53 protein-coding genes (2 of these 53 cut by a window edge) are annotated in these 57,158 nt (G+C 63.0%); 19 read left to right on the forward strand and 34 right to left on the reverse strand.

The window, feature by feature from the left end:
* The 3 genes in view from GJ700_RS15535 to GJ700_RS15545 are tightly spaced (at most 21 nt apart) and all read right to left on the reverse strand, a layout consistent with a single transcriptional unit that may run on beyond the window.
* On the reverse strand, positions 1-959 hold the 5' portion of the coding sequence (locus tag GJ700_RS15535; protein WP_154375391.1) for a COX15/CtaA family protein. 211 nt of this gene lie to the left of the window's left edge; 959 of the gene's 1,170 nt are visible here — the first part of the coding sequence; the start codon lies at positions 957-959; the stop codon falls past the left edge of the window.
* A 21-nt stretch (positions 960-980) separates the two neighbouring features.
* Entirely contained in the window at positions 981-1,616 is a 636-nt protein-coding gene (locus GJ700_RS15540; protein WP_371867975.1) for an SCO family protein, read from the reverse strand.
* Entirely contained in the window at positions 1,597-2,337 is a 741-nt protein-coding gene (locus GJ700_RS15545; RefSeq protein ID WP_154375393.1) for an SURF1 family protein, read from the reverse strand. The genes GJ700_RS15540 and GJ700_RS15545 overlap by 20 nt, the downstream gene beginning before the upstream one ends.
* A 33-nt stretch (positions 2,338-2,370) precedes the next feature.
* Here GJ700_RS15545 and GJ700_RS15550 point away from each other — a divergent pair, with 33 nt between their 5' ends.
* A complete protein-coding gene (locus GJ700_RS15550; RefSeq protein WP_154375395.1) occupies positions 2,371-2,574 on the forward strand; it encodes a twin transmembrane helix small protein in 204 nt (67 codons plus the stop codon).
* Positions 2,575-2,670: 96 nt separating this feature from the next.
* Here GJ700_RS15550 and GJ700_RS15555 read toward each other — a convergent pair whose 3' ends face one another.
* From GJ700_RS15555 to GJ700_RS15580, 7 genes are all read right to left on the reverse strand, one after another.
* A complete protein-coding gene (locus GJ700_RS15555) occupies positions 2,671-3,525 on the reverse strand; it encodes a cytochrome c oxidase subunit 3 (RefSeq protein ID WP_154375397.1) in 855 nt (284 codons plus the stop codon).
* Positions 3,526-3,555: 30 nt separating this feature from the next.
* Positions 3,556-3,771, reverse strand: coding sequence for a DUF2970 domain-containing protein (locus GJ700_RS15560; protein WP_154375399.1), 216 nt, complete (start codon positions 3,769-3,771; stop codon positions 3,556-3,558).
* The gene (locus tag GJ700_RS15565) at positions 3,768-4,307 is read right to left on the reverse strand and encodes a cytochrome c oxidase assembly protein (protein ID WP_371867976.1); all 540 of its coding nucleotides are present in this window, start codon (positions 4,305-4,307) and stop codon (positions 3,768-3,770) included. The genes GJ700_RS15560 and GJ700_RS15565 overlap by 4 nt, the downstream gene beginning before the upstream one ends.
* Before the next feature lie 3 nt (positions 4,308-4,310).
* Positions 4,311-4,424 (reverse strand): cytochrome oxidase small assembly protein, encoded by a 114-nt coding sequence (locus tag GJ700_RS35490; protein ID WP_229507028.1) that lies wholly within the window; start codon positions 4,422-4,424, stop codon positions 4,311-4,313.
* Between the two features lie 50 nt (positions 4,425-4,474).
* Positions 4,475-6,073, reverse strand: coding sequence for a cytochrome c oxidase subunit I (ctaD, locus tag GJ700_RS15570; protein WP_154375401.1), 1,599 nt, complete (start codon positions 6,071-6,073; stop codon positions 4,475-4,477).
* 16 nt (positions 6,074-6,089) lie between these two features.
* Complete coding sequence (gene coxB, locus GJ700_RS15575) at positions 6,090-7,313, reverse strand: cytochrome c oxidase subunit II (protein ID WP_154375403.1); 1,224 nt, start codon at positions 7,311-7,313, stop codon at positions 6,090-6,092.
* A gap of 269 nt (positions 7,314-7,582) precedes the next feature.
* Entirely contained in the window at positions 7,583-8,515 is a 933-nt protein-coding gene (locus GJ700_RS15580) for a methyltransferase domain-containing protein (protein ID WP_154375405.1), read from the reverse strand.
* A 59-nt stretch (positions 8,516-8,574) separates the two neighbouring features.
* Here GJ700_RS15580 and GJ700_RS15585 point away from each other — a divergent pair, with 59 nt between their 5' ends.
* The 3 genes from GJ700_RS15585 to GJ700_RS15595 all read left to right on the forward strand — a co-directional run bounded on the left by GJ700_RS15585 (position 8,575) and on the right by GJ700_RS15595 (position 10,410).
* Positions 8,575-9,393 carry a ComF family protein gene (locus GJ700_RS15585; RefSeq protein ID WP_154375407.1) on the forward strand — a complete coding sequence of 273 codons (819 nt, stop codon included), beginning with the start codon at positions 8,575-8,577 and terminating at the stop codon, positions 9,391-9,393.
* Between the two features lie 18 nt (positions 9,394-9,411).
* A complete protein-coding gene (gene trmL / locus GJ700_RS15590; RefSeq protein WP_154375408.1) occupies positions 9,412-9,882 on the forward strand; it encodes a tRNA (uridine(34)/cytosine(34)/5-carboxymethylaminomethyluridine(34)-2'-O)-methyltransferase TrmL in 471 nt (156 codons plus the stop codon).
* Positions 9,883-9,948: 66 nt separating this feature from the next.
* On the forward strand, positions 9,949-10,410 hold the full coding sequence (locus GJ700_RS15595) for a DUF421 domain-containing protein (protein WP_154375411.1): 462 nt from the start codon (positions 9,949-9,951) through the stop codon (positions 10,408-10,410).
* 7 nt (positions 10,411-10,417) lie between these two features.
* On the opposite strand, the gene rfaE2 is transcribed toward GJ700_RS15595, so the two are convergent.
* On the reverse strand, positions 10,418-10,900 hold the full coding sequence (gene rfaE2 / locus GJ700_RS15600; RefSeq protein WP_154375413.1) for a D-glycero-beta-D-manno-heptose 1-phosphate adenylyltransferase: 483 nt from the start codon (positions 10,898-10,900) through the stop codon (positions 10,418-10,420).
* Between the two features lie 5 nt (positions 10,901-10,905).
* Positions 10,906-12,105 carry a PilT/PilU family type 4a pilus ATPase gene (locus tag GJ700_RS15605; protein ID WP_154375415.1) on the reverse strand — a complete coding sequence of 400 codons (1,200 nt, stop codon included), beginning with the start codon at positions 12,103-12,105 and terminating at the stop codon, positions 10,906-10,908.
* 148 nt (positions 12,106-12,253) lie between these two features.
* Here GJ700_RS15605 and GJ700_RS15610 point away from each other — a divergent pair, with 148 nt between their 5' ends.
* The 3 genes from GJ700_RS15610 (at position 12,254) to GJ700_RS15620 (ending at position 14,480) form a co-directional block, all read left to right on the forward strand.
* Positions 12,254-13,192: a hydrogen peroxide-inducible genes activator gene (locus tag GJ700_RS15610; RefSeq protein WP_154375417.1), complete on the forward strand. Its 939-nt coding sequence runs from the start codon at positions 12,254-12,256 to the stop codon at positions 13,190-13,192.
* 69 nt (positions 13,193-13,261) lie between these two features.
* Positions 13,262-14,116 (forward strand): 4-hydroxybenzoate octaprenyltransferase, encoded by an 855-nt coding sequence (gene ubiA / locus GJ700_RS15615; protein ID WP_154375419.1) that lies wholly within the window; start codon positions 13,262-13,264, stop codon positions 14,114-14,116.
* A gap of 16 nt (positions 14,117-14,132) precedes the next feature.
* Positions 14,133-14,480 carry a glycine zipper domain-containing protein gene (locus GJ700_RS15620; RefSeq protein WP_154375421.1) on the forward strand — a complete coding sequence of 116 codons (348 nt, stop codon included), beginning with the start codon at positions 14,133-14,135 and terminating at the stop codon, positions 14,478-14,480.
* A gap of 15 nt (positions 14,481-14,495) precedes the next feature.
* Here GJ700_RS15620 and GJ700_RS15625 read toward each other — a convergent pair whose 3' ends face one another.
* The gene (locus GJ700_RS15625; protein ID WP_154375423.1) at positions 14,496-15,278 is read right to left on the reverse strand and encodes a substrate-binding periplasmic protein; all 783 of its coding nucleotides are present in this window, start codon (positions 15,276-15,278) and stop codon (positions 14,496-14,498) included.
* Between the two features lie 159 nt (positions 15,279-15,437).
* Here GJ700_RS15625 and GJ700_RS15630 point away from each other — a divergent pair, with 159 nt between their 5' ends.
* On the forward strand, positions 15,438-16,427 hold the full coding sequence (locus GJ700_RS15630) for a porin (RefSeq protein ID WP_195763915.1): 990 nt from the start codon (positions 15,438-15,440) through the stop codon (positions 16,425-16,427).
* 11 nt (positions 16,428-16,438) lie between these two features.
* Positions 16,439-17,185 carry a substrate-binding periplasmic protein gene (locus tag GJ700_RS15635; protein ID WP_229507029.1) on the forward strand — a complete coding sequence of 249 codons (747 nt, stop codon included), beginning with the start codon at positions 16,439-16,441 and terminating at the stop codon, positions 17,183-17,185.
* A gap of 11 nt (positions 17,186-17,196) precedes the next feature.
* Here the strand turns inward: GJ700_RS15635 and proC are convergent, their stop codons facing one another.
* Positions 17,197-18,018 carry a pyrroline-5-carboxylate reductase gene (gene proC / locus GJ700_RS15640; protein WP_154375427.1) on the reverse strand — a complete coding sequence of 274 codons (822 nt, stop codon included), beginning with the start codon at positions 18,016-18,018 and terminating at the stop codon, positions 17,197-17,199.
* Positions 18,015-18,737, reverse strand: a complete 723-nt coding sequence (locus GJ700_RS15645; protein WP_154375429.1) for a YggS family pyridoxal phosphate-dependent enzyme — start codon at positions 18,735-18,737, stop codon at positions 18,015-18,017. The genes proC and GJ700_RS15645 overlap by 4 nt, the downstream gene beginning before the upstream one ends.
* 92 nt (positions 18,738-18,829) lie before the next feature.
* Between GJ700_RS15645 and GJ700_RS15650 the strand changes: the two genes are divergently transcribed.
* Genes GJ700_RS15650 through GJ700_RS15670 form a run of 5 tightly spaced genes read left to right on the forward strand, consistent with a single transcriptional unit; the run spans position 18,830 to position 26,020 of the window.
* Positions 18,830-19,873 (forward strand): type IV pilus twitching motility protein PilT, encoded by a 1,044-nt coding sequence (locus GJ700_RS15650; RefSeq protein ID WP_154375431.1) that lies wholly within the window; start codon positions 18,830-18,832, stop codon positions 19,871-19,873.
* 33 nt (positions 19,874-19,906) lie between these two features.
* Positions 19,907-21,043 carry a PilT/PilU family type 4a pilus ATPase gene (locus tag GJ700_RS15655; protein WP_154375433.1) on the forward strand — a complete coding sequence of 379 codons (1,137 nt, stop codon included), beginning with the start codon at positions 19,907-19,909 and terminating at the stop codon, positions 21,041-21,043.
* 9 nt (positions 21,044-21,052) lie between these two features.
* Complete coding sequence (locus tag GJ700_RS15660; RefSeq protein WP_154375435.1) at positions 21,053-21,538, forward strand: glutathione peroxidase; 486 nt, start codon at positions 21,053-21,055, stop codon at positions 21,536-21,538.
* 49 nt (positions 21,539-21,587) lie between these two features.
* Positions 21,588-25,031: an MHYT domain-containing protein gene (locus GJ700_RS15665; protein WP_154375437.1), complete on the forward strand. Its 3,444-nt coding sequence runs from the start codon at positions 21,588-21,590 to the stop codon at positions 25,029-25,031.
* Positions 25,028-26,020, forward strand: coding sequence for a response regulator (locus GJ700_RS15670; protein WP_154375439.1), 993 nt, complete (start codon positions 25,028-25,030; stop codon positions 26,018-26,020). Before GJ700_RS15665 ends, GJ700_RS15670 begins: the two co-directional genes overlap by 4 nt.
* On the opposite strand, the gene glcF is transcribed toward GJ700_RS15670, so the two are convergent.
* Genes glcF through GJ700_RS15685 form a run of 3 tightly spaced genes read right to left on the reverse strand, consistent with a single transcriptional unit; the run spans position 25,992 to position 29,821 of the window.
* Positions 25,992-27,260 carry a glycolate oxidase subunit GlcF gene (gene glcF, locus GJ700_RS15675; protein ID WP_154375441.1) on the reverse strand — a complete coding sequence of 423 codons (1,269 nt, stop codon included), beginning with the start codon at positions 27,258-27,260 and terminating at the stop codon, positions 25,992-25,994. The two genes, GJ700_RS15670 and glcF, sit on opposite strands and share 29 nt — an antisense overlap.
* The gene (glcE, locus tag GJ700_RS15680; RefSeq protein ID WP_154375769.1) at positions 27,250-28,326 is read right to left on the reverse strand and encodes a glycolate oxidase subunit GlcE; all 1,077 of its coding nucleotides are present in this window, start codon (positions 28,324-28,326) and stop codon (positions 27,250-27,252) included. The genes glcF and glcE overlap by 11 nt, the downstream gene beginning before the upstream one ends.
* A gap of 10 nt (positions 28,327-28,336) precedes the next feature.
* Entirely contained in the window at positions 28,337-29,821 is a 1,485-nt protein-coding gene (locus GJ700_RS15685; RefSeq protein WP_154375443.1) for an FAD-linked oxidase C-terminal domain-containing protein, read from the reverse strand.
* 80 nt (positions 29,822-29,901) lie between these two features.
* On the opposite strand from GJ700_RS15685, the gene GJ700_RS15690 reads away from it, so the two are divergent.
* Positions 29,902-30,534 carry a cob(I)yrinic acid a,c-diamide adenosyltransferase gene (locus tag GJ700_RS15690; protein ID WP_154375445.1) on the forward strand — a complete coding sequence of 211 codons (633 nt, stop codon included), beginning with the start codon at positions 29,902-29,904 and terminating at the stop codon, positions 30,532-30,534.
* 37 nt (positions 30,535-30,571) lie between these two features.
* Here GJ700_RS15690 and GJ700_RS15695 read toward each other — a convergent pair whose 3' ends face one another.
* The 5 genes from GJ700_RS15695 to GJ700_RS15715 all read right to left on the reverse strand — a co-directional run bounded on the left by GJ700_RS15695 (position 30,572) and on the right by GJ700_RS15715 (position 36,617).
* The gene (locus GJ700_RS15695) at positions 30,572-31,132 is read right to left on the reverse strand and encodes a hypothetical protein (RefSeq protein WP_154375447.1); all 561 of its coding nucleotides are present in this window, start codon (positions 31,130-31,132) and stop codon (positions 30,572-30,574) included.
* Entirely contained in the window at positions 31,132-33,483 is a 2,352-nt protein-coding gene (locus tag GJ700_RS15700; protein WP_154375449.1) for a YHYH protein, read from the reverse strand. Before GJ700_RS15700 ends, GJ700_RS15695 begins: the two co-directional genes overlap by 1 nt.
* A gap of 108 nt (positions 33,484-33,591) precedes the next feature.
* On the reverse strand, positions 33,592-35,478 hold the full coding sequence (dxs, locus tag GJ700_RS15705; protein WP_154375450.1) for a 1-deoxy-D-xylulose-5-phosphate synthase: 1,887 nt from the start codon (positions 35,476-35,478) through the stop codon (positions 33,592-33,594).
* Positions 35,479-36,366 carry a polyprenyl synthetase family protein gene (locus tag GJ700_RS15710; protein WP_154375452.1) on the reverse strand — a complete coding sequence of 296 codons (888 nt, stop codon included), beginning with the start codon at positions 36,364-36,366 and terminating at the stop codon, positions 35,479-35,481.
* Complete coding sequence (locus GJ700_RS15715) at positions 36,363-36,617, reverse strand: exodeoxyribonuclease VII small subunit (RefSeq protein WP_154375454.1); 255 nt, start codon at positions 36,615-36,617, stop codon at positions 36,363-36,365. The genes GJ700_RS15710 and GJ700_RS15715 overlap by 4 nt, the downstream gene beginning before the upstream one ends.
* A 337-nt stretch (positions 36,618-36,954) precedes the next feature.
* On the opposite strand from GJ700_RS15715, the gene GJ700_RS15720 reads away from it, so the two are divergent.
* The 3 genes from GJ700_RS15720 (at position 36,955) to GJ700_RS15730 (ending at position 39,915) form a co-directional block, all read left to right on the forward strand.
* On the forward strand, positions 36,955-38,055 hold the full coding sequence (locus tag GJ700_RS15720) for an aromatic ring-hydroxylating oxygenase subunit alpha (protein ID WP_154375456.1): 1,101 nt from the start codon (positions 36,955-36,957) through the stop codon (positions 38,053-38,055).
* 66 nt (positions 38,056-38,121) lie between these two features.
* The gene (locus GJ700_RS15725; RefSeq protein WP_154375458.1) at positions 38,122-39,042 is read left to right on the forward strand and encodes a DMT family transporter; all 921 of its coding nucleotides are present in this window, start codon (positions 38,122-38,124) and stop codon (positions 39,040-39,042) included.
* A gap of 21 nt (positions 39,043-39,063) precedes the next feature.
* A complete protein-coding gene (locus tag GJ700_RS15730; protein ID WP_154375771.1) occupies positions 39,064-39,915 on the forward strand; it encodes a sulfurtransferase in 852 nt (283 codons plus the stop codon).
* A gap of 24 nt (positions 39,916-39,939) precedes the next feature.
* Here GJ700_RS15730 and GJ700_RS15735 read toward each other — a convergent pair whose 3' ends face one another.
* The 11 genes from GJ700_RS15735 to polA form a co-directional block, all read right to left on the reverse strand.
* Positions 39,940-42,789: a TonB-dependent receptor gene (locus tag GJ700_RS15735; protein WP_195763916.1), complete on the reverse strand. Its 2,850-nt coding sequence runs from the start codon at positions 42,787-42,789 to the stop codon at positions 39,940-39,942.
* A 228-nt stretch (positions 42,790-43,017) separates the two neighbouring features.
* Positions 43,018-43,950 carry a carbohydrate kinase family protein gene (locus tag GJ700_RS15740; protein ID WP_154375462.1) on the reverse strand — a complete coding sequence of 311 codons (933 nt, stop codon included), beginning with the start codon at positions 43,948-43,950 and terminating at the stop codon, positions 43,018-43,020.
* A complete protein-coding gene (locus tag GJ700_RS15745; protein WP_154375464.1) occupies positions 43,947-45,095 on the reverse strand; it encodes an ABC transporter ATP-binding protein in 1,149 nt (382 codons plus the stop codon). The genes GJ700_RS15740 and GJ700_RS15745 overlap by 4 nt, the downstream gene beginning before the upstream one ends.
* 10 nt (positions 45,096-45,105) lie before the next feature.
* The gene (locus GJ700_RS15750) at positions 45,106-47,472 is read right to left on the reverse strand and encodes a GH32 C-terminal domain-containing protein (RefSeq protein ID WP_154375466.1); all 2,367 of its coding nucleotides are present in this window, start codon (positions 47,470-47,472) and stop codon (positions 45,106-45,108) included.
* Positions 47,473-47,536: 64 nt separating this feature from the next.
* On the reverse strand, positions 47,537-48,514 hold the full coding sequence (locus GJ700_RS15755) for a family 43 glycosylhydrolase (RefSeq protein WP_154375467.1): 978 nt from the start codon (positions 48,512-48,514) through the stop codon (positions 47,537-47,539).
* Positions 48,515-48,539: 25 nt separating this feature from the next.
* Positions 48,540-49,412: a carbohydrate ABC transporter permease gene (locus GJ700_RS15760; protein WP_154375469.1), complete on the reverse strand. Its 873-nt coding sequence runs from the start codon at positions 49,410-49,412 to the stop codon at positions 48,540-48,542.
* The gene (locus GJ700_RS15765) at positions 49,409-50,542 is read right to left on the reverse strand and encodes a carbohydrate ABC transporter permease (protein WP_229507030.1); all 1,134 of its coding nucleotides are present in this window, start codon (positions 50,540-50,542) and stop codon (positions 49,409-49,411) included. Before GJ700_RS15765 ends, GJ700_RS15760 begins: the two co-directional genes overlap by 4 nt.
* Positions 50,539-51,867 (reverse strand): sugar ABC transporter substrate-binding protein, encoded by a 1,329-nt coding sequence (locus GJ700_RS15770; RefSeq protein WP_229507031.1) that lies wholly within the window; start codon positions 51,865-51,867, stop codon positions 50,539-50,541. The genes GJ700_RS15765 and GJ700_RS15770 overlap by 4 nt, the downstream gene beginning before the upstream one ends.
* Entirely contained in the window at positions 51,801-52,835 is a 1,035-nt protein-coding gene (locus GJ700_RS15775; protein WP_154375471.1) for a LacI family DNA-binding transcriptional regulator, read from the reverse strand. Before GJ700_RS15775 ends, GJ700_RS15770 begins: the two co-directional genes overlap by 67 nt.
* A 116-nt stretch (positions 52,836-52,951) precedes the next feature.
* Positions 52,952-53,704: a ZIP family metal transporter gene (locus tag GJ700_RS15780; RefSeq protein ID WP_154375474.1), complete on the reverse strand. Its 753-nt coding sequence runs from the start codon at positions 53,702-53,704 to the stop codon at positions 52,952-52,954.
* 172 nt (positions 53,705-53,876) lie between these two features.
* Positions 53,877-56,639, reverse strand: a complete 2,763-nt coding sequence (polA, locus tag GJ700_RS15785; RefSeq protein WP_154375476.1) for a DNA polymerase I — start codon at positions 56,637-56,639, stop codon at positions 53,877-53,879.
* A 140-nt stretch (positions 56,640-56,779) separates the two neighbouring features.
* Between polA and GJ700_RS15790 the strand changes: the two genes are divergently transcribed.
* A protein-coding gene (locus GJ700_RS15790; RefSeq protein ID WP_229507032.1) for a hypothetical protein crosses the window boundary here: on the forward strand, positions 56,780-57,158 show its 5' portion. It continues 77 nt past the right edge of the window; only the first 379 of its 456 coding nucleotides appear in the window; the start codon lies at positions 56,780-56,782; its stop codon lies off the right edge, out of view.

Here is a 57,158-nt window from a genome sequence, read left to right on the forward strand (position 1 = left end):
ATGCCGCGCGCCAGTTTTGTCATGCCGGCAATGTTCCAGGCGCGATAAGCGGTATAGCCCGCCACCGCCGCCACCATCAGCGCGAAATTGCGGTGCACCCAGTGCACGGCCGTCAGCGCCTCGAACGGCAGGTAGTGGCCGGTGGCCGTCTTGCCCAGTTCGCGCCACAAATGGAAACCATGTTCGAAATCCATGGCCGGCACCCACTGGCCGCCACACTTGGGGAATTCCGTGCACGCCAGGGTGGCGTAGTTAGTACTTACCCACGCACCCAGCGCCAGTTGCATGGCGACTACCACGCCGGACGCCACCGCCAGCCAGCGGATCGCGCGCAACACGGGCGGCGGCGCGGCCGGACGGGCTTTCTTGCCCGTCAACGCATCATGCACGGTATTCTGGCGGGAACCGAACCACACCAGCAGCGCCAATAACCCCATGCCCAGCAACAGGTGGCCGGTGACGATGACCGGCTGCAATTTCATGGTAACGGTCCAGGCGCCGAATGCGCCCTGCAGGCAAACGAAGAAAAACAAAAACGTCGGCATGGCGGGCTCGAAACCGGGACGCTTGAATTTGCGCCACTGTATCCAGGCGGTGGCCATCATGGCCACGATCAGCACGCCGATCCCCATTGCCAGGTAGCGGTGGATCATTTCCACCCACGCCTTGAACACCGTGACGGGGCCGGTCGGCTGCAGCGCTTCCGCCGCCGCGATTTCCGCATGCGCGAGGAAGGGATTGGCCAGGCCATAGCAGCCGGGCCAGTCCGGGCAACCCAGGCCGGAATCCGTCAGGCGGGTGAACGCGCCAAACACGATCAGGTCGAACGTGAGGAACACGCAAGTCCACACCAGTTTGCGGTACTTGTTTTCATCCGACGACATCCACACCATGGCCGCCGGCAGCATTGCCACCAGCAAGCCCGTGATGAGCATTTGCGCAAGGGAAGTCACATGCATGGCGGTTTCCTCAACATGTCCTTAGCCGATGGCCGACGCTTTCAGCACCTTGCCCAGGTCTTTTTTCACCTTCGACGGATCCGCGTCTTTCGGGAAACGCATCATCAGGTTGCCCAGCGGGTCGATCAGGTAGATATGGTCGGAAGCCTTGCCGCCCTGCTCCACCGGCAGCCACTTCTGCACGGCATCCAGCGGCGCGCGCAACATGCGGGTGCCGTCATTGACGCGCAGCAGCACGGTTTCCAGCGGTTCGTTATCCGTGATCAGCCACACGCGTTCGATGCGGCTCGCTTCCTTGCCCTGCATGGTGCGCAGCTGGCGCATGGCGAACAACTGGTCCTGGCACGCCTGGGCGCAATCGGACGGGCCCACTTTCAGCATGATCCACTTGCCCTTGTAATCGTCCAGCGTACCGGGCTTGCCATCGAGCTGCGTACTGGCCATGGCCGGGATCGGATGTTGGCGGGGGTCGAGCAGCGCGCCGTAATTGGTGCGTCCTTCCGGCTTGATCACGTAATACGTCAGGTACGACGCGATCATCGGCGCCGCGCACACGGCCAGCACGGCCAGCAATTTCCAACGCCCCCTGGAGCGCTGCGGCGCATTGCCTTGCGCATTTTCCTGCGCATTTCCCTGCTTAACTTGTTGCTTTTCCACGTCTGAATCCCGTTACGACAAAAAAGAGTAAAGCCATCAGCGCCAGGCCGTACCACTGGAACGCGTAGCCCTTGTGTTTATCGACACCCGTCGACGGCGCAGGCCAGTCATGCACAATGCCCGTATCTTCCGGCCCGGCAGGCGCCGCCTGTTCAACGACAAACGGTTGCATGCGCAAGCCGCTGGCCGCCGCCACTTCCTGCACGGTGGCATTTTGCACGATCGCGTGGCGCTGCAATGCGGGCGGCGTGCCCAACTGCATCACCTGCCCCGGACCCAGCCGCGCCACGCCTTCCACCGTCACCGTGCCGGACGGTGTGCGGTAGTCGGGTACCTGGTTGCGGTCCGCCATATTGCGGGGCAGCCAGCCGCGGGCCACGAGCACGTGCATGTCCGTTCCTGCGATTTTAAACGGCATCAGCAAATAAAAACCCGCGCGGCCCTGATACGGACGATTGTCCAGGTAGATCGGCCAGGCCGCGACAAATTCACCCGTCATGCGCACGCGGCGGAATTCCACCAGCGACGCCGACATGGGTTGCGCGCCGATGTCGAGCGGCGCCCCCGTGCGCCCCGCCTGCAGGCGCAATTCCTGGGCCATCTTGTATTCCGCGCGCCGGTCCTGCCACTGGCCAAGGGAAACGCCCAGCGCCACCAGCAATACCGTGGCAATAAAGGGAATCAGCCTGAAGCGGAACTTAATGGGAAACCCCGGACGCATTACAATGCAACCTTCCTGTGATTACCACACATCATGAAAATCCTCGTCGCCATTGCATTCATCCTGATCCTGGCCAGCCTCGGCTCCGCCCTCTATCACATGATGCGCCAGAAAAACAAAGCCGATCCGCGCATGGCCCGTTCGCTGGGCATGCGCGTGGGCTTTTCCATCCTGCTGTTCCTGTGCATCCTGCTGGCCAATTACCTGGGCTATATCCACCCGACCGGTATCCGGTAACAACGCATTGCACCAATAAAAAAGCCGTACGCTGAATCCTGCGTACGGCTTTTTTATTTGGCGGCGCAGCCGTCAGCCGCGCCGCCGATTATACGCTTACATCCAGTACACGACGACGTACAGGCCCAGCCAGACGACGTCGACAAAGTGCCAGTACCAGGCCGCGCCTTCGAACGCGAAGTGGTGTTCCGGCGTGAAGTGGCCTTTCATCAGGCGCACCAGCACCACGCCCAGCATGATCGCGCCCATGGTCACGTGGAAGCCGTGGAAGCCGGTCAGCATGAAGAAGGTGGAACCGTAGATGCCCGAGGTCAGCTTCAGGTTCAGTTCGTGATAAGCATGGATGTATTCATACGCCTGGAAGCCCATGAACACGGCGCCCAGCAGCACGGTTGCCGCCAGCCACACGATGGTTTTGGCACGCTTGCCGGCCACCAGCGCATGGTGGGCGATGGTCAAGGTCAGGCCTGACGTCAGCAGCAGCGCGGTATTGATGGTCGGGATCGGGAACGGGCCCATCGACGTGTACGGCTCGATCGTGCCGGCCGGGCTGTTACCCCATTGCGCAACAAAGTCGGGCCAGATGAATTTGTGGTCCAGGTCGCCCAGCCATGGCAAGGTGATGGTGCGGGCATAGAACAGCGCGCCGAAGAACGCGCCAAAGAACATCACTTCCGAGAAGATGAACCAGCCCATCGACCAGCGGTACGAGTGGTCGATGCGTTTGCTGTACATGCCGCCTTCGGATTCCTTGATGGCGTCGCCGAACCAGAAATACAGCACGGTCAGCGTGCATGCGATACCGATGAAGTTCACCGTCGAACCCCACGAAGCGTCGTTGACCCACGCGGAGGCGCCGATCATCGTGATGAGCAGCGAAAGGCCGCCCAGCATAGGCCACCTGGATGGACCAGGCACGAAGTAGTACGGTGCCGCGTTATGAGAACTCATCTCGTTATCTCCTTAAATTTACGCATTTATTTAATTGCGTACTGCAAATTTCACTATCGTTATCAGCAGGGCGATGAACCCGGCAGCCCCCAGCAGCGCTGCGATAATCACATAGGCCAGGTTCAGTTTCACTTCATCCTGGTCGAAATCGCTTTTCCTGCGCAGGCCAAAAAACGACCACAGCACCGCTTTCAGCGAATACAGAAACGATGCCTGCCGCACTTTTTTCTCGGGTTGCTCCGTCATCGCGCCGCCGTCTTGTTGTCCAGTCCATCGATTTCAAAGAAGGTGTAAGACAGCGTGAACGTTTTCACATCCTTTGGCAATGCCGGGTCGATATAAAACACCACTGGCATTTGCCGCGCTTCGTTCGCCTTCAGGGTCTGCTGTTTAAAGCAGAAGCAATCGACTTTCTTGAAATACTGCGCCACCTGGCTGGGCGCATAGCTGGGTATCGCTTGCGCATTCACCGTGCGTGACTGGACATTCACCACTTCATACACCACCGTCACCAGCTCGCCCGGATGTACCTGCAGCGAGCGCTGGGTGGCGCGGAAACGCCATGGGCCATGCGCATTGCTGTCCAGTTCCACCGTGATGGTGCGGCTGGTATCGACTTGCGTATTGCCCGGCAAATTCACCGTGCCGTCTTTTTGCGTGATGTTGTTAATGCCCAGCACTTCGCAAATATGCTTGTAGACGGGGATCAGCAAATATCCAAAGCCGAACATCATGACAGCGATGACGATCAGCTTGCCCAGCAGGCGGCGGTTTTCAGTCACGGGTCAGCTCAGCCAGATACGCTTGACGAAAACCGAGACGAAAAACAGCAACGCGATCGAACCCAGCGTCAGGGCCATTTTCAGGTTGCTGCTGTTTTGCTTCTTTGGATCAGACATGCTGCGCCCCTCTCTGCATGGGCGGAGGCATCAGCCCCCGCCTGATTTCATTACTTGACGATTGGCGGTTCTTCGAAGGTGTGGAACGGCGCCGGCGACGGCACGGTCCACTCCAGGCCTTCCGCGCCTTCCCATGGCTTGTCGGCCGCTGGTTTGCCGCCGCGGATGCTAGGCAGTACCACGAAGAACAGGAAGAACACCTGGCACAGGCCGAAACCGAACGCGCCGATGGAGGCGATCGAGTTGAAGTCCGTGAACTGCGCCGGATAGTCGGCGTAGCGGCGTGGCATACCGGCCAGGCCCAGGAAGTGCATCGGGAAGAACGTGATGTTGAACGTGATCAGCGATGCCCAGAAGTGGATCTTGCCCATGGTTTCGTTGTACATGAAGCCAGTCCACTTCGGACCCCAGTAGTAGAAGCCCGCGAACAGCGCGAACAGCGAACCTGCCACCAGCACGTAGTGGAAGTGCGCCACCACGTAGTAGGTGTCTTGCAACTGGATGTCGATCGGGGTGACCGCCAGGATCAGGCCGGTGAAACCGCCCATGGTGAACACGAACAGGAAGCCCACCGAGAACAGCATCGGGGTTTCAAAGGTCATCGAACCTTTCCACATGGTGGCGATCCAGTTGAACACTTTCACGCCGGTCGGGATGGCGATCAGCATGGTGGCGTACATGAAGAACAGCTGCGACGTCACCGGCATGCCGGTGGTGAACATGTGGTGGGCCCAGACGATGAACGACAGGATCGCAATCGACGCGGTGGCGTACACCATCGATGCATAGCCGAACAGTGGCTTGCGGGCGAAGGCCGGGATGATCTGCGACACGATACCGAAGGCCGGCAGAATCATGATGTACACCTCGGGGTGGCCGAAGAACCAGAAGATGTGCTGGTACATGACCGGGTCGCCGCCGCCGGCAGCGTTAAAGAACGAGGTGCCGAAGTGACGGTCGGTCAGGGTCATGGTGATCGCGCCAGCCAGGACCGGCATCACGGCGATCAGCAGGTAGGCGGTAATCAGCCAGGTCCAGCAGAACATCGGCATCTTCATCAGGGTCATGCCAGGGGCGCGCATGTTCAGGATGGTGACGATGATGTTGATCGAACCCATGATCGACGAGGCGCCCATGATGTGCATGGCGAAAATACCCATGTCCATGCCAGGGCCCATCTGGGTCGACAGCGGTGCGTACAGCGTCCAGCCGGCCGCGGTGGCGCCGCCGGGAACGAAGAACGAACCGGCCAGCAGCAGCGCCGCAGGCGGCAACAGCCAGAACGAGAAGTTGTTCATGCGGGCGAACGCCATGTCGGAAGCGCCCACTTGCAGCGGGATCATCCAGTTGGCGAAGCCGACGAAGGCCGGCATGATCGCGCCGAACACCATCACCAGGCCGTGCATGGTGGTCAGCTGGTTGAAGAATTCAGGCTGGAAGAATTGCAGGCCAGGCTGGAACAGTTCGGTACGGATCATCAGCGCCAGCACGCCGCCGGACAGCAGCATGATGAACGAGAACCACAGGTACAGGGTACCGATGTCCTTGTGGTTGGTGGCAAACAGCCAGCGCTGCAAGCCATGTGGGTGGTCGTGCGCATGGTCGTGGCCGTGCGCGTGATCGTGTGCGTGATCGACAGTCGTGCTCATGATAGGCAACTCCTAATTACTTACGTGCAGCCAGAACTTCGGCCGGTTGAACGATGTTTTCAGCAGCCTTGTTCGACCAGCTGTTGCGGGTGTACGTAATGACCGCGGCGATATCGGTATCCGACAATTGTTTCCATGCCGGCATTTCGCTTGGGAACTTGCCGCTCTTCTGGCCGTTCAGCAGCACGTGGATCTGGTCGGCTTTCGGACCGTTCACGACAGCCGAACCGTCCAGCGACGCGAACGCGCCTGGCACGCCCTTGCCGGTAGCCTGGTGGCAAGCAACGCAGTTGGTGTTGTAGACTTTTTCGCCCTTGGTTTTCAGTTCGTCGATGGTCCAGGTCTTGTTCGGATCGTCCGCCAGCGCAGCCAGTTCCTTTTTCTTCTTGTCGACCCAGGCGGTGTACTCGTCCGCGGTCACGACACGCACCACGATCGGCATGAATGCGTGCTCTTTACCGCACAGTTCCACGCAATTGCCGCGATATACGCCGGTGTGCTCAGCCTTGAACCAGGTGTCGCGCACGAAGCCGGGGATCGCATCCTGCTTGACGCCGAAGGCCGGGATGGTCCACGCGTGGATCACGTCGTTGGCGGTGGTGACGATACGGATCTTGCGGTTAACCGGCACCACAACTTCGTTATCGACTTCGATCAGGTAGGTATCGGAACGCTTTTCCGTTGGCGCGACGCCGGGCGAGCCGACTTGCGAACGCGGGGTGGCGATGTTGGAGATAAAGTTGATGCCTTCGCCTTCGCCCTTCAGGTAGTCATAGCCCCATTTCCACTGCATGCCGGTGGCTTTGATGGTGATGTCGGCGTTCGACGTGTCTTTCATGGCCACCACGGTGCGGGTCGCCGGCAGCGCCATGCCGATCACGATCAGGAATGGCACCACGGTCCAGGCGATTTCAACGGCAGTCGATTCGTGGAAGGTGGCAGGTTTGTGGCCCAGCGATTTACGGTGTTTGAAGATGGAGTAAAACATCACGCCGAAGACAGCGATAAAGATCGCCAGGCAGATGTACATCATCAAATTGTGCAGATCGTAGATCTCAGTCGCGATCTTCGTAGCCGGTGGCTGCAAGTTCAGCTGATTGGCAACCGGACCGCCGGTTCCACCCGTGGCTTTCGAGTATTCAGTTGCAGCTGCCGCCGAGTCAGCCGCCCATGCCGGAACAGAGGCGGCCGCCATCGACAGCGCGAGCATCAACGATTGAAATCGCTTTGCATATATCATATTTTCCCCAACCACCCAAGAAATAAAAATATTTTTAAAGGCAGCCGTTCGATGTTCTGAATAGCCGCCGAGCGCTACAACACCTAAAACCTTTTCACCTTGCCCGAAAACAGGGCAAAAAGATGGCAAAATTAGTCAAGGATTATAGACAACATCCTCTGAGCGCATCAAGAAGATTATCCATTACGCAAGAGCAAAGCCGACAGCTTTGGCGATATTTGCCACATATCGATAACGATATTCTGCGTATGTCCGGACTGGTATTCAGGTTATTTAGGCGGCTTATTGGGGCTGTTGCGCGGCAGATCGAAACGCACGATGGATTCGCCCGTGCTGGTGGTGCGCGGCGCCGGACGGAAAGCATGTCCATACAACACTTCAAAGGTCAGACCCAGCTTGCCATCCGCCCGGCGCTGGCGTTCCAGGCCGTTCAACAGCCGCTGGTGCGCGGCGCGGCCCAGCAATCCCTGCCGCCGCGTGGCCAGTGGATTGCCGCCCCAGGCGCGCACATCGGCCAGCAATGCCTGCGGCGTATCGTAGGTGACGGTGATTTTTTCCATGTCCAGCACCGGCGTGGAAAAGCCCGCTTCCACCAATTGGTCGCCAAAATCGTGCATGTCGACAAAAGGCAACGCATGTTGCGCCAAATCCACTTCTGCAAACGCATTGCGCACTTCGACGAAGGTATCCGGACCGAAACAGGAAAACATGAGCAAGCCTTCAATCCGTAACACGCGGCGCCATTCGGCAAACACACGGTCCGGCTGCGGATGCCAGTGCAGCGCCAAATTCGACCAGACCAGGTCGATGCTGTGCAGCGCCAGCGGTAATTCCGCGAAATCGCCGCACAACAAATCGACGCCGGTTTTGCCTGGCAACAGCTTGCTGAGCAACTGATTCAACCCTTTGGCGGCAGGCCCTTTGGCGGCGCGCGCCATGGCTTCGGCCGCATCGATGCCGATCAGGTGGGTGGCGCTATACATTTTTTGCAACATTGCCAGATCGGCGCCCGGTCCGCAGCCCGCGTCCAGCACGCGCTGCGGGATCATTTTCACCAGCGCCAGGCGGTCGCGCATGCGGGATGCGATTTCGCGGCGCAGGAAATCGGACGGCGCGATACGCTCGGGATGGGCGAATTGCGCCCGGACGCGCTCGAGATCGATGGGGGCGCTGAGTTTTGGCGGTTTGGAGGGTGCTTGCATGGTCTTGACTGCTCGGGATGAGATAATGGCGGCAGTTTACATGGTTGGCGGGGTTTGCGATGCGGACCGGGCTGGACGGTGACTTGGGCAGTGCCGTCGGCCATGGCTGGCGAGCAGGCCTGGGGCGCGCCGCCCTGCCCTTGCGCCGCTTGCTGTCGCACGCCGGCAAGCTGCTGTTGCCGGGCCAATGCGCACTGTGCGGCAGCCTTGCCGGCGGGCGGGTCGTGTGCGCCGCCTGCCACCAGCACTATATAGAAGGCTGGCAGTTGGCCCGGCTTCCCCGCTGCGGCAAGTGCGCCAACCCGTTGCCGGCGGGGGCCGGCGCTGGGCTGTGCGGCTATTGCCTGCGCACGCCGCCGGCATTTGACACGACGGTGGCCGCCGCCGCGTACGCGCTGCCGCTGGACCGGCTGGTGCTGCAGTTGAAATTCGGCGGCCGCCTGGCCCTGGCGCGGCTGTTTGGCGAAGCGCTGGCCGATGCGTGCAACGTGGCCGGCGATCTTGTCCGGCCCGACGTGCTGTGCCCGGTGCCGCTGGGCCCGCGCAGGCTGGCGCAGCGGGGGTATAACCAGGCGCTGGAAATGGCCCGCCCGCTGGCGCGCCGCATCCAGGTGCCGTTGCAGGTGCGGATGGCCATCCGCGTCAAGGAAACCGAGGCGCTCAGCCGGAGCGCCACGCCGGCGGAACGGCGCGCCCATATCGCGGGCGCGTTTGCCGCCCTGCGGCGCGACTGCATAGAAGGCCGCCATATCGGCCTGGTCGACGATGTGATGACCAGCGGCGCGACCATGAATGAGTTGGCGGCGCTGTTGAAGCGCTATGGCGCGGCGCGGGTCACTTGCCTGGTCTTTGCACGCACGCCGCCGCACGATGAATGAGTTTTAAAGGAGAGTAAATTGTTTCATGTAGTCCTGGTCAAGCCGGAAATCCCACCCAACACGGGAAACGTGATCCGCCTGTGCGCCAATACCGGCGCGCAGCTGCATTTGATCGAACCATTGGGTTTCGAGCTCGATGACAGCAAATTGAAACGCGCCGGGCTGGATTACCACGAATATGCGGCCATGCAGGTGCACAAGGACTGGGCCGCCTTCATGGCCGCCGTGCAGCCTGATCCCGCGCGCCTGTTCGCGATGACCACGCACGGCTCGTCGCCATTCGCCAGCCAGCAATTCCGTCCCGGCGACGTGTTTGTTTTCGGTTCCGAGACCAAGGGCCTGGACGCGGATTTCCGCAACGGCTTCCCGGAATCGCAGCGCATCCGCCTGCCCATGCGGCCCGGCAACCGCAGCCTGAACCTGTCGAATACCGTGGCGGTCGTCGTATTCGAAGCGTGGCGCCAGAACGGTTACCAGGGCGGCGCGTAAGCCCCCAACCGTGTGGGCGCGCTCCGTTTTCCTGTCGTATAACGGCAGGAAGCGACGGGAGGCGTCATGTTCGACATGGAATTACCGTGGTGGGAATACGTTGTTCGCGCCACCATTATTTATGTGGCGCTGCTGGTCATGGTGCGGATTTCCGGCAAGCGCACGGTGGGGCAATTTTCACCGTTTGATTTGCTGGTGATTATGCTGCTGTCGGAAGCCGTATCGAATTCACTGTCCGGCGGCGACCAGTCCGTGCCTGGCGGCCTGCTGCTGGCGGCAACGCTGATCGGACTCAATATCTTTATCGCGTGGCTGACGGCGCACAGCCGCAAGGCCACCGACTGGATCGAAGGCACGGCCGTGCTGCTGGGCCGTAACGGCAAGATCTTTCACGAAGTCGCCGTCAACAACCGCGTCGCCGACAACGACATCGAACGCGCATTGCGCGAAGAAGATTGCAAACTCGAGGAAATGCATTGCATCTTCCTCGAATCGGACGGCAAGATCACTATCCTGAAAAAATCTTAATTACCACTCAGTTACCATACATGCGCACCTTGGCCAGCAACCGGGTGGTCGAACGGTCATGCTCGAAATCGATGGCCACCGCCTTGCCGCCATAGGCCAGCACCGCCTGACCTTCCGGAATCGCCGTCATGTCGTAATCGCCGCCCTTGGCATAGATCTCCGGCTGGCATTCCTGCACCACTTCCAGCGCCGTGTCTTCATCGAACGCCACCACCAGGCTGGCCGATTCCAGCGCGGCCAGCACGGCCATGCGGTCTTCGCAGTGGTTCAATGGACGGTCATCGCCCTTGCCCAGCCGCTTGACGGACGCGTCCGTATTGACGGCCACCACCAGCGACGCGCCCAGTGCGCGCGCCTGCGCCAGGTACGTCACGTGGCCGCGGTGCAGGATATCGAACACGCCGTTGGTCACCACCACCGGCTTGGGCAGCGCGGCGACCCGTTCTTTCAACGTGGCGCGGCTGCAGATTTTTTCTTCAAAATTGGGCATGGGTTCTATTGTTTGGCGCCGGACGCATCATCTTCCTCCTCCGGTTCTTCCTCGATCTGCATGCTCAAACCGGCAGCCGCGCTGGAGCCGCCGGTGTCACCGGGCTCCTTGCGGTCGCCGCGCAACTTGATTTGCAGACGCAGGCCGTTGGCGGAATCGGCATTGCGGATGGCTTCGTCGTATGAAATGAAGCCCTTATTATAGAGTTCGTACAACGCCTGGTCGAACGTGCACATGCCCAGCTCGCGGGACTTGTGCATGATTTCCTTAATCGACTGGAAATTCCCCTTCAAAATCATTTCAGAAATTGTCGGCGAATTCAGCAGGATTTCAATCGCCGCCTTGCGCCCCTTGCCGTCTTCCGTGCGAACCAGCCGCTGCGACACGATGGCCCGCAAATTCGACGATAAGTCCATCAACAGTTGATTACGCCGCTCTTCCGGGAAGAAGTTGATGATGCGGTCCATGGTCTGGTTGGCATTGTTCGCGTGCAGCGTGCCCAGGCACAAATGGCCGGTTTCCGCAAACGCGATTGCATGTTCCATGGTTTCCGTGTCGCGGATTTCGCCGATCAGGATCACGTCCGGCGCCTGGCGCAGCGTATTTTTCAGCGCGTTATGCCATGACAACGTATCGACGCCCACTTCGCGGTGCGTGATCAGGCACCCTTTGTTCTTGTGCACGTATTCGACGGGATCTTCCACCGTGATGATGTGGCCGGCTGAATTCGCATTGCGGTAATCGATCATGGCGGCCAGCGTGGTCGACTTGCCGGACCCGGTGCCGCCCACCACCAGCACCAGCCCGCGCTTGGTCATGATCACTTCCTTCAGCACCTCGGGCAAATCCAGCTTCTGGAAATTCGGGATTTCCGATGCGATGGTACGGATCACCATCGCCACGTTCTGCTGCTGAACGAAGACATTGACGCGGAATCGGCACACATTGGGCAGCGATATGGCGAAATTGCACTCCATCTCCGCCTGGAACTCGGCCCGCTGCCGCTCGTTCATGATGGCGTACGCCAGCGCCTTGGTGACTTCGCCCGTCAGGCGCTGCTGGCTCAGGGGTTTCATCGCCCCCTGCGACTTCATGCTGGGAGGGAAATCGGCGGAAATGAACAAGTCGGACCCGCCGGTCTGATGCATCACCGTCAGCAATTTATGGATATAAGCCTGGGCTTCTTCGTGACCAAAAGTAGACATGCGCGATGCTCCTGTCAGCGGCGGGTGGGCGCAGCCATTATATGCCGCGCCATATGCCGTGACCATTCCCCCCGTGTTGCCACTTTGTCTTGCGCGGATGATCACAGGACCATTGCGTGCGCCGGTTGCCTGTGTTCAAATAGGTTGCATGACACTGACCGAGCTGAAATACATTGTCGCCGTTGCGCGCGCCAAACACTTCGGACACGCCGCCGAAGCCTGTTATGTCGCCCAGCCGACGTTATCGGTCGCCATCAAGAAACTCGAAGATGAACTGGGCGTCGTGCTGTTTGAACGGGGCGGCGCGGAAATCTCGGTTACACCGCTGGGCGCGCAAATCGTGGCCCAGGCCGAACGCGTGCTGGAACAAACCGCCGCAATCAAGGAATTAGCCAAGCAAAACAAGGATCCGCTGGCAGGCCCGCTGCGCCTGGGCGTGATTTACACGATTGGCCCCTACCTGTTGCCGCCGCTGGTCAAAGCCATGGTCAGCCATGTGCCGCAAATGCCGCTGATCCTGCAGGAAAATTTCACCGTCAAATTGCTGGAAATGCTGCGCCAGGGCGAACTGGATGCGGCCATCATGGCATTGCCGCTGCCCGACCACGGCATGGCGCTGCAAGCACTGTATGACGAACCGTTTGTGGTGGCCATGCCACACAATCACCCGTGGGCAGCCCGCCAGAGCATTCCGGCCGAAGACTTGAAGACGGAAACCATGCTGTTGCTGGGGAATGGCCATTGTTTCCGCGACCAGGTGCTGGAAGTATGTCCGGAAATGGCCCGCTATGCGGCGCCGGGCAATGGCATGCAGCGCACCTTCGAGGGGTCGTCGCTGGAAACCATCCGCCACATGGTGGCCAGCGGCATCGGCCTGACGGTCTTGCCGCGCGCTTCCGTGCCGGACATGAATGTGCAGGACGGCATGCTGCAATTCCGCCCCTTCACCGATCCGGAACCCACGCGCCGCGTCGTCATCGTATGGCGCAAAAGCTTTACCCGCAAGGCCGCCATCGACGCCGTTTGCACGGCGGTGGCGCAGTGCAAGCTGCCCGGCGTCACGCCGGTGGCTGGCCACGAAGCCTGAGCGTCCCCGCCAGTCCCGCCCGCGCCCCGTACTATAATCGCGTTTTTCCCATAGCAACAGTGAACCGCGATGAACAAGCTGCAGCTCTATTTCCGCCTGATCCGCCTCGATAAACCCATCGGCACCGTGCTGCTGCTGTGGCCGACGCTGAGCGCGATGTGGCTGGCCAGCGGCGGCGTGCCCGACTGGCACGTATTGCTGATCTTTTGCCTGGGCACCTTCCTGATGCGGTCGGCCGGTTGCGCCGTCAACGATTACGCGGACCAGGATTTCGACCGCCACGTCAAGCGCACGGCGGAGCGTCCCATTACCAGCGGCCGCATCAGCGGCAAGGAAGCGCTGGCCGTGGCCGCCGCCCTGTCGCTGATCGCCTTCCTGCTGATCCAGCCATTGAATGCGCTGACCAAGCAACTCAGCGTGGCGGCCCTGCTGATAGCCGGCACTTACCCCTACTTCAAGCGCTTCTTCGCGATTCCGCAAGCGTATCTCGGCATCGCGTTCGGCTTCGGCATCCCGATGTCGTACGCGGCCATCCAGGGCACGGTACCGGCCGTCGCGTGGTGGCTGCTGGTGGCCAATGTGTTCTGGGCCGTGGCGTACGACACGGAATATGCGATGGTGGACCGCGACGACGACTTGAAGATCGGCATCAGGACGTCGGCCATCACGTTTGGCCACTTCGACGTGGCCGCCATCATGCTGTGCTACGCCGTCAATCTCGGCATGTTGCTGGCAGCCGGCATCCATTATGGCCTGGGCTGGTGGTTCTACACCGGGCTGGCGGTAGCGGCCGGCTGCGCGGCTTATCACTACACGCTGATCCGGGGCCGCGAACGTGCGCCCTGCTTCGCCGCGTTCCGGCACAATAACTGGCTGGGAGCGGCCGTATTTGCAGGCATCGTCCTGGATTTCGCATTGCGTTAATCAAAGAGAGGGCACCATGGATCAGACTCAGAACACCACCGCCGGCAACACCTTGCGCCAGGACGCCGGCGCCGACCGCGAACGCTTGCTCAGCCACTTGCGCGAAGCCGTCAGCGATGCGGAACAGTGGCTCAATTCCGCGGCAAAGGATGCGCCGGCCGACATCGAACAGGCCAAGAAACAATTCCAGGAAGCGATCGCCGGCGCGAAAACCGATTTGCTGAAGCTGGAAGACACCATGCTGGCGCGCGGCAAGCTGGCGTACAAGGCAGCCGATGCCTATATCCAGGAAAGCCCGTGGGTTGGCGTGGGCATTGCCGCAGCGGCGGGCCTGGCGCTGGGCTACCTGATCGGCCGCGACTAACCGCGGCGCCCCCGGTCAGCGCGGCGGCGCGCCGTTGCCGTTACCGATCTTGTAGCGGCCGCGCAATTGCTGCAGCCAGTTCCGTTCCTGCTGCAGGAACTGGGAAAATTGCTGCACGATTTCCGGGTGGCGCACGGTCGACATCCGAAAGTCGCTGCGGGCATGGGGCAAGCCCGGATCGAACTGCAAACCGCCGGGCGTTTTCAACTGGTCTTCCAGCATATGGTTGGCCACGTCCACATTCACGTACACGGCGTCGATATGGCCGGCCAGCGCCAGCCGCAGCAAGCTGTCAAAACCACTGCTGGTGGTTAATGTGATGGTCTTGCTGTCGATGGCGTCCTGGTAGGGCCACGGCGTAAACCCGAGCGCCGTTCCCAGGGTTTTCAGTTGCGCCAGCGGGCGGCCGCGGTGCTGCGGCAACACCATCGCCCCCTCTTCCGTCGTGACCACCACGTCGCTGTAACTGATAGTGGCGCCAGCGCGCAACTCCTCGCGCCACTTCGGGTTATCCGGATATTTGAAATCCACCGTATGCTCTTTCAGCAGCGACGCATACAGGCGATTGATCGGCAGCGGCACATAGCGGAAGGTGTAGCCGTGGCGCCGGGCAAAGGCATCCAGCACCTCGCGTGCGAATCCCGCGTATTCATTATGGCGGTCGACCGTATGCAGCGGGTAGTACTGCAGGTTTTCCACCCCGACGACAAACACGCGCGCCGCAGCCGGTCCGGCATAGGCAGCCGATACTGTGCTTCCCCATACCAGTATGGCCAGCAAGGCGCGGCGCAGATACATGCGGGTTCCCCGGGAAAAGTCCCAGCATACCGAACACGGCTTGTCTGCGCGATACAGACCGTTGCCATTTTGCACAAATATTCACGCCACCATTGCAGGCGTTCCGGGCCAGGAGTACAACGTCAGTAAGCGCCCATGCGCGCAAATGCGGAGTCCATCATGCGAAACCGGCTGGCAATGCTGGTGTGCCTGTTCCCGGCATGGGTCTGCGCCCAACAATCCGTCAATCAAGCCGTCACCCTCTATGGCGTGATGGACTTGGCCATCGCTTCCGACAGCAACTCGGGCAAATCGTCCATGCGTGTCGACAGCGGCCAGCAAACCGCATCGCGCCTCGGCATACGCGGCCAGGAAGACCTGGGCGGCGGGCTGTCCGCCAGCTTTGTGCTGGAGTCGCAAATCGAGTCCGATACCGGCGCCCCGTCGTTCGCGGGCCGCGTGTTTGGCAGCCAGGCTTGGGTCGGCTTGTCCAGCCCGATCGGGACGGTCCGCGCGGGCCGCATGTTCACGCCCTACTTCGGCGCCATCGCCACCAACGACCCGTTCGATGCCAAGGGTCCCGGCGAATCGACCCGCGTGTTTTACGATTCCGGCGTGCGCATGGATAACACCGTCAAATATTCGCTGCCGTCCGGGCTGAACGGGTTCTATGGCGATATCGCCTGGGCGGCGGGTGAAAGCGCGGCGAGCAGCAGCGCGAACCGCCAGGTCAGCATGGATGTCGGTTACAAGACGGGCATTTTCAATATCCAGCTGGCACGCCACGATGCCAACGATGCCGCAGGCGCCACGCTGGCGCGCAGCACGATGATCGGCGGGAATGTCGACCTGGGTCCCGTGCGTGGCTGGATGGCCGCCGCCCGCAGCACCAACGATACGACGCTCAATACGCGGGATTTGCTGGTCGGCGTGTCGGTGCCCTTCGGCTTGAATTTGCTGTCGGCTGATTATGTGCGCAAGACCGACCGCAACAACCCGAACGCGGGCGCGAAACAGATCGCGGCAGGCTACTACCATTGGTTATCGAAACGCACCAACCTGTATCTGGTATCCTCCCGTCTGCGCAACGGCAGTGCGGCCAATTACCAGACCACGCTGCCGGGCGGCACGCGGCGTGTGATCGCCGTGGGCATACGGCATCAATTCTGACGATCTCTGATATGAACCTGCGCAGTACCTTCGCTTTGCTGGCCATCAGCTGGCAGTGCGTGACTCCCTCGCTGGCGGCCGACGTCACCATGGCGTTCGGTGAAAAAATCCCGCCCTTCTGCTTCCCCGAAAGCAATTCCGGCATTGAACTGGAAGTGCTGGGCGAAGCATTGGCCTACCGTGGCCACGTATTGAAGCCCCGCTATTATTCATTCGCCCGCATTCCCGTTGCCTTCAAGGCGCATGAGGTGGATGCCGCGATGACGGACCTGGGCCAGGATTTGCGGCCCGATGGCGCCCATTACGGCGATCCGGCCGTGTTTTACGATAACGTGTTTATCAGCCTGAAAGACCGCAACCTGGTGATCCGCAAGCCGGAAGATTTGAAAGGGTTGACGGTGATTTCCTTTGCGGGCGCCGCGCGCCGCTATCCGGAATGGCTGGCCGCCGTGCAGGCCGACGGCCACTATTACGAGCAAAACGACCAGGCCCTGCAAGTGCTGACCCTGGACAAGGGCCGCTACGACCTGGTGCTCAGCGACCGCAATATCTTCAAGTACTTCACGCTGCAATTGCGGCAGACCGGCTACAAGCCGAAACCCACCGCCGAACATGCCTTTGTCCGTTTCAATCCCATGGATTACCGCCCGGTTTTCCGCGACCGCAAGATCCGCGACGATTTCAACGCGGGCTTGAAGCACTTGAAGGAAACGGGGCGGTTCCAGGCGATTTACCAGAAATACCTGGGCGAACCGTAAGGTTCAGCCCCTTACGCCTGACCCAGTTCGTCGCCCAGTTGTTTGCCACGGGCGGCGGCGGCTTTCATGGCGGTGATGATCGCCTGCTTGACGCCGCTTTCTTCCATGCTGGTCAGGGCCGCATAGGTGGTGCCGCCTTTCGACGTCACGCGTTCGCGCAGCACCGACACCGGTTCGTCCGATTGCGCCGCCAGTTGCGCCGCGCCGGTAAACGTGGCCAGCGCCAGTTGCTTGCCCTGCTCCGCGTTCAAGCCCATTTCCAGCGCCGCCTGCTGCATCGCCTCGATAAAGTAAAACACGTAGGCGGGGCCGCTGCCCGAGACCGCCGTTACCGGGTCGATCAGCGCTTCATCGTCCAGCCACACGGTGCCGCCGACCGCCTTCATGATGGCGTCCGCAGAGTCGCGCTGCGCGGCTGACACGCCGGCCGCCGCCACCATGCCGGTAATGCCCTGGCCGATCAGCGCCGGCGTATTCGGCATGGTGCGCACGATGGCGGCATAGCCACCCAGCCAGCGCGACAGGTCCGCCGCGCGGATGCCTGCGGCGATCGACAGCAGCAAGGCCTTGCCGCCGGCCGGCAGCAGCGGCAGCAGTTGCGCCGCCACTTCCTTCATGATTTGCGGTTTCACGGCCAGCACGATGACATCGGCCTGCGATACAGCGGCATCCGCGCTGGCCGCCGTGGTGACGCCATACTGGGCGCGCAGCCTGTCCAGCGACGCCGTGTTCGGATCGACCACGTGGATATTGGCGCCGGGGGTCAGTTTGCCGGCCAGGCCGGCGATCAGCGCGGCAGCCATGTTGCCGCCGCCGATAAATGCGATTTTCATTGAGTTTCCTTGGTGGGATAGTTGCGCGCGCCGAAAATGGCGGAGCCGACGCGGACCATGGTGGCGCCTTCCAGGATGGCGGCCCGCATGTCGCCGGACATGCCCATCGACAGCGTATCGAGCGCCAGTCCTTCGGCGCGAAGCGTGTCATACAGTGCTCGCACGCGGGCAAAGGCCGCGCGCTGCTTATCGAAGTCGTGTTCCGGCTCGGGGATCGCCATCAGGCCGCGCAGGCGCAGCTTCGGCAGCCCCGCCACGGCATGGGCCAGCGCGGCAACCTCTTGCGGCGCGGCGCCGCTCTTGCTGGCCTCGCCGCTGATGTTCACTTGCAAACAAATGTTCAGCGGGGGCAGGCTGTCCGGACGCTGGTCCGACAGGCGCTGGGCGATTTTCTCGCGCTCGACCGTGTGCACCCAGTCGAAATGCTCCGCGATGGGCCGGGTCTTGTTGCTTTGGATAGGACCGATGAAATGCCATTCCAGCGCCTGGTCCGGCGTGGGGGTGGCGCTGGCCAGGGCGCGGATTTTGTCCAGCCCTTCCTGCAGGTAGTTTTCGCCAAAGGCCAACTGGCCGCCCTGCACGGCTTCCAGCACGGCTTCGGCGCCAAAGGTTTTGGAAACCGCCAGTAATTGCACGGAACCGGCAGCCCTGCCTGCCTCGTGCTCCGAGGCAACAATGTTGTCTATGACTGCTTGCAAGTTCCGGGCTATTCTGGACATAATCGTTGAGCGGGAGAGTTGACATTCACTGTGCCCGCACGTACGCGCCTCCTTCGACGAAGACGCCCGCTTTGCAGGCACAGGGATTATAAATGGACATTTCCGAATTACTCGCATTCTCGGTGAAGAACAAGGCTTCCGACTTGCATTTGTCGGCCGGCCTGCCGCCCATGATCCGCGTGCATGGCGACGTGCGCCGCATTAACCTGCCGCCCATGGAACACAAGGACGTGCACGGCATGATTTATGACATCATGAACGACGGCCAGCGCAAGGCGTACGAGGAAATGCTGGAATGTGACTTTTCGTTCGCGATTCCCGGCCTGGCGCGCTTCCGCGTCAATGCGTACAACCAGGAACGGGGCGCGGCGGCCGTGCTGCGGACGATTCCCTCGAAGATCATGAGCCTGGAAGAGCTGCACTGCCCGAAGATCTTCGCCGACTTCGCGCTGAAGCCACGGGGACTGGTGCTGGTGACGGGGCCGACCGGTTCCGGCAAGTCCACCACGCTGGCGGCCATGATCAACCACCTCAATGAAAACGAATACGGCCACATCCTGACGATCGAAGACCCGATCGAATTCGTGCACGATTCGAAGAAATGCCTGATCAACCAGCGCGAAGTGGGCCCGCACACGCTGTCGTTCAATAACGCGCTGCGTTCGGCGCTGCGGGAAGACCCGGACGCGATCCTGGTGGGTGAATTGCGCGACCTGGAAACCATCCGCCTGGCCCTGTCCGCCGCGGAAACGGGCCACCTGGTATTCGGCACGCTGCACACGTCGTCGGCCGCGAAAACCATCGACCGTATCGTCGACGTGTTCCCCGCCGAAGAAAAGGAAATGGTGCGCGCGATGCTGTCCGAATCGCTGCAGGCGGTGATTTCTCAGACGCTGCTGAAAACCAAGGATGGCAACGGCCGTGTGGCCGCGCATGAAATCATGGTCGGCACGCCGGCGATCCGCAACCTGATCCGCGAAGCGAAGATCGCGCAAATGTATTCCGCGATCCAGACCGGCAGCAATGTCGGCATGCAGACACTGGACCAGAACTTGACGGACCTGGTGCGGCGCAACGTGATTTCGTCGGCGGCGGCGCGCTTCGCCGCCAAGATCCCGGAAAACTTCCCCGGCTGAGAAGTTTAGCTGTACTGACGCCCAAGGAACTTTATGGAACGCGACCAGGCATCCAAATTCATGTTCGACCTGCTGCGCCTGATGCTCAGCAAGAAAGGGTCGGACTTGTTCATCACGGCCGGCTTCCCGCCCGCGATGAAAATCGACGGCAAGATGACGCCAGTCTCGGCGCAGCCACTGACCCCTGCCCACACTTCGGATCTGGCCCGTTCCATCATGAACGACAAGCAGGCGGCCGGATTTGAAATGACGAAGGAAGCCAACTTCGCCATCAGCCCGGGCGACCTGGGACGCTTCCGCGTGTCCGCCTTCGTGCAAATGGGCGCGGTGGGCATGGTGCTGCGGACGATTAACTCGACGATCCCGAAACTGGAAGATCTGGGCCTGCCGGAAGTACTGAAGGAAGTCATCATGGCCAAGCGCGGCCTGGTGGTGATGGTGGGCGCCACGGGTTCCGGCAAATCCACGACCCTGGCCGCCATGCTGGGCTACCGCAACCACAACAGCTATGGCCACATCATCACGATTGAAGACCCGGTGGAATTCGTCCACCCGCACGGCAATTGCGTGGTCACGCAGCGCGAAGTGGGCGTCGATACGGAAGACTGGGAAATCGCGCTGAAAAACACGCTGCGCCAGGCGCCGGACGTGATCCAGATCGGCGAAATCCGCGACCGCCAGACCATGGACCATGCGATCGCGTTCGCGGAAACCGGCCACCTGTGCCTGGCCACCCTGCACGCCAACAGCGCCAACCAGGCGCTGGACCGCATCATCAACTTCTTCCCGGAAGAACGCCGCCAGCAATTGCTGATGGATCTATCGCTGAACCTGAAAGGCATGATTTCCCAGCGCCTGATTCCCCGCAAGGAATCCAAGGGCCGCGCCGTGGCCATTGAAATCATGCTGAATTCACCGCTGATCTCCGACCTGATCTTCAAGGGCCAGGTCCATGAAATCAAGGAATTGATGAAAAAATCACGCGAACTGGGCATGCAAACCTTCGACCAGTCGCTGTTCGACCTGTACGAGGCGGACATGATCACGTATGAAGATGCGCTGCGCAACGCGGATTCCGTCAACGATTTGCGCCTGCAAATCAAGCTGGAAAGCAAGGCCGCGAAAAACCGCGACATGTCGGCCGGTACCGAACACCTCAACATCGTATAGGAATTAACAATGACCACTGTCTTCGATTTCAACGCCGATTCGCTGGCCGGCAAGCCTGTCGACCTGTCGCAATACAAGGGCAAAGTGCTGCTGATCGTGAATACCGCCAGCAAGTGCGGCTTCACGCCGCAATACGAAGGCCTGGAATCGGTTTACCAGCAATTCAAGGACAAAGGCGTGGAAGTGCTGGGCTTCCCGTGCAACCAGTTTGGTTCGCAGGAGCCGGGCGCTGAAGAGGAAATCGGCGCGTTTTGCCAGAAAAACTATGGTGTCAGCTTCCCCATGTTTTCCAAGATCGACGTCAACGGCGACGATGCGCACCCGCTGTACAAGCACTTGAAAAAAGCGTCGCCCGGCTTGCTGGGCACCGAAGGCATCAAGTGGAACTTCACCAAGTTCCTGGTTCGCAAAGACGGTACGGTGTATAAACGCTACGCGCCCACCACCAAACCGGAAGAAATGACGGGCGATATAGAGAAATTGCTGGCAGAATAGCCGCTTCCCAGCCCGGCCCGCGCCGGGCGTTGTTTTTTATGGTGCCACCATGAGCACAGTCACCGCGTACCTCACGCAACTGTTTTCCCCTCCCGCCGATCCATCCTTGCTGACTTACGGGATCTATGATCCGTGGCTGGTCATCCTGTCCGTGGTGGTGGCCAGTTTTTCGTCATGGATGGGATTGCAGATGGCTGGCCAGGCCGCCACCGCATCGTCGCCCAACCTGCGCCGCGCCGCGCTGTTGACGGGCAGCCTGGCGTTGGGCAGCGGCGTCTGGGCCATGCATTTCATCGGCATGCTGGCCTTTAACCTGTGCACCGGCGTCGAATATGACCGCGCGCTGACCATCTGGTCGATGTTGCCCAGCATCGCGGCATCTTCCGTGGCGCTGACGCTGATCGGCCGCAAGCGCATCAATGGCTGGCAATTGCTGACCGGTGGCGTGCTGGTGGGGGCAGGCATCGGCGCCATGCATTACACCGGCATGGCGGCGATGCGCAGCCCGCTCGAATTGCGCTATGACCCGTGGATGTTCGGCCTGTCGATCCTGGTGGCGGTGGCGCTGGCCACGCTGGCGCTGTGGGTGCGCTTCGGCCTGTCGATGCTGCGCACGTGGATGTCGGAGGCGACACGGCTGGGTATTGCCGGCGTCACGATGGGGTGCGCCATCGCCGGCATGCATTACACCGGCATGGCGGCGGCGCGTTTCGTGGGCCGCGTGGAACCCGACGCCACCAGTGAAATCCTCAATGCGCCATTCCTGGCGCTGGCCGTCTCAATGACCACCGCTGTCTTCACGCTGCTGGTGACGTCGGCCAACGGCTTGCTGCGCTACCGCGCGCTGTTTTTCCAGCTGCGCGAAAGCGAATCGTGGATGCGCGCGCTGCTGGAAACCGCGGTCGACGGCGTGGTCACCGTGGAATCGGACGGCACCATCCGCGAATTCAATAAGTCGGCGGAGCGCATCTTTGGCTGGAAGCGGGAAGAAATCGTCGGCAAGAATGTGCGCCTGCTGATTGCCGATCCGGCCCGCTCCGCGCGCGACGGCTTGCTCAGCCATTTGAAAGACGGGCGGGAAGGCATGATCGGCGAGAGCCAGGATATCCTCGGCTTGCACAAGAGCGGCGCCAAGGTACCGGTACGTAACGCGTATGGCCACGCGCGGCTGGCGAACCAGGATTTGTACGTATGCTTCGTCACGGACATCAGCGAGCGCAAGGCGATGGAACAGGCGCTGCGCGACAGCGAACAGCAATTCCGCTCGCTGATCGGCAACATCCCCGGAATCTCGTACCGCGCGCTGCATGCGCCAGGCTGGCCGATGGTGTTCGTCAGCGCGGCCGTGGAAACCCTGACGGGCTACCCGCCGGAAGAATTCGTCGGCGCGCCCGCCGCGCGGCTGTATGGCGACTTGATCCACCCGGACGACCATGAACACGTGGCGCGGGGACTGGAGGAAGCGATTTCGCGCAGCGAGCCGTTCACCATCGAGTACCGGCTGCGCCACCGCGACGGCAGCATCCGCTGGATGTGGGAAAACGGCAGCGCCATTTTCGACGACAAGGGCCGGGTCAAATGGCTGGACGGCGTGATCCTCGATATTTCCGGACGGCGCCAGATGGAAGAAGAGTTGCGCACGGCGAAAGAGCGCGCCGAGCAGGCCGCCGCCGCACGGGCTGCTTTCCTGGCCAACATGAGCCACGAAATCCGCACGCCGATGAATTCCATCCTGGGTTTTACCGACGTGCTATTACAGGGCGACCTGGCGGCCGACCAGCGCCGCCACCTGGACACGGTGCGCAATTCCGCCCGTTCGCTGCTGCGCTTGCTGAACGAAATCCTCGACACGGCGAAGCTGGACAAGGGCGCCGTGGAACTGGAAGAAAGCGATTACAACCTGCTGGCGCTGGTCGATGAATTGTCGTCGACGATGGGCGCCAATGCCGCCGCCAAAGGACTGGCGCTGACCGTGCAGTACAGCGACGCGTTGCCGCATCGCCTGCGCGGCGATGAATTGCGCGTGCGCCAGGTATTGACCAATTTACTGGGCAACGCCATCAAGTTCACAGGCACGGGTCATGTCGCGCTGACCCTGGCGCAGGACGAACAGGACGGCCTGGATCAGCTGCATATCACGGTGGCCGACACCGGCATCGGGATTCCGGAAAACCGCCTGGCCGCGATTTTTGAACCGTTCATGCAAGCGGATGCGTCGATGAACCGGCGTTATGGCGGCACCGGCCTGGGCACCACGATTTGCAAACAGTTGACGGAATTGATGGGCGGCCGTATCTGGGCCACCAGCGTCGAAGGCCAGGGCAGCGAATTCCACGTGCAGTTGCCGCTGGTGTACGCCTCCGAGCAATCCGATGCGGCGCCCGAGAGCCTGCAACCCTTGCCGCAATTACCGGCGCTGCGCTTCCTGGCGGCCGACGATGTGCCGCAAAACCTGGAATTGCTGACTTTATTGCTGGGCAAACGGGGCCACTCCGTGGTCACCGTGGGCGATGGCGCCGCCGCCGTGCGGATGGCGGAGGAAGGACAGTTCGACGTGATCCTGATGGATGTGCAAATGCCATTCATGGACGGGCTGGAAGCCACGCGCCGCATCCGCGCCGCCGAAGCGGAGCTGGGCCGCCCGCGCGTCCCCATCATCGCGATGACGGCCAGCGTGCTGGAAAAAGACCGCGAAGCCACCAGCATCGCCGGCATGGATGGATTTGCACCGAAGCCGGTCGACATGCCGGTGCTGGTGCGCGAACTGGCGCGCGTGCTGGGGCTGGACACGGGCGGCGCGGTACAAGCCGGCGGCAGTGGCGCTTCGCACGTCCTGAACCTGGTGCAAGGCTTGCGGCGCTGGGGTGAGCAGGAACAGCCGTATTACCGCGCGCTGCACACCTTTGTGCAGGAACGGATGCAGCTGGGCCATGAACTGAGCCGTCACGCCGCAGAAGAACGCTACCAGGATGGCGCCGCCCTGACCCACCAGGTCAAGGGCGTTGCAGCCAACCTGGGACTGGAACTGCTTGCCACCACGCTGGACCACCTGGAACATGCGTGGGCGCAGGCCGCCGCCAATGCCGATGCGTCGATCGACGACCCCGATGCGCGGCAGTCACTGGCGGCGCTGCTGGCGCAAGCCAGCGAACAGGTGGCCATCGCCTGCGCCGCCATCACCACCGTGCTGGCAGCATCGTCCGCCGCACCCGCCACGGCAAGCGACAACCACAGCGCGGCTGCCGCAAGGCCGCCGCTCAATGCCCAGCGCATCACCGCGTTGGCCGAACAATTGCACAGTTCCATCGACAGCGGCGCATTTGACGACGCCCTGCTGCACGACTTTGCGCAGGCGCTGGACGGCCACGTGGCGCCGGCCCGGCTCGATGAACTGCGCAGTGCGATGGATAATTTTGATTTCAGCGTGGCCCATGCGCGGCTGGAGGCGCTGCTGGCGGCGTGCCTGCCGCCATCGGCCGGGAGTACACCATGAATAACAAGCGCCAGCCCATTATCCTGGCAGTCGATGACGAACCCATCAACCTGCAGTTGCTGCGGCAAATCCTGCAAGACCGCTACCGCCTGCTGTTTGCCAAGGATGGTCCGCGCGCGCTGGAACTGGCCGCGCGCGAACAGCCTGACCTGATCCTGTTGGATGTCATGATGCCCGACATGACGGGCTATGAAGTGTGCCAACACTTGAAAGCCGATCCTGTCACGGCAGGCATACCCGTGATCTTTGTCACGGCGCTGACGGACACGGTCGATGAAGTGGCGGGCTTCGATGCGGGCGGCGTCGACTACATCACCAAGCCCGTCAGCCCGCCCGTGGTGAAAGCGCGCGTACAACTGCACTTGTCGCTGGTGCGCATGGATGAACTGAAAGCCAGCCGGCTGGAAATCGTGCAGCGCCTTGGCCTGGCGGCGGAATACAAGGACAACGAGACGGGCCTGCACGTGATCCGCATGAGCCATTACGCGCGCCTGCTGGGCACTGCGGCGGGAATGCATGAAGATGACGTCGACGATTTGTTCAATGCGGCGCCCATGCACGACATCGGCAAGATCGGCATTCCCGACCGCATCCTGCAAAAGCCCGCCAAACTCGATGCCGACGAATGGCGCGAGATGCAAAAACACCCGACCATCGGCGCCAGCATTATCGGTGACCATGCGACCGGCATGCTGGCCGTGGCGTACGACGTGGCGCGCACGCACCATGAAAAATGGGATGGCAGCGGTTATCCGGCCGGGCTGAAAGGCGAAGAGATCCCGCTGGCGGGACGCATCGTGGCGATTGCCGACGTGTTCGACGCGCTGACGTCGATACGGCCATACAAACGCGCGTGGACCGTGGAACAGGCTTGCGACCATTTGCTGGCGCAGCGGGGGCTGCATTTCGATCCCGCGCTGGTGGACTTGTTCCTCGGCCTGATTCCGCAGGCGGAGGAAATCATGAACAAGTGGGCGGAGCGGGATTAAGGGCGTGTTCCAGTACTTCAATCCAGTGCAGCACCGGCTTGTCCGTCCCGGCTTGCAGGTGCACCTGGCAGCCGATGTTGGCGGTTGCATAGGCCGGCGCACCGGTATCGTCCAGCGCAGCCAGCTTGCGCGCGCGCAGTTGCGCGGCCATTTCCGGCTGCAGCATCGAATAGGTACCCGCCGAGCCGCAGCACAGGTGGCTGTCCGCACACAATGAAACGTTGACGCCGGCCGCACGCAGCACCTGTTCCGCCTTGCCGCGGATTTGCTGGCCATGCTGCAAGGTGCACGGCGGGTGGTAGGCAATGCGATCACCGCCTGTCGCCTGGCGCTGCCCCGCCAGTTCCCGCACCTGTTCCTCGAATCCCGCCAGCACTTCGCTTAAGTCCAGTGTCATCGCGGAGATGCGCTGCGCCCTGGCCGCATAAGCGGGATCGTGCGCCAGCAAATGGCCATATTCCTTGACGCTGGCGCCGCAGCCGGAAGCCGTCATGACGATGGCTTCCGCATGGGGTGCTCCATGCTCGCCCGACACGTGGGGCCACCATGCATCGATATTGCGGCGCATGTCGTCCAGGCCGCCGTCATGGTCGTTCAGGTGGTAGCGCAGCGCGCCGCAGCAGCCGGCTTCCGGCGCGGCATACAGGGCCACGCCCAGCGCATCGAGCACGCGTGCGGCCGCCGCGTTGATCGATGGCGCCAGTCCCGGCTGCACGCACCCCTGCAGCACCAGCATGCGGCGCGCATGCGCGCGCTGCGGCCACGTTCCGGCCGGGCGCGCGGGGACCAGCTTGTCCTGCAAGTCTTTCGACAGCAAGGGCCGCACCAGCCGCCCCAGTTTAACCGCGGGCGTGAACAGCCAGCGGCGCGGCAACGTTTCCTTCAGCACGTAGCGCTTGATGCGTTCCGGCAGCGCACGCGGCACTTTTTGTTCGACCACCTTGCGGCCGATATCGGCCAGCCGGCCATAGCGTACGCCGGACGGGCACGTGCTTTCACAGCTGCGGCACGTCAGGCAACGGTCCAGGTGCAACTGCGTCTTGTCCGTGACCGGCGCCCCTTCCAGCACTTGCTTGATCAGGTAAATCCGGCCACGCGGACCATCCAGTTCATCACCCAGCAACTGGTACGTGGGGCACGTGGCGGTGCAAAAGCCGCAGTGCACGCAGGCGCGCAGGATGGCTTCCGCTTCGTCGCCGTCGCGCGTGTTCTTGATGAAGTCCGCCAGGTTAGTTTGCATGGTGCGGCTCTCCCAGTCGGCCGGGATTGAAAATGCCATCCGGATCGAATGCCTGCTTCATGCGCCGGTTCAGCAGCGCCAGAGCAGATGCTGGCGGGTGAAATGGCGGCACGGATTTATCGACGGAACGGAACAGCGTGGCGTGGCCGCCGGACGCCGCCGCGGTGCGGCGGATGTCGCCGGCGCGCGAAGCGTCCGCATGCAGCCAGCGCTGGCCGCCACCCCACTCGATCAGCGACCGGCCTTTCAAAATAATGGCGCTGGCATGGGGCGGTACTGCCATGCGCCACAAGTGCGGCGTATCGAAAAACGCATGCGTGTGGTCGCGCAGGCTTGCCCACAGCGCTTGCGCATCATGCTGTGGCATGACGGATGCCTGCGCGGCGGCGCCCAGCTTGTTCACCGCTGCCGCCACCGCGCTTTCCGCGCCGGACAGGCGCACCGACAGCACGCCGTCATGCCAGCAACTGGCCGACAGCGGCAGCGGCTGGCCGGCCCATTCATTCAGCGTACGCAGCGCGGCGATTTCATCCAGCGGTATTTGCACCGTGGCTTCCCGCACGGGCAGCGGCAATACCTTCAGCGATACTTCCGCGATCAGGCCCAGCGTCCCCATGGAACCGGCCAGCAGCCGCGAGACGTCATAACCGGCCACGTTCTTCATGACCTGGCCGCCAAAGTTCAGCACCTCGCCCGCGCCATTGACCAGTTTTGCTCCCAGCACGAAATCGCGCACACTGCCTGCCGCCATGCGGCGCGGCCCCGACAAGCCCGCCGCCACCACGCCGCCAATCGTCGACGCCGGGCCGAAACGGGGTGGCTCGAACGCCAGCATTTGCCCCTGCCGCGCCAGCAGCGCCTCGATGTCAGCCAGCGGCGTGCCGCAGCGCGCCGTGATCACCAGTTCCGACGGTTCGTAGTCCACCACCCCGGCATGCGCCGACGTATCGAGCACGTCGCCGACAGGTTCGCCGCCATACCAATCCTTGGTGCCGCCGCCACGGATGCGCAGCGGCGTCTTGCGGGCTGCGGCCTGGCGGACCTGGTCGCGGAAGAGTTCCAGCATCATGCTTCCTTTAAAAACGGGGCAATTCCGGGTGCGGCAAGACGCCGCCCGTCACGCGCATCTTGCCGAATTCCGCGCAGCGGTTCAGTGTCGGGATGGCCTTGTCCGGATTCAGCAGCGACAGTGGATCGAAGGCGCGCTTCAGCGCAAAGAATGCCTGCAATTCCTCGGCCGTGAATTGCACGCACATGGAATCGATTTTCTCGATGCCGACGCCATGCTCGCCCGTGATGGTGCCGCCCACTTCCACGCACAGCGCGAGGATGTCGGCGCCGAACGCTTCGGCGCGGCGCAGTTCGTCCGGCTGGTTCGCATCGAACAGGATCAGCGGGTGCAAATTGCCGTCGCCCGCATGGAACACGTTGGCGCAGCGCAGCCCATACTTGTGTTCCATGGCTTCGATTCCTTTCAGCACGCGGGCCAGGTGCTTGCGGGGGATGGTGCCATCCATGCAGTAATAGTCCGGTGAAATGCGGCCGGCGGCGGGGAAGGCATTCTTGCGGCCGGACCAGAATTTCAGCCGTTCCGCTTCACTGCCTGAAACGGCAATCGCACCCGCCCCCGCCGCGCGCAGCACGGCGGACATGCGCGCAATTTCCTCTTCGACTTCGTCAGCCGTGCCATCGGCTTCGCACAGAAGGATGGCGGCAGCTTCCGTGTCATAGCCTGCCTTCACGAACGGCTCCACCATGCGCGACGACGTGCGGTCCATCATTTCCAGCCCGGCCGGGATGATGCCGGCGGCAATCACCTCCGCCACCGCATTGCCGCCCCGGGTGACGTCATCGAACGACGCCATGATGACGCGGGCGGCGGCGGGTTTCGGCACCAGTTTGACCGTCACTTCCAGCACGATGCCCAGCATACCCTCGGAACCGATAAAGGCCGCCAGCAAATCCAGTCCCGGCGCATCGGGCGCCGCGCTCCCTAATTCAACAATATCGCCCTCGATGGTGGCGATCCGCACGCGCAGCACGTTGTGCACGGTCAGGCCATATTTGAGGCAATGCACGCCGCCCGAGTTTTCCGCCACATTGCCGCCGATGGTGCAGGCGATTTGCGAGGACGGATCGGGCGCGTAATACAGGCCGTGCGGCGCCGCCGCCTCGGAAATGGCGAGATTGCGCACGCCGGGCTGCACCACGGCGGTGCGGGAATAGGCGTCGAGCCGCACGATCCTGTTCATGCGCGCGGTGGACAGCACGACGCCATCGGCAATCGGCATGGCGCCGCCGGACAGCCCCGTCCCCGCGCCGCGCGGCACGATGGGAACGTGCAGGCGGCGGCACACGTCCAGCACCGCCAGCACCTGTTCTTCATTGGCGGGCAGCACGACGATCATCGGCAACTGGCGATAAGCGGACAAGCCGTCGCATTCGTACGGCCGGGTATCTTCCGGCGCGCTGAGGATGGATGTGGGCGGCAGCACGGCATGCAGCGCTGCGGCAACTTGTTGCCGGCGTTCGGCAATCACTTCGTCAGGGTAGGCGGGCATATACTTATTTTATGTGCAAACCGGCTATTTGTCGTATCCTGCCGGGATTCATAACGAACGACCAACGCGGAGAACATACCATGGGCAACCGCCTTTCAAAGATCGCCACCCGTACGGGGGACAACGGCACCACGGGCCTGGGCGACGGCACCCGCACCGACAAGGACAGCGTGCGCATTTGCGCCATCGGTGACGTGGATGAGTTGAATTCGCATATCGGCCTGCTGCTGTCGGAAGACATGCCGGACGACATGCGCGATGAACTGGTCGGCGTGCAGCACGACTTGTTCGACCTGGGCGGTGAACTGTGCATTCCCGGCTACCAGATGATCAAGGAAGAGCACGTGGAAAAGCTGGACGGTTTGCTGGCCAAGCACAATGCCACGCTGCCGGCGCTGACGGAATTCATCCTGCCGGCCGGTTCGCGCGCCGCCTCGCTAGCCCACGTGTGCCGCACCATCTGCCGCCGCGCGGAGCGCAGCATCGTCACGCTGGGCAAGACGGAAACCATCCATGACCACCCGCGCCAGTACGTCAACCGCCTGTCGGACCTGATGTTCGTGCTGGCCCGCGTGCTGAACCGCTTTGCCGGCGGCGGCGACGTGCTGTGGCAGCACGAGCGCAAATCGCGCAAGGAAACCAAGGCGGAATACGCCGCTAAAGCGGAAGCAGCGGCGGCCGAGGCTGCGGCGGACGCTGCGGACGAGGAATAATTACGGTTCGAGCAGCCGCGCCATGCCGCGCGATGGTTCAAAACACCACGGCAGGCGACGCCTGGTCCGGTTTCACCCATACCTGGGCCGGGCGGTACGACACCACCAGCACATCGCGGAATTCGGCGGGGAATTGCATTCTCAAAGAATGGAAATCCTCGCCGGCAGCCAGTTCCGCCCGCACTTCCAGCGGCGCCTCGTGACTGTGGCCGCCCTGCGTGCGCACCAGCAGCATGGCCCGCTCGCGCAGCTTTTGCTGCACCTGCGCAGCAGCCGGCCATTGCCAGCCACGGAATGCCACAGGCAGACCCGCTTTCAGCGTGGCGCGCGTGCCCTGTTCGAATTTGCGGTGCGCGCCGTCGAGCGCCTGCTGGAATTGCGCGGCCGGCATGGTGGCGTGGGTCAGCATGAATTCCTCGAACGGGCGGCCCGGCGCCAGCGCCTGGTGCAGCGCCGCCGCATAGTCGAGGTACAAGGTCAGCGCCAGGTGGCCGCCATCGCGCAGCACCAGCGTGGCGCGGTTCGCTTCCATTTCATGCGCGTGGCACGGAGCCAGTCCGGCCAGGCCGAGTACGACCGCTGCGATCCACTGCTTCATTAAAACGCCCTGCAATCGTTTTCTGTGGCGGTCTGCACGCCATTGGTCTTGAAGACGAACGTCCAGCACAGGTTACTGGTGCGGGTGTACAGGATCTGGTATTTGTTCGTGCCCTGCTCCCACTCCAGCGTGGTGGTGCCGCCGATCGCCAGGCTGGTTGGCGACGCGTTCAGTGACATGTTGAACACGCCGGAACCGCCGCCCGGCCCCTTGGGATTGTGCAGCACGGCGAATTTGGCGCCCTGCCCCGCCAGGTCCGGGCTTGGCGTGCCGCGGAAGCACGACAGGATGTACGGGCTGGTATCGGTCGCGTGGTAGGCGTAGCCCGCCGGCGCATTCTGGTGCGTCAATGTATTGCCGCCGCAGACGGCGTCGCGGGTGGCTGTGGTGCCGTCCGGATTGTTGTAGCCGAAGATGGCGAAACCATCGAGCGCCCAGCCGATCGGGTGGGTATCCCAGTAACTGGACGACTGATCAGCCATCATGCACACGGGCGCCGCATGGTAGTGGTAATCGTCGGCGCGGCCCGCATGGCCATTGCAGATATCCAGTTCGCCCTGCACCTTGGTGTCGCCGCCGCCGGTCGCCGTATCGCAGCCGCCCTGCTTGCACGGGTTGAAGATGGGGATGCCGTTAATCGCCAGGCCGATCGGGCCGTCGACCGCCGTCGTGGTGCTGGCGGCAATGGCGGGGTTCAGCGGGATCTTCCACGCATTCGAGCCGGTGAAGTTTTGCGCGGTCGGCACTTGCAGGATGGTTTGCGTAATCCCTTTCATCATCGGGTGCGCGGTCTGGATGCCGTACGTGCTGAAGTACGCATAGGTTTCATCGCACGTGATGCCCAGGCTGTTGGCTTTTTCATAGGGGCCGATGGCGCGTTTCATGGACAGGCAATTCAACGTGGCCTGGGTGCGGGTATTGAGCAGGTTCAGCGTCGCGGTTTTCAGCGTGACGGAGGACAGCGCCTGCGTCAGCACGCTGCCCGTGACCTGGCTGGCCGTGTACGCCGACAGGTTGGGCGCGGCCGATACCGCATACACGGTGAACGTATAGGTTTTCGTGCCGGCGCCGGACGAGCATGGCGCGGCATAGCCCAGGCCTGCCCCATCGTCGGCAAAGCCCAGCGTGCCGACACCGCTGCTGCCCACGGCCAGGCTGGTGGTGGACGCCGGGATGTTATACAGCAGCCAGTTGTATTTGACGCTGCCCGGGCCTGGAATCGTGCTCATGACGATGGCATAGCCCTGGGTGCCGGACGGCGCGCCGCTCCATGCCAGCGGCGGCGACTTGCTGGTGCCGTCGCACGTGTACGTGTTCGGCATGGTGGCGCCTTCCGCGCCCGCTGCCGACGTGACGGTAAAGCTTGACGTGCCGGCGCCCGCCGCAGGCGTCACGCTGACGCTGGCCGACGCCGCGCCGGCGCCCACGGCATTGCTGGCCGTGACAGTGCACGCATAGGTGGCGCCGTTGGTCAGCCCCGTGACGGCCAGCGGGCTGGCGGTGCCCTGCGCGGTGATGGCCGCCGAGCCGGCAGTGCCGGTCGTGCACGATGCGGTATAGCCGGTGACAGGCGAGCTGCCATCCTGCGCAGGCGCCGTGAACGCGATACTGGCGCTGCCATTGCCCGCCGTGGCGGCGCCGATCTGCGGCGCACCCGGCACGCTGCCGGCGGGTTTCGCGATGGGGGTGTAAGCGATGCCGTTGCGAATGGCGGGCAGTACGCGTGCAGTGTTTTCCGGGCCTTCGCTGAAGTATTGCAGCACGTCCGGCACGTCCGTGGCTTTACTGTCGAGGATATCAGTCCAGTATTTCGCCCCGGCCGCATCGGGCGCGCGCTGCAGCACATTCTGGTAAAACGCCGTCACCAGCGCCGCATTGGTGGGCTTGTCGCCATACAGCGTTTTCGATTCCTTATCGGACAGGAAACTGGCCGCCACTTCGCGCAAGCTGGCGCCCCGGTTCATCACGTCGATCCAGTAGCCCAGGCCCGCGCCATCGGGCACGCGGTTGAAGGCCGCCTGGTACAGCCGGTATGCCTTGCCGGCATTGCCCGTCACATCGAACGAGACGGTGGCGTCGGAAAACTGCAGCAGCTGGCTGCTGGTGGCCGAGACGGATGCGCCGCCATTGACGGCGGTGACGAGAAAGCCGGATCCTTCGGCCGTGATGGTGTAGTCGCTGCGCTTGCCGGAAAACGTCAACGTGGCGGCCGCTGCGGCCGTGGGATCCGCTTTTACCGGCTCGGTCGACGGCGCCGCCCCCATCGCCAGCCGCTGTGGGCTGCCAGGATCACTGCCACCGCAGCCAGCCAGGCCGGCCGCTACCAGTACCGACAGCCAAATCGCACGCATAACTCGTCCTCCGCATTGGTCGAACGGACATTATCACGTGCAATTGTGGAAAAAATAGGGAGTCGCGCGGATACATTGGCATCCGCGCAACACCTGTGAGGCTGAAAATCAGCCGTTGTTGACGACCAGCCGCGGTTCGTCGGAACCGGTCAGCGTGCTGCCGAAGCGGGCCTTGATGGCTGCGGCGATGCCGTTGGCGTCCAGGCCGGCCAGCGACAGCAGCTTGGCTGGATCGCCGTGGTCGATGAACTTGTCCGGCAAGCCCAGCATCAATACCGGCTTGACGATAGCCTCAAGCGCCAGCGCTTCCGCCACGGCGGCGCCCGCGCCACCCATGATGCAGCCCTCTTCCACCGTCACCAGCACGTCATGGGTGGCGGCCAGCAGCTTGACCAGTTCCACGTCCAGCGGCTTCACGAAACGCATGTTGGCCACGGTTGCATCGAGCTGCCCGGCAGCGCCCACGCTTGGCGCCACCATCGAGCCAAACGCCAGGATGGCTATCTTCTTGCCCTGGCGCTTGATTTCACCCTTGCCGATTTCCATGCTGGTCAGCGCCGGTTCGATCGCCGCGCCGATGCCGGCGCCGCGCGGATAACGCACCGCCGCCGGGCCCTGGTAGTGGTATCCGGTGGTCAGCATCTGGCGGCATTCGTTTTCATCGGATGGCGCCATCACCACCATGTTCGGGATGCAGCGCAGGTACGCCAGGTCGTAGTTGCCGGCGTGCGTGGCGCCGTCGGCGCCCACCAGGCCCGCGCGGTCCAGCGCAAACGTCACGTCCAGGTTTTGCAGCGCCACGTCGTGGATCAGCTGGTCGTAGGCGCGTTGCAGGAAGGTCGAATAAATCGCCACCACCGGCTTCAAGCCTTCGCAAGCCAGGCCCGCGCCAAACGTCACGGCGTGCTGCTCGGCGATGCCGACGTCGAAGTAGCGGTCCGGGTTTTCCTTTTCGAAGCGTACCATGCCGGAACCTTCGCGCATGGCGGGCGTGATGCCGACCAGGCGCTTGTCCTGTTTCGCCATGTCGCACAGCCAGTTGCCGAATACTTCCGTGTACGTGATCTTGGCCGGCGCCGTCGATGGCTTGATACCTTCGGCCGGATTGAATTTGCCGGTGCCGTGGTACAGGATCGGCTCCGCCTCGGCCAGCTTGTAGCCCTGCCCTTTTTTCGTCACCACGTGCAGGAATTGCGGGCCCTTGAGCTTCTTGATGTTTTCCAGCGTCGGGATCAGCGATTCCAGGTCGTGGCCATCGATCGGGCCGATATAGTTGAAACCGAATTCCTCGAACATCGTGGCCGGCACCACCATGCCCTTCGCGTGTTCCTCGAAGCGCTTGGCCAGTTCCAGCATGGGGGCCGGCAGCACCGACTTGCCCACGTTTTTCGCGGCCGCGTAAAACTGGCCCGACATCAGGCGCGCCAGGTAGCGGTTCAATGCGCCCACCGGCGGCGAAATCGACATGTCGTTGTCGTTCAAAATGACCAGCAGATTCAGGTCTTCCTGCACGCCCGCATTGTTCAGCGCTTCAAACGCCATGCCGGCCGTCATCGAGCCATCGCCGATCACGGCGATCGCGTGGCGGTGCTCGCCCTTGATCTTGGCTGCCTGCGCCATGCCCAGCGCGGCGGAAATCGACGTCGACGAGTGGGCGGTGCCGAACGTGTCGTATTCGCTTTCCACGCGGCGCGGGAAGCCGGAAATGCCATCCATCTGGCGCAGCGTGTGCATCTGCTTGCGGCGGCCCGTCAGGATCTTGTGCGAATACGTTTGATGGCCCACGTCCCACACGATGCGGTCGTACGGCGTATTGAACACGTAGTGCAGCGCGACCGTCAGTTCCACGGTGCCCAGGTTGGACGACAAATGGCCGCCCGTCTTCGATACGCTGTCGAGCAGGTAATTGCGCAGTTCATGCGCCAGCGGCGTCAGTTGGTGACGCGCCAGTTTGCGCACGTCCGCCGGGTCATCGATATTGTCTAGCAAGTTCATTTAAGCCTTCCGCTGCACGATCAGGTCCGCCAGTTCGCGTAACCGCAGTGCCTTGTCTCCAAATGGCGCCAGCGCCGCATGCGCTTCCTGCCGAAGTTTTTCCGCCAGCGCGCGCGATGGCTCCAGGCCCAGGATCGATACGTACGTGGGTTTGTTGTCGGCCGCATCCTTGCCCGCCGTTTTACCCAGCGTGGCCGAATCGGCCGTCGCGTCCAGCACGTCGTCCACCACCTGGAACGCCAGGCCGATGGCGCGCGCGTACACGTTCAGCGCCGTCATTTCGTCATCGGACAAATCCTTGCCGGCCAGTGCGCCCAGCACCACCGACGCGCGCAGCAAGGCGCCGGTTTTCAACTGGTGCATGCGCTCCAACTGCTCCAACGACAAACTGATGCCGACACTGTCCAGGTCGATCGCCTGGCCGCCGCACATCCCGGCCGAACCGGCCGCGTGGGCCAGCAGGCGCAACATCTGCACCTGGCGCGCCGAAGGCAAAGTCGCCTCAGCCAATACCAGGAAAGCCTGTGCCTGCAACGCATCGCCCACCAGCAGCGCGGTGGCGTCGTCATAGGCTACGTGCACCGTGGGTTTGCCGCGGCGCAGTTCATCATCATCCATGCACGGCATATCGTCGTGCACCAGCGAATACGCGTGGATCATTTCCACTGCCGCCGCAGCGCGCGACAGCACGGCGCTGTCGGCGCCGGACAATTCGCCTGCCGCATACACCAGCAGCGGACGCACGCGCTTGCCGCCGCCCAGCAGCGCATAGCGCATTGCCTCATGCAGTTTGGACGGCTCCGTGCCGGCGGCAGGCAGGTAGCCGTTCATGTCGGCTTCCATGCCGGCCTGGATGGTTTTCATCCAGTCCTGGAACGTGGCGCTCATGCCTGCACCTCATCAGCAAACGGTTTCAGCATATCGCCTTCCAGAATTTTCACTTGCGACTCGACCTTATCGAGTTGACCTGCACAATATTTCACCAGTTCCGAGCCGCGCGCATAGGCCGCAACCGACGCCTCCAGCGGCAATTGCCCCGATTCCATTTGCGTCACCAGGGCCGCCAGTTCCGCCATCGCCTCTTCAAACGAGGCTGGCGCGGCGGGCGGGGCGGGATCGGGATTCAGTTTTTTAGACATAAGCTTTTAATCAATATGGCCAGGCAGTCAGCCCGCCGGCGCAGTGTAGCCCGTTATTTTAGAACAATCCAACGAATGAGGTTGGAAATTGCCACTTGCACCACAGTCCGTAGCAGGGATATTTGTTGCTTTAATGACTAATAATTTGCAGCAACACCACGTTACCCCCCAAGGTTCCCCCCGCTATCAGGGGAATTATTGCATCAACTCATCGTCCTTACCCCCATTTCACGGTATAATCTCCGGTTCTGTCCGAAATACCGTTTCTGAAACTGACACAGGTCTTTACGGATTCTGTCTCTTCTTGGTTGCTGTACTCTAATTAAGGGGGGTTGGGATGTCCGATCTGGCTACCCACGCCATGCTGGCGCGCTCGAACGCGCAACTTCCAGTCAACGTCTACTTTGACAAAACGCTGCTGCAGCGTGAATTGCAGTCTCTGTTTAAAGCCGGCCCGCGCTATGTCGGGCATGAATTAATGGTGCCGAACGCGGGCGATTTCATGACGCTCGCGGCGGAAAACGAAGGGCGCATGCTGGTGCGGAACGCCAATGGCCTGGAAGTGCTGTCCAATGTCTGCCGTCACCGCCAGGCCGTGATGTTCAATGGCCGCGGCAATGCCAACACCATTGTTTGCCCGCTGCACCGCTGGACCTATGATTTGAAAGGCGAATTGATCGGTGCACCGCACTTCGCCGAAACGCCTTGCCTGAACTTGCCCAAGACCCGGCTGCAAAGCTGGAACGGCCTGCAGTTCGAGCAAAACGGTTACAACGTCATGGAAAAGCTGAAGAACCTGTCCGTCACGAAGGACCTGGACTTCAGCGGCTACATGTTCGACCACGTGGAAGTGCACGAGTGCGACTACAACTGGAAGACGTTCATTGAAGTCTACCTGGAGGATTACCACGTCGAGCCATTCCATCCGGGCCTGGGCGCGTTCGTCAGCTGCGACGACTTGCGCTGGGAATTCGGCGCCGATTACAGCGTGCAGACCGTCGGCGTGAACCGTGGCTTGCGTAAATCCGGTTCGCCGGTCTACCAGAAGTGGCACGAGCAGGTACTCCAGTACCGCAATGGTGAACCGCCGCCCTATGGCGCGATCTGGCTGACGCTGTATCCGAACATCATGGTCGAGTGGTATCCGCACGTGCTGGTGGTGTCAACCTTGTGGCCGATCGGTCCGCAAAAGACCCGCAACGTGGTGGAGTTCTACTATCCGGAAGAAATCGTGCTGTTCGAGCGCGAATTCGTCGATGCGGAACGGGCCGCCTACATGGAAACCTGCGTGGAAGACGACGAAATCGCCCTGCGCATGGATGCGGGACGCAAGATCCTGATGGAACGGGGCGAGAACGACGCGGGCCCGTATCAATCGCCGATGGAAGACGGCATGCAGCACTTCCACGAGTGGTATCGAAGTAAGCTGGATGTTTAAGTAATTCGCGGGCGCGCGGCGGGTTGTACAACCTGCCCCGCGCCCGCAGTGTTTTGGGAATCAGGAATGCACTCTCTGTGGATGTTGTTTGCCAGTTTCTTGTTCGCCGCCATGGGCGTGTGCGTCAAGCTGGCCTCGGAAATCTATACCACCTCCGAACTCGTCATGTACCGCGGCATCATCGGCATGACGATCCTGTACACCATGATCCGCCTGCAGGGCGGCACCCTGAAAACCGCTTACGCCTGGGCCCATACGTGGCGCGGCGTGGTCGGCGTGATGTCGCTGTGGCTGTGGTTCCACTCGATCGGCCAGCTGCCGCTTGCCACGGCCATGACCCTCAATTACATGGCGCCGATCTGGATGGCGCTATGGCTGTTCACCCATGGCTGGTGGCACCGCACCGGCCATATCGAATGGCCGCTGATTGCCGCTGTCTTCATGAGCTTTGTCGGCGTGGTGCTGCTGTTGCAGCCGGCATTCGAGAAAGACCAGCTGGGTCCGGCCCTGATGGCGCTGGGCTCCAGCGTGCTGACCGCCATGGCGTATTTGCAGGTGCGCAAACTCGGTCAGCTGGGCGAGCCGGAATACCGCGTGGTGTTTTATTTCTGCGTATCGAATTTGCTGGCCGGCGTGGGTGGCCAGATACTGGAAGCCGGCGCCGGCGCCGTCACCTGGCACGCCATCGACAGCTGGCGCAACTTTGCCCTGTTGCTGGGCATCGGCTTGCTGGCCACGTCGGCCCAGGTGGCCATGACGCGCGCTTACAGGCTGGGCAAGACGCTGGTGGTGGCCAACCTGCAATACACCGGCATCGTGTTTTCCAGTGCCTGGGGCGTACTGGTGTTTGCCGACTCGTTCGACTGGCACGCCTGGCTGGGAATTGCCATCATTCTTGCGTCGGGCAGCGCCGCAACGTTTTACAATACCCGCAGCACGGAACGCGGCAAAGCCATTGCCGATACCGATCCCATCGCCAGCGAATAAGGACACAAGACCATGCTGCATATGCACACCACCCTGATCAGCGCTGCCACGCTTGCCCAGCACCTGACGGACCCGAACTGGATCATCCTCGATTGCCGCCATGACTTGCTGATGCCGAACGCGGGCCGCGAAGGCTTTGCCATCGGCCACATCCAGAATGCGCAATTTGCCTCCATCGACGACGATTTGTCCGGCCCGAAAGCCGCGCTCGACGGCGTGTTCAAAGGCCGCCACCCGCTGCCGGACCGCGCCACCTTCATTGAAACCCTGCGCAACTGGGGCATCAACGACGACACCCAGGTGGTGGCGTACGATGCCCATGGCGGCATGTATGCGGCGCGCCTGTGGTGGATGCTGCGCTGGATCGGCCACCAGGCCGTGGCCGTGCTCGATGGCGGCATGGCGGCCTGGCAGGCGGAAGGCTTGCCGCTGGTGACGCCGACGGTCGGCCGTGCGCGCGGGCACATCACGGAGCGCCCGACCCTGACCTCGACCGTCTCCGTGGCCGACGTGGTGGAAAACCTGGCCAGCGGCCGCCGCCAGGTCATCGATGCGCGCGCACACGACCGCTTCCGGGGCGAGAACGAGACCATCGATCCAGTCGGCGGCCACATCCCGGGCGCAAAAAACCGCTTCTTCAAGGATAACCTGCAGCCGGACGGCCGCTTCAAGCCGGGCGCGCAGTTGAAGCAGGAATTTTCCCACCTGTTCACGAATCCGGCCAACGCCATCATGCAGTGCGGCTCCGGCGTGACGGCGTGCCACAACCTGCTGGCGCTGGAACTGGCGGGCATGCATGGCGCCGCGCTGTACCCGGGGTCGTGGAGCGAATGGTGTTCGGACAAATCCCGTCCGGTGGCGACCGGCGCGTAAGCCGCGCCGCCCCCGGACGCCGGGTCAGAACCGGTACGTCAGGCTGGCCCGGATGGTGCGCCCGAACAGCGGCCGCGCCACGCCACGGTTGCGGGTGCCGTCCGGCGACAGCAAGTCCGTAAACAACGGGTCGCCTTCCGTGAACGACAGCTGGTTGGTCAGGTTGGCCACGAACACTTGCGCGGTCAGGCGCGGCGTCGCCTGGTATTGCGCGCCCACGTTGATCAGGTGGTAGGACGGGAACAGGGTCACGTTGGCGTCGGTCGCCTCCGAGAAGCGCGAACCGTAGTACTGATACTGGCCATAGACGGTCAGCGGCACCCCGGTGGCGGGCTTGAGGTCATACGACGGCATGAAGTTCGCCATGAACTTGGCCAGGCGGCGCGGACGCCGGCCATCCTCGCTGACGTGCACGTAGTGGTAGCCGGTGATCACGCCCTGCGCGTTCTTGTCTTCCTGCGTGAACGTGTAATTGGCGCCCGTGATCTTCGGGTTTTGCATCACGAAGTTACCCTTCAGCTCCAGGCCATCGGCCATGCGCGGCCGCCAAGTCAGCTCGATTTCCGTCCCCACGTTCTTCACGCCGCGCTTGTACAGTTGCGCCACGTCGGGGCAGGAATTGATTTGCGTGACACCGCCCAGCGACGTGCAGCGCGACGACTCGATATCCTTGTAGATATTGACGGCGCTGCGCGGCGAGAAGTCGTTGTAGAACAGCGCCACGGCCGCGCCGAATTCACGCGTCAGGTAGCGCAAGCCGCCCTCGTACTGGCGGATATGCTCGACCGCGCTGATGTCGACCTGCTTGCCATCGACAATGGTCGGTCCCGCGGTGCTGAGATTGTTCAAGTCTTCCAGGCTGGGCAGGCGGAACGAACTCGACACCAGGCCATACACCGCCAGCGGCTTGCTGATGCTGTAATTGGCGCCGATCGACCAGCCCAGGCCTCGGAATGTCCTGTCCATCAGGTGCGATTTGCCCGGCACCAGGATTTCATTGTCGGCCGCCGTGTCCTGCAGCGATCCGGGAACCACGCCTGCCGGCGTCATGTCCACGGCCGTATCGCGGTCGCGGCGGTCGACCCGCGCATGCACATCCTGCCAGCGCACGCCGGCATCCATCTTCAGCTTGCCGCCCAGGGATTCCCAGTGGTCCAGCACGTAGCCGGCGCGGCCCCTGGCGTCCAGGTGGCTGTCGAAACCAAACCAGCCCGGCAGGATGGCGCTGCCGGTGGTCAGCGACGGCCCCACCTGCCGGCCCGTCGCATCCACCGCCGTCAGTTCGGCCATGCGCGCATTGGCGGCGCTCTCGCCGACCATCAGCGATGCCTGGAAGTTCGGGTTGAACGTGTAATGGCTGCCATACAGGCCAAACGTCATATCGTGGGTACCGGCCAGTTCCCAGGTTTTTTGCGCTTTCAAATCGAGCGACGTGCTGCCCGCATCGACCCGTGCCACGAACGGGATCAGGAAATTCAGGTAGGCGTTGGGCGCCACCACGCTGCCGTCATTGAGCCAGCGCCCGGCCACGCCCACGGCTTTCGCATATTTCTTCACGAAGTCGTCGCGGCTGATGTTGGCGAACGCCGCGCACGCGCCGGTTTGCGGCACGTTGAAATAACCATTCAGCTTGACGTTCGACAGATTGCAGCTGAGCGCCGCGCCGTGCGCGGGCGAAATCACGTCGTTCTGGTAGCGCGCGTTCAGGAACGCCGATGCATAGGCGGTGTCGTTGCCGGTGAAGACCGCGTTGAAGCCGTTGCTGCCGGTGGTGTGGCGCACGCCGGACGACAGTTTCCATCCCGAGTCGAATTCATGTTCGAGCTTCAGGGTCAGCATGCGGAAGTCAGGATGAATGCCGTCCGCCTGGTCCACCACGCGCGTGCCGTATTCGCCGATCATGGTGAAGCGGCGGTTATTGGGCGACGCCGTGGTGCCGTGCGCAAATTCGATGCCCAGCGGCTGAATGGTGTCCTGGCTGATGATGGTCGGCGCCGAGGGCGTGCCGCTTTGCGTCAGGCGCGGTACTGAAATCGGCAAATTCTGGTAAAACGCGGTGCGGTCGTTGATGTACAAACCGTCGATGCGCGCGGTGGTGCGGCGGTCGTCGCTGGTGTACACCAGATTGCCACGTACCTGGCCACCATTGTCGGCCGTGTAGCCGGTGTTGCGGATGCCGTCGCCCTTGCGGTAAAAGCCGCCCACGGCATATTTCAGGTTCTTGCTGAGCGGTCCGGACAGGAACGCATCGTGGCGCCAGAAACCGTAATCGGCATATTCGATCTTGTAGCCGCCTTCCAGGTGATCGCCGCCGGTGCGGCTGACGTGGTTGACGGTGGCGCCCAGGCCGTTCGAATACAGGATGCCGCCGGTGCCGCCCTTCACCACTTCCACGCTTTCCGTCATCAGGTCGTCGCGGATGAACACGTCGTTGTTCATCAGCGGCGCCTCCGGCTCTTCATAGGCCGGCAAGCCGTCGATCAATTGCGGCGCGAAGCGGTAGCCGCCCACCACCGGCAGGCCCCGCACCGTGATGTTGTTGGACGCTTCGCCGGCGGTGCCGCCCTCGGCATAAATGCCGGGGAAATTCGACAGCAGGTCGGCGGTACTGGCCGGCGCCAGTTTCTGGATGTCTTCCGCGCTCAGCGTATTGATCGAGAACGTGGCATTTTTCTTGGTGGTGGTGCGGGTCACGCCCGTCACGATCACCACCGGGTGGGTTTCATCGGTCTTTTCTGCGGCATTGGGGGCTGCCGGCGCGGCACCCGCGGCGCCGGACGCGCTTTGCGCCGCCTGGGCAAACACCAGTGCCGGCGCCAGGCACACTGCCAGGGCGGCGGAGCGCCCAATGTAACGGGAAATCGAGTAACGCATAAAGAATGTCTCCAGGTTTGAACTTGTTTTTACCATCCCGGCCGTCTTGCCGCACTTGTCGCAGCGGCGGCCGCCCCGCTTGCGTGCTGTTGTCGCACCCTCCTTTAATCGGCGATCCGCCCTGGCAAACGAATTGTCCATCGTTGTCATTTTTAGCTGATGTCCACCGTTGTCATGCCGGATCAATAGTAACTCAAAAAATGTCTATCGTTGTCATTCGATGCATTTTTACAACGCCACTTCATCGAAATACGGCAGGTCGGCGCCCCGGCGCGAACAGGTGATGGCGGCCGCGCGGGCGGCAAAGCACAGCAGTTCCCTCACGGCGCCGCCATCCATGGTTTCCAATGCCTGGCGCGACAGCCTGCCCGTGCGCGACAGTTGCGCCAGCAGCGCGGCCTGGAACGTGTCGCCCGCGCCGACCGTATCGACCACGTCGGCCGGCGCCGCCGGCACCTCGATGGCGGGACAGCGCCTGGTCGCGGCCAGTACGCCCTGCCCGCCGCGCGTCACCACCACCAGCGCCACGCCGGCCGCCAAGGCCTGCGCCATGAAGTCGGCGGCGGGACGGCCCGGGTACAGCGCGTGCAAATCCTCGTCGCTGATCTTGACCAGGTCGGCGCGCGCCAGCATCCATTCCAGCGCATCGCGCCACGCGGCGGTGCGCGGTTCCACCATCAGGCGCACGTTCGGGTCGTATGCCACCAGGCTGGCGCCGCGCTGCCGCTCCACCAGCGCGCGCAGCGCCGCCGCCACCGGTTCCACCACCATGCAATACGAGCCGACGTGGAGGGCCTGCACATCGCGCGGCACGCGCTCCAGGTCATCAACCCGCACCATGCGGTCGGCGCTGGCCGCGCCATGGAACGCGTAGTCCGGCGCACCGTCAGCGCCGACCGAAACCATCATCAGCGCCGTGTTTGCGGCGGGCCGCGGGGCCGCCGACAAGTCGACCCGCTCCGAAGCCAGCGCATGGTGCAGGCGCCGCCCGAACAAGTCGTGCGACAGGCCGCCGAAAAACATTGCCTTCGCCCCCAGCCGCGCCAGCCCCACCGCCACGTTGAAGGGCGAGCCGCCGATACAGGCGGACAGGCCGAACCCGGCAGCCGTGGCCTGGCCGGGAAACACATCGAACAACGCTTCACCACACACCACGATCATGACGCCACCTCCTGCTGGTTGATCACCCGGGCCGGCGCGTCGCCGTCCCGGCCATCCTGTTCATCCAATACCGCACGATCGGTTTCGATGCGGCGACCGGCCTGGTCAAACACGTGCACGCGGCCGGGCGCGGGCCGGCACGCCCATTCGCTGTCGACAGCGGGCGGCTCGCCATGGATGGCAGCCACCAGCGGCCGCTCCACGCCCGGCAGCGCCAGGTGCACATGCGATTCCGCGCCCAGCCGCTCGACCAGCGCCACCCTGCCCCGCAACGGTCCGCCCGGGTCGGCCAGCAAATGCTCGGGACGGATGCCCACGGTCACGTCCTGGCCGCGCGCGGCGACATTGCTCCATCCCGGCACGGCCAGGCCGCCGAACTGCAGACGTCCCAGCACGTCGATGGCGCCGCCTGCCAGGTTCATTTTCGGGCTGCCGATAAAGCCCGCCACGAAGGTGTTGGCCGGCGCGTCGTACAGCGCCATCGGCGCGCCGATCTGCTGCACGCCGTTGGGGCTGAGCACGACAATGCGATCGGCCAAGGTCATCGCTTCGACCTGGTCGTGCGTCACGTACACCATGGTGGCGCCCAGTTGCCGGTGCAGGCGGGCGATTTCCACGCGCATGTCGGCGCGCAGCGCCGCATCGAGGTTCGACAACGGTTCGTCGAACAAGAAAGCGCGCGGCTTGCGCACGATGGCGCGGCCGATCGCCACCCGCTGGCGCTGGCCGCCCGACAATTGCGGCGGGCGGCGCTGCAACAAATGCTCCAGTTGCAGCATGCGCGCCACATCGCGCACGGCCGGGTCGATCTCCTGCTTCGGCACGCGCGCCAGCTTCAGGCCGAACGCGATGTTTTCATACACGCTCATATGCGCATACAGCGCATAGTTCTGGAACACCATCGACAGTCCGCGCCGCGCCGGCGGCGTTTCGTTGACGCGCGCGCCGCCGATGCGGATCTCGCCGCCCGTGATCTCTTCCAGCCCCGCGATCATGCGCAGCAAAGTGGACTTGCCGCAGCCGGACGGTCCCACCAGCACGACGAATTCGCCGTCGCCGATCGCAAATGAAATGTCTTTCAGGATGTATGCGGACTCCCTGCCCGCATACGCTTTGGCGACGCCCGCCAGTTCTATCGCAGCCATGCCATTCTCCTTATTTCGCCGCCGCGCCCATGCGCCATACCTTCAGCGACAGCACACGGTCGTCGCTTGCCGCCATCAGCGCCAGGCCGGTGGCGTCCGAACGGGTCGGGTAGACGCGGCTGGTGAGGCTCTTGCGTTCGTTGACATACGCTTCCACCATCGAGCGGTCGAGGAACACCCGCAGCCGCAGCGGTGCGCCGCTCAGATCGAGCGCACCGCCCTGCACGCCGCGCGAGCGCGCCTGCGGATCGAGCGTGGTGCGCTGGCGGTCGATTTCCACGCGGCGCCGCGCCGGATCGAAGTACAGCCGGGTTTCCTCGGCGCCGTCCGGCGAGCGGCGCAATGCCAGTCCGCGCTGCTCCGCGCCGCCGCCATAGGCCAGCTCCAGTTCCACTTCCAGGATGTCGCCGCCCACGTTCGCCAGCGCGGCGGCGGCCTGCGCCGGCGTGGCGCCGCGCAAGTCCACCAGCAACGCCTGGCGCAGGCTGGCGGTTTCAGCGATCGGCGCCAGCCGCACGTCGCCATCGTCGCCCAGCCACATGGACACCGGCAGGCCGGCGTTGTGGGCCCAGCCGCTGTCCCATTCGGCCTGCGACGTGCGTTCGCCCTGCGCGATGGAAAACACGATGGTGCGCCCGGTCTTCGGGTCGACCATGCCGCTCGGACCGGAAAAATGGTTTTCGCCCAGGTCGAACACGCGCGGCGCTTCGCTGTCCGGGATAAAGCGCGCTGCAATTGGGTCGAACACGCCGGTCCAGTAATACGCCTGCGCCGCCACGTCCGTCATGAAGATATGGCGCTCGCGGCCATCCTTGCCTTTACCCAGCGGCAGCAGCACGGGCAACTCGAACGTGCGCACGAACGCCGGGTATTTGGCGGCGTCGAGGGAAAACAGCGGCCCCCGGTAAGTCCATTGCCGCAAGTCGTGCGATTCGTAGACCAGCGCCGTGCCGGTGCGTCCCGGCGCGACGGAGCCGACCAGCTGGAACCAGCGGTCGCCGTGGCGGAACACGAACGGGTCGCGGAAATCGCCCTGCTGCCCGGCGTCCGGCGTCTGCACGGTCACCGGCTGCGGCACCTTGGTCCATTCCAGCAAATCCGGATCGGCGGTGTCTTTCGGGAACGCCAGGCCGGTGCGCTCGCGCAGCTTCAGCGAGTCGTTACCGGCCGTGAAGAACAGCGCAGGCGTGCCGTCGGCCGTGTAACTGGCGCTGCCGGACCAGATGCCGTCCGGCGCCAGCGTATCGTCTTCCGGCGCCAGCGCAATCGCCACTTCACGCCAGTGCACCATGTCCGGGCTGACCCAGTGGCCCCAGTGGATCTGGTGCCAGAACGGGCCGAACGGATTTTTCTGGAAGAACAAGTGGTACTGGCCCTTGTAGTAAAACGGCGCGTGCGGTTCATTCATCCAGCCGGAATCGGGCAGCGCGTGGAATTGCGGGCGGTGGCGGTCGCCGTCGAATACCGACGCGGGCACCGTCATGTCGGCCCGCGCCGGCAGCGGGGCCTTGCCGCCGTGGCCCGCCAGGTCGGCGGCCACCGTGCGCGCAATCTCATCGCCGCCGACAGCGCCGGTATGGATGCGCACGTCGTCCATCAAGCCAAGGAAGGTATTGAGCTGGAACACGCCGGCCAGCAAGGTCGGCTGCGAATGCCGGCCCAGCGACAGCGCCGCCGCCGGCAGCACGAACGCGCCGGCCGGCGCGGCGGCATCGGCCGCCAGCTCGCCGTTCAGGTACAGCCGCACGCGGCCCGTCGCCGCGTCATAGCTGGCCGCCACGTGCGACCACGCATCCTTCGGCAGCTTGCGGTCGCGCACCCGCACGTCCTGCACGGATGTGCCGAAGCCCAGCTTGATGCCCCACGTGCCGAAGCGGTACACGCCGAACGAAAAGCCCAGTTTGGCCTGCTGGTCGAACTGGCTGGCGAACGCGGAATACTGGTCGCCGTCGCCCCATTCGAATGCGTGGGGCGCGACCCAGGCGCTGACCGTGAAGCCATTGCGCAGCGACGCCGATGGCAGGCCGGGCGCCGCCACGTCGGTGGAATAGCCGTCGAACAGCAGGCAGCCGCCCTTGATGCAGGCGCCGCGCCACAGCGGGTCGGAGGCCGGCTTGTAGCGCGCCTGGTTGAACACGTAATGCACGGGGTCGGCGCGCCCCGTCACGGTTTCCGTGGCGCTCTTGCCGCGCTGTTCGTCGAAGGCCCAGGCTGCGGCCAGTACGGGCGCCGGGGCTGCCGGCGCCGTCGTGCCGGGTGCGGACGGCGCATTCGTGGTGGCGGCGCTGCCGCAACCGGCCAAGCTGGCCATGCCCAGCGCGCCCAGCGCTGACAGCAGTGCCACGGCGCCGTGCCATGGTGTGGTTGTGTTTTTCAAAACGGTCTCCTGTGGTTATCGTACTCCGCCTTTGCCGCTGCGCGACGGCGGATGTCCATCGTTGTCATTCCAGTGTCAAAAAATCGGCGAGACGGTAGCGCCCCTGTTCCAGCACCAGCGGAAGCGGATCGCACAGGTAGCCGCCGAAGCCGCCATCGGGCGCCGTGTCGACGAACGCCATCAGGCAGTCGCCACCGGTGACGGGGTCGTGCAGGATCTTGCCCGCGTAGCGCCGGCACGGCACGTCGCCATCGAGGAATCCTTCGGCCGGCCGCCACGGTCCCAGTGGATGGTCAGCCACCAGGTAATGGGTGCCGGAGACGCCGCCGCCGTGCGCGTCGCGCATCGCCTGCGTCCAGTGTTCGCGGATATTGCAGAAGGTGCAGTACCAGCGGCCATCGCGCTCGAACACTTGCGGCACTTCCAATTGGCCATAGTGGCCACCCGCATAGACCGGTTCAGTGGCTTCCCAGTGCACCAGGTCCGCCGATACCGCGTGGCCGATCACGCCGCGTTCATATTTCGGTCCGTCGTTACGGCGCGCCGTGAAAAACATGTGGTACATGCCGTCGATCCTGTGCGGCAGCACCCACGGGTCGCGCCAGGCGCGGTCGTGCCAGCGGCCTTCCTCGTGCTCTTCATAAAAGCGCGTGTCGAGGTCCAGCGCCAGGCCGTCGCCGACGCGGCTCCACGGTCCATCGATGCTGTCGGCCACGGCATGGCCGATACGCTGGCGCACGCCGTTTTCAGCACGGCAGGTGCCAGTGTAAAACAGGTGGTAACGGCCTTCCGCGTGGATCACTGAACCGGTCCACGTGGTGTAATCGTCCCAGGCCGGGCTGGCCGACGGGCCGAACACCGTGCCCTGGTAGTCCCACTGGCGCAAGTCATCCGAGACCGCGTGGCCGATGGTGACGTTCCAGTGGCGCAGGTCGGGATTGCCGATGGCGCGGTCGGCCTGCAGGAAGAACAGGTGCTGCCTGCCGCCTTCGGCGAAATGCCAGAAGTCCCAGATGAATTTATCGTCGCGCTTGAGTGTCATGGTGTGTCATAAAGTCAGTTGAAGTTCAGCCCTTGATGCCAGACCCGGCCACCGAGGCGACGAATTGCCGCTGGAATGCCAGGAACACCGCGAGCACGGGAAGGGTGACCACGGTGGCATAGGCCATGATCTGTCCCCACGATTCGGAACGTCCGAAAAATTGCTGGATGCCCGGCTGTACCGGCCGCGCCACTTCGCCCTGCACCACCATGATGGGCCACAGGTACTGGTTCCAGGCGGCGATGAACAGCACGATGGCGGCGGTGGCGATCACCGGGCCGCTGTTGGGCAGGATGATGCGGAAGAACAGCGTCCACGGACCCGCGCCATCCATCTTGGCCGCTTCGTCCAGTTCCGGAGGAATATCCTTGAAGAACTGGTAGAACAGGAATACGCAAAACGCATTGGCCAGGAAGGGGATGATTTGCACGTGCAGGCTGTTGAACCATCCCGTGTGCATCACCAGCGCACCATTCTCGAACCCCGGCCATGGCAGGCGCGCCACCAGCGACAGCAGCGGGATCGCGATCACTTCCAGCGGCACGATCATCAATCCCACCACGAAGGCCAGCACGGCCTGGCGGCCGCGCCAGCGCATGCGGCACAGCGCAAACGCCAGCATGCTGTTGAGCAGAATGCCGCCCGCCACGATGCAGGCCGAAACTATGGTGGAGTTCAGCAGGAAGCCGGGCAAGTCGCTCTTGTCGAAAATCGCGCGGTAATGGTCGAACGACCAGCCGGCGGACGGCACATACGACGACCAGTGCGCCAGCCCGCTGAAGATCGCCGCTTCCGGCTTGAACGACGACAGCACCATGAACAGCAGCGGCGCCGCGAACAGCACGCCGGCCGCCGCCATCGCGGCCAGCAATACGCCCTTGCGCAGGAATTGATTCATTTTGCTCCTCCTTTCGCCGCGACCATGCGCTGCAGCGCGGATAGCGCCAGCACCAGGCCGAAGAACACCAGCGCGATGGTCGAGCCGTAGCCGATGTCCTGTTCACGGAAGCCGGTGCGCACCGAGTGGTACACCACGGTGGTGGTGGAATCGAGCGGTCCGCCGCTGGTCATCACGTCGACCTGCGTGAACAGACCGAACGCCAGCAGCGCGGTCGACACCAGCACGAACACGATGGTGTTGCGCAAGCCAGGCAAGGTCACGTGCACGAAACGCTGCCATGCGTTCGCTCCCATCAGGGTGGCCGCTTCATATTGCTCGTGCGGGATCGATTGCAGGCCCGCCAGGAACACCAGCATCTGGAAGCCCATGCCCTGCCAAGCCGACATCACCGCAATGGCGGGCAGCGCGAACAGGCTGTCGCCCAGCCAGTCCGGGCCCGTGTTCGGGTCGCCCGACAGCGCGCGCAGCACTTCGTTGACCAGGCCGCGGTCGGTATTGAGCATGATCGACCAGACGATCGACGCCACCACCATCGACGTCACCACCGGCGCGAAATACACGGTGCGGAAAAAGATGCGGCCACGGATCTTCTGGTTCACCAGCAGCGCCATGCCCAGCGCGCTGCCGCACTGCAGCGGCAACACCAGCAGCGCAAACAGGAAGGTATTGATCAGCGAGCGGTAGAACTGCGGGTCGGTGGCCGCCAGCACCAGCCGGCGTTCGCCCAGGCGCAGGTGGAATGCTTCACGGTAGCCGCCCAGTTCCGGGTGCGCCTGGCGCACCTGGCGCCACGTCGGGAAGCGCAGGCCGTCCTGGTCACGCAGCGCGGCGCCGCCGCTGCCGCGCAACGCGTCGACCGTCACCACGTCGACCGACAGCAGGCGCCGGTAATTTTCCAGGCCGACGAACTGCGTCGGTTCCGGCGACATCAGCCGGTGGTTGGTGAAGGTCGCGCACAGCGCCAGCAACAGCGGCAGCACGATGAAGGCGGCAAACAGCAGCAGCGCCGGCCCGGCAAAGGCCGCCACCGCGAACGGGCTGTCCTGGTCCAGGCCAGCCTTGCGGCCGCGCTGCGGCGGCGGGGCCGGCAAGGCAGCGCCGGCTTCGGTCATGGTCAGTGTGTTCATTGGCTGGCGACCTCCTTGCGCGCGCCGAAACCGTATCCATGGTTGCGGGCGATGTTGCGTTCGATGGCTTCCACCGCCTCGTCCAGCGCTTCGGCGGCGTCCTTGCCGCTGCGCAGGTCCGACATGGTTTTTTCAAAGGCGGCGGAAATGGCCGGGTAGGCCGGCGTGGCGGGACGCGGCGTGGCATAGCGGGCGGCGAAGTCGAAATAAATGCGCCAGTCGCCGCCGGGGCGGTAATGTTCGGTCAGCGCGGCGGCTTCCTCGCTGACGGGAATCAGGCCGGTGGCGCGCGACATGGCCGCCATTTCCGCCGGCGAGATCAGGAAGTCGACGAACGCCGCCGCGCCCTGCGGCGCCGGGCAATTGCGCGTGACCGCCCATTGCCACGAAGCGGCGCCCGCCTTGGGCCCTGCGCCGAAGTCGGGCGGCGGCATCGCGACCAGGTCGTCGCCAAAGCGCGCCGCATATTCGCGCGCCTTCCACGACCCGGTATATTGGAGCAGCGAGCGGCCCTGTTCGAAACCGCGCTCGTCGGCCGGATTGCGTTCGGCCAGCTTTTCCTTGAACAGGCGGCTGTAATAGCGCGCCACGCCCAGCGCGGCGGGGCTGTTCAAGACGCCATCGACGCGCAGGTAACCGGTGCGGTCGATCAGATCGGCGCCCGCGCTTTGCAACCATGGCGAAAAGCCGTAGCTGACCCATTCGCCCTTGGCGCGGCCATTCAAGTCCAGCGGAAAGCGGAAGCGCTTCGACGCCTTGGCCCGCTGCAGGATGGCGTGCAACTCTTCCGCCGTATAAGGCTGGTCAACCGTGGCGATGCGCACGCCGAGCGCCTGCAATTGCGAGCGGCGCGCGTACAGCAGCAATACCACGTCGAACTGGCCGACGCTGTACAGTTTCTCTTTATAGGTGCCCTTCCCGCCCGGCATCAGGCGCGCCACGGAGGCGCGCGGCAACAAGCCGTCGAGCGGCTGCACGTGGCCGGCCCACGCGAAATTCGGCACCGTGGGCTGGTCGATCGCCACCACGCACGGCAGTTGGCCAACCATGGACGCGGCCGTGATGGCTTCCGTGTACGAGCCTTGCGGGATCGCCTGCACCGTCACTTTCCATTTGTCCTGCGACCGGTTGAAGCGTTCCACCATGGCTTTGCTGGCGGCCATTTCCGCGTCGCCCGTGTCATGGCGCCACACGGTCACTTCCTGTGGCGCCGCCATGGCCTGGGCGGCGGCCAGCGCCAGCAGCGCGGCGGCGGCCTTCATGGCTTGCGCCGCGTAGCGGCCTTCGGCGGTGCGGCCACGGTGCCGCGCATCACCGGCAGGCATGGCACGCGGATGGTGGCGGCCGGCGCCGGCTCGCCGCAAAACGCGTGGCGCGCCGCCAATTCTCCCATTTCGCGGTACGGCAGCGCGACCGTGGTCAACCCCGGGTCCAGCGCTTCGGAAATCAGGCGGAAATCGTCGAAGCCGACCACGGAAACGTCGTCCGGCACACGCAGGCCGCGCCGCTGCAGGATGAAGATCACGCGCATGGCCATCTTGTCGTTACCGCACAGGATGGCGGTGGGCTGCTCCGGCTGCGCGAACAGACGGTCGATGGCGTCGCTCAATTGGGAAAACTCGCCACCTTCGCCCGGCATGGCGCCGTGCAGCAGCCATTGCCCGTTCGGCGTGACGCCGAACTCCGCCATCGCGCGATGGAAACCTTGCAGGCGCAACTTGGTCGCCACCATGCCTTCGATCAGTTGCAGGAACGCGATCTTGCGGTGCCCCGCTTCCAGCACGATGCGCGCGGCCGCACGACCGCCCTCCTCGTCATCCGGCACCAGTTGCGGATAACGCGCCGTGGTTTCAAAGCAGTTGGCCAGCACGGTGGGCGTGCTGCCCAGCATGTGCTCGAGCGTGACGGCGCGGTGAAACGGCGTGGCGAACATGATGGCTTCCACGCGCCGTTCGCGCATGTCGGCCACCAGCCGGTCCGCCACGCTGGCCAGGCCGCCGGTTTCGCCGATGATCAGCATCTTGCCGTTCTGTTCGCAGACAGCGTGAATGCCCTTGATGATTTCCGATGAATCCGGGGTGGTGGTCAGGCGTTCGGCAATCACCGCCACCAGTCCGGTGGGACGGCCGCGCAGCATGCGCGCCGCCGCCGATGGCGCAAAATCCAGCGCCTGCATGGCTTGCTCGATGCGCAGGCGCGTCTTTTCCGACACCGAGCTGGCGTCGTTCAGTACCCGCGACACGGTTTTAATCGACACGCCGGCTTTTTCAGCCACGTCATGTATGGTCGACACTGCATCTCCTTTGTTGTTGCTGGCGGAACATTTCTCAAAATGTCCAACGTTGTCATTATTGTGTGACGATATTAGACACTTCTGATTCCGGGGTCAACGGGGAAGGTTAAAAATATTTAATGACGGTGTGCCGTCAGGAACAGCACGATGCAGACACCCAGCGCAATCAGCAGCACCTGCGGTATGGTTTCCTGCAGCGTCGCGCGCCGCTGCATTTGCGGCATCAGGTCGCTGACGGCAATATAAATGAAGCCGGACGATGCGAACACCAGCACGTACGGGATCATGCCGCTGGCCTTGTCCAGCGTGTAGTAACCGAGCAAGCCGCCCGCCACCGCCAGCAAGCTGCACAGAAGGTTGTAGATATAGGCGCGGGTACGGGAAAAGCCCGCATTCAGCAGCACGATGAAGTCGCCGATTTCCTGCGGGATTTCATGGGCAATGATGGCCACGCCCGTCACGATGCCCAGGCCCGGATCGGCCAGGAAAGCCGCCGCGATCAGGATGCCGTCCGTGAAGTTGTGCATGCCGTCGCCGACCAGGATCATCCAGCCCGCCTTGCCCGCTTCGCGCTTGTCGTGGCCATGCGAATGGTGGTGGCCGTCGCCTTCGTGATGGTGCGAATGGCGCAGGATCGCCAGCTTTTCCAGCATGAAGAACGCCAGCAAGCCGCCCAGCAGCGTTGCAAACAAGGTGCGCGGATCGGCCCCGGATTCAAACGCTTCCGGCAAGGCGTGCAGCAATGACGTCGACAGCATGATGCCGACTGACAGGCTGACCATGCGTTCCACCACCTTGGCCAGCAAGGTAAAGGAAAACACCGCCGCCGCCGTCAGGCTGATGACGCCGCCGATCGTGGTAGCCAGCAGGATGGAAATGAGTGTGGAATCGATTTTGAAACCTCGTGCGCACGGTGTGCATCACATGCAAACCGGACATTGTAACGGTGGCAGCGGATTTTTGCCTGGGCCCGCCGCATGAATCATGGCCAACAGCGCATACTCCGTAGGGCGGCTCGCTACCCCCGATCCGCCCTACGAATTAATGCGCTTCGTCCCAGTTCTTGCCGACGCCGACTTCCGCCAGCAACGGCACCTTCAACTGCGCCACACCCGCCATCAATTCCGGCACCTTGCGCTTGACCAGTTCCAGCTCATCGTCCGGCACTTCCAGCACCAGTTCGTCGTGCACCTGCATGATCATCTTGGTTTTCAGGCCATCTTTTTCCAGCCAGTCCTGCACCGCGACCATGGCCAGCTTGATCAGGTCGGCGGCCGTGCCCTGCATCGGCGCATTGATTGCCGCCCGTTCCGCCGCCTGGCGGCGCGGGCCGTTCGGCGAATTGATTTCGGGCAGCCACAGGCGGCGGCCAAACACGGTTTCCACATAGCCGCGCGCCTTGGCCTGCACGCGCGTATCGTCCATATAGTGCTTCACGCCGGCGAAGCGGGCGAAATAGCGGTCGATGTAATTCTGCGCGGCGGCGCGCTCGATCCCCAGGTTCGACGCCAGGCCGAATGCGCTCATGCCATAAATCAGGCCGAAGTTGATCACCTTGGCGTAACGGCGCTGTTCGCTCGTCACATCGGCCGGGGCCACGCCAAAGATTTCCGCTGCCGTCGCACGGTGAATGTCTTCGCCTTCCGCGAACGCCTTCAGCATGTTTTCATCGCCCGAAATGTGGGCCATGATGCGCAACTCGATTTGCGAATAGTCGGCCGACACGATGTGATGGCCCGGCGGTGCAATGAACGCTTCGCGGATGCGGCGCCCTTCCGCCGTGCGGATCGGGATGTTTTGCAGGTTCGGGTCGTTGGACGCCAGGCGCCCCGTCACGGCCACCGCCTGCGCATAGTTGGTATGCACGCGGCCCGTGTCGCGGTTGATCATATTGGGCAGCTTGTCCGTGTAAGTCGACTTCAGCTTGGCCATGCCACGGTATTCCAGCAGCACTTTCGGCAGCGGGTAATCTTCGGCCAGCTTTTGCAGCACTTCCTCGTCCGTCGACGGCGCGCCGCTCGGCGTCTTTTTCACCACCGGCAGCTTCAGCTTGTCAAAGAAGATTTCACCGATCTGCTTGGGCGAACCCAGGTTGAACGGCTGCTCCGCCAGTTCATGGGCTTTCTTTTCCAGTTCCAGGATGCGCGCGCCCAGTTCATTGGACTGGGTTTTCAGCAGCGCCGCATCGATCAGCACGCCGTTGCGCTCGATCTTTTGCAGCACGATCGCCGTCGGCAATTCGATGGTTTCGTAGATCCGCTTGAGGTTTTCATCTTCGTGCACGGTGCCGTGCATGGCCAGGTGCAGGCGCAACGTGATGTCCGCGTCTTCCGCCGCATATTCGGTGGCGCGGCCGATTTCCACCTGGTCGAACGTGATCTGGTTCGCGCCCTTGCCGCACACGTCGACAAACGGAATCGTCGTGTGGTTCAGGTGACGCAGCGCCAGGCTGTCCATGTCGTGCGGGCGGTGCGATTCAAAGACGTACGATTGCAGCAGCGTGTCGTGCACGATGCCTTGCAGCCGGACGCCGTGGTTGGCAAAGATATGGCTGTCGTACTTGAGGTTTTGGCCGACCTTGTGTTTGGCGGGATTTTCCAGCCACGGCTTCAGGCGCTCCAGCACGTAGCCGCGCTCCAGCTGCTGCGGCACGCCTTGGTAGCTGTGCGCCACCGGGATATAGCACGCCAGGCCCGGCTCCGTGGCCAGCGAAATACCCACCATTTGCGCCGTCATCGGTTCCAGCGACGTGGTTTCCGTATCGACCGCCGTCAGTTCGGCCTGCTCGATCTTCGCGATCCACTGGTCCAGCTGCGCTTCCGTCAGCACGGTTTCATAGTGCACGCTGGCCGGCGCACTGATGGCGCCGAACAGGTCTCCCGTGGCCGGACCGGCCGCCGGCATGGCAGCGGCGGCTTTTTCCGTGGCGGCGGCCGACGGCGCCAGGCCGCCCAACTCGCGCAGCAGGGTCTTGAAGCCGTACGTGGTGAAGAACGTCAGCAGCGCTTCCTTGTCTTCGCCCTTGGCCACCAGAGATTCCGAAATCGACATCATGTGCGCGGACAAATCGCAATCGGTCTTCACGGTGATCAGTTCGCGGCCCTTCGGCAGCCATGGCAAGGCGGTGCGCAGGTTTTCACCGACGGCGCCCGTGACTTTATCGGCATTGGCGATGATGCCGTCCAGCGTGCCATATTGCGTCAGCCATTTGACGGCGGTTTTCGGGCCGCACTTGTTCACACCGGGCACGTTGTCGACCGTGTCGCCAATCAGCGTCAGGTAATCGATGATCAAATTCGGCGGCACGCCGAATTTGGCCAGCACGCCCGCTTCATCAAGCTTTTCATTGGTCATCGTATTGATCAGGGTGACGCGGTTGTTGACCAGTTGCGCCAGGTCCTTGTCGCCGGTGGAAACGATGACGTCCATGTCGGCTTTGACCGCCTCGACCGACAGCGTGCCGATCACGTCGTCCGCTTCCACGCCATCCACCATCAGGATCGGCCAGCCCATGGCGCGCACGGCTTCATGGATCGGTTCGATCTGCTGGCGCAAGTCGTCCGGCATCGGCGGACGATGCGCCTTGTATTCGGGATACAGGTCGTCGCGGAAGGTTTTGCCTTTGGCGTCGAAAACACAGGCAATGTATGCGGCAGGGAAGTCGGCGCGCAGGCGGCGCAGCATGTTGACCATGCCGTGCATGGCGCCGGTCGGATAACCGTTCGGGCCGCGCAAGTCGGGCAGCGCGTGAAAAGCGCGATAAAGGTAACTGGAACCGTCAACCAGCAGCAGGGTCTTTTGCATAAAAGCCAACACAGTGAAGATGAATCTCCCATTATCGCAGAACTGCCGGGGGCCTTGGTATGCAACACAAGCTTTCTGCGAAGGCAATTTCCAACCGGGAAAGCCGGGTTTTAAAACAGACATGGTAGTGGTTTGTTACAATGGAAAGGCAAGCAACCGCCTGCACAACCGACTTAGGCGATATCACCATGCGACTTTCCACAATCTGGCCAGTTCTCATCCTCGCCCTGAGCAATGCGGCATGGGCTCAGACTCAGGCTCCGGCGCCATCCGCCGCCCCTCCCAAGCTCGACAAAATCGACGAAATTGATACACCCATCACGGTCAGCGACAAGCCGAAAGAAAAATCGGTCAATGAAAAACGCGACAACAGCGGCCGCGTGACGGAAGCGAAAATCAAAAGCGGGCCGTCGACGTACACCGTGAAACCCAAGAACACCAGCACCAGCACGGCGCTGCCTGGCGATGCCGCCGGCATGGCGAACCGCGGCCCCCAGTGGACGGTGATGGAATTTGATC

Source organism: Pseudoduganella rivuli (assembly GCF_009674485.1).
Classification (GTDB): Bacteria; Pseudomonadota; Gammaproteobacteria; order Burkholderiales; family Burkholderiaceae_D; genus Rugamonas; species Rugamonas rivuli_B.

Coding starts and splice junctions, on each gene's coding strand:
- GJ700_RS15735 (WP_195763916.1), bottom strand. CDS start 42,789: ATGCGTTACTCGATTTCCCGTTACATTGGGCGCTCCGCCGCCCTGGCA.
- GJ700_RS15765 (WP_229507030.1), bottom strand. CDS start 50,542: ATGAACACACTGACCATGACCGAAGCCGGCGCTGCCTTGCCGGCCCCG.
- GJ700_RS15760 (WP_154375469.1), bottom strand. CDS start 49,412: ATGAATCAATTCCTGCGCAAGGGCGTATTGCTGGCCGCGATGGCGGCG.
- glcE (WP_154375769.1), bottom strand. CDS start 28,326: ATGCTGGAACTCTTCCGCGACCAGGTCCGCCAGGCCGCAGCCCGCAAG.
- GJ700_RS15545 (WP_154375393.1), bottom strand. CDS start 2,337: ATGCGTCCGGGGTTTCCCATTAAGTTCCGCTTCAGGCTGATTCCCTTT.
- rfaE2 (WP_154375413.1), bottom strand. CDS start 10,900: ATGCCCAATTTTGAAGAAAAAATCTGCAGCCGCGCCACGTTGAAAGAA.
- GJ700_RS15665 (WP_154375437.1), top strand. CDS start 21,588: ATGAGCACAGTCACCGCGTACCTCACGCAACTGTTTTCCCCTCCCGCC.
- GJ700_RS15720 (WP_154375456.1), top strand. CDS start 36,955: ATGTCCGATCTGGCTACCCACGCCATGCTGGCGCGCTCGAACGCGCAA.
- GJ700_RS15695 (WP_154375447.1), bottom strand. CDS start 31,132: ATGAAGCAGTGGATCGCAGCGGTCGTACTCGGCCTGGCCGGACTGGCT.
- GJ700_RS15700 (WP_154375449.1), bottom strand. CDS start 33,483: ATGCGTGCGATTTGGCTGTCGGTACTGGTAGCGGCCGGCCTGGCTGGC.
- GJ700_RS15585 (WP_154375407.1), top strand. CDS start 8,575: ATGCGGACCGGGCTGGACGGTGACTTGGGCAGTGCCGTCGGCCATGGC.
- dxs (WP_154375450.1), bottom strand. CDS start 35,478: ATGAACTTGCTAGACAATATCGATGACCCGGCGGACGTGCGCAAACTG.
- GJ700_RS15635 (WP_229507029.1), top strand. CDS start 16,439: ATGAACCTGCGCAGTACCTTCGCTTTGCTGGCCATCAGCTGGCAGTGC.
- GJ700_RS15625 (WP_154375423.1), bottom strand. CDS start 15,278: ATGTATCTGCGCCGCGCCTTGCTGGCCATACTGGTATGGGGAAGCACA.
- GJ700_RS15755 (WP_154375467.1), bottom strand. CDS start 48,514: ATGACACTCAAGCGCGACGATAAATTCATCTGGGACTTCTGGCATTTC.
- GJ700_RS15605 (WP_154375415.1), bottom strand. CDS start 12,105: ATGTCTACTTTTGGTCACGAAGAAGCCCAGGCTTATATCCATAAATTG.
- GJ700_RS15745 (WP_154375464.1), bottom strand. CDS start 45,095: ATGGCTGCGATAGAACTGGCGGGCGTCGCCAAAGCGTATGCGGGCAGG.
- polA (WP_154375476.1), bottom strand. CDS start 56,639: ATGCAAAAGACCCTGCTGCTGGTTGACGGTTCCAGTTACCTTTATCGC.
- GJ700_RS15610 (WP_154375417.1), top strand. CDS start 12,254: ATGACACTGACCGAGCTGAAATACATTGTCGCCGTTGCGCGCGCCAAA.
- GJ700_RS15620 (WP_154375421.1), top strand. CDS start 14,133: ATGGATCAGACTCAGAACACCACCGCCGGCAACACCTTGCGCCAGGAC.
- ubiA (WP_154375419.1), top strand. CDS start 13,262: ATGAACAAGCTGCAGCTCTATTTCCGCCTGATCCGCCTCGATAAACCC.
- GJ700_RS35490 (WP_229507028.1), bottom strand. CDS start 4,424: ATGTCTGATCCAAAGAAGCAAAACAGCAGCAACCTGAAAATGGCCCTG.
- GJ700_RS15550 (WP_154375395.1), top strand. CDS start 2,371: ATGAAAATCCTCGTCGCCATTGCATTCATCCTGATCCTGGCCAGCCTC.
- GJ700_RS15715 (WP_154375454.1), bottom strand. CDS start 36,617: ATGTCTAAAAAACTGAATCCCGATCCCGCCCCGCCCGCCGCGCCAGCC.
- GJ700_RS15710 (WP_154375452.1), bottom strand. CDS start 36,366: ATGAGCGCCACGTTCCAGGACTGGATGAAAACCATCCAGGCCGGCATG.
- GJ700_RS15555 (WP_154375397.1), bottom strand. CDS start 3,525: ATGAGTTCTCATAACGCGGCACCGTACTACTTCGTGCCTGGTCCATCC.
- GJ700_RS15650 (WP_154375431.1), top strand. CDS start 18,830: ATGGACATTTCCGAATTACTCGCATTCTCGGTGAAGAACAAGGCTTCC.
- GJ700_RS15770 (WP_229507031.1), bottom strand. CDS start 51,867: ATGCCTGCCGGTGATGCGCGGCACCGTGGCCGCACCGCCGAAGGCCGC.
- coxB (WP_154375403.1), bottom strand. CDS start 7,313: ATGATATATGCAAAGCGATTTCAATCGTTGATGCTCGCGCTGTCGATG.
- GJ700_RS15685 (WP_154375443.1), bottom strand. CDS start 29,821: ATGCCCGCCTACCCTGACGAAGTGATTGCCGAACGCCGGCAACAAGTT.
- GJ700_RS15725 (WP_154375458.1), top strand. CDS start 38,122: ATGCACTCTCTGTGGATGTTGTTTGCCAGTTTCTTGTTCGCCGCCATG.
- GJ700_RS15645 (WP_154375429.1), bottom strand. CDS start 18,737: ATGTCCAGAATAGCCCGGAACTTGCAAGCAGTCATAGACAACATTGTT.
- ctaD (WP_154375401.1), bottom strand. CDS start 6,073: ATGAGCACGACTGTCGATCACGCACACGATCACGCGCACGGCCACGAC.
- proC (WP_154375427.1), bottom strand. CDS start 18,018: ATGAAAATCGCATTTATCGGCGGCGGCAACATGGCTGCCGCGCTGATC.
- glcF (WP_154375441.1), bottom strand. CDS start 27,260: ATGCAAACTAACCTGGCGGACTTCATCAAGAACACGCGCGACGGCGAC.
- GJ700_RS15670 (WP_154375439.1), top strand. CDS start 25,028: ATGAATAACAAGCGCCAGCCCATTATCCTGGCAGTCGATGACGAACCC.
- GJ700_RS15690 (WP_154375445.1), top strand. CDS start 29,902: ATGGGCAACCGCCTTTCAAAGATCGCCACCCGTACGGGGGACAACGGC.
- GJ700_RS15740 (WP_154375462.1), bottom strand. CDS start 43,950: ATGATCGTGGTGTGTGGTGAAGCGTTGTTCGATGTGTTTCCCGGCCAG.
- GJ700_RS15730 (WP_154375771.1), top strand. CDS start 39,064: ATGCACACCACCCTGATCAGCGCTGCCACGCTTGCCCAGCACCTGACG.
- GJ700_RS15560 (WP_154375399.1), bottom strand. CDS start 3,771: ATGACGGAGCAACCCGAGAAAAAAGTGCGGCAGGCATCGTTTCTGTAT.
- GJ700_RS15655 (WP_154375433.1), top strand. CDS start 19,907: ATGGAACGCGACCAGGCATCCAAATTCATGTTCGACCTGCTGCGCCTG.
- GJ700_RS15660 (WP_154375435.1), top strand. CDS start 21,053: ATGACCACTGTCTTCGATTTCAACGCCGATTCGCTGGCCGGCAAGCCT.
- GJ700_RS15595 (WP_154375411.1), top strand. CDS start 9,949: ATGTTCGACATGGAATTACCGTGGTGGGAATACGTTGTTCGCGCCACC.
- GJ700_RS15630 (WP_195763915.1), top strand. CDS start 15,438: ATGCGAAACCGGCTGGCAATGCTGGTGTGCCTGTTCCCGGCATGGGTC.
- GJ700_RS15580 (WP_154375405.1), bottom strand. CDS start 8,515: ATGCAAGCACCCTCCAAACCGCCAAAACTCAGCGCCCCCATCGATCTC.